Genomic DNA, 45,055 nt, shown 5'->3' with positions numbered 1-45,055 from the left:
TCATGTTCAATATCATCTCTTCGCTGCTGATCGTGTCGATAATCTCATGCATCATTAGCTCTTGCGCGTGCAAGATCCATTCAATGATAGAGTCATAGACAAAGAGAAAAAATGCACTGACTACAATTGACACTATTTTCTCATTCCAGACGGTTGCGCTGTCTTCAGCGTCACCCATCCGTAAACTCACAATTTTAGCAGCATTAAAGGCAATAAATATCGCCAAGACAATTTTCGATAGTGCAAAAATTCCGTCCTTGTAAGCTTCATATGACGAGTTTCCGACAATATCTGTTGGAGATATGACCGTCTTCTTCATTAAATCTTTGATAAAATCCATAGCCGAGACACCCGAGTCCAAGGCTATTTTATAAACGTGACACGATACATCAAATCGTCCACAGCTTACTGTACGTTCATCTGGATCGTATTTTTTAATGAAGTCTTTGTAACTCTCTGGAGCATTCTCAAAAAATGCCTCGTACTGATCGTAATAATCTCCTTCATCGGCAAAACTGACCGTTGGGAATATCGTTATTGCTAAAGTTATGAGTAGAACGAAACTTATTAACCATTTCGTTTTTTTCATCGTCCTCCTGACCTCCCAATAAAGAAAATTAGGAACAGGACAACAAAAACAGCAACACTCCACTTTAATGTGATCCGATACCTTAGTTCTCTAATTTCGTCCTCAGTCATTTCGGTTTTATACTCTAAATAAAATTCACGCTTCGCCTTTTCTACTGGCTGCTCATAAATTTTGGTTAATAGCTTGAAAAGTTTATCCAGGGCAGCGAGAGTATTACGGGATAGCTTCAGTAATTTCGCCCTTTGGCTTGGAGATAGTTTCATTCCCCATCCCTCGCCTTCGTAGCATTTTCTAGGGCTTCTTTCGCTTGTCGTCTCAGCTCATCGTCACTACTGTCACCCGTAAGAGTAATTTCTACATCATTTACCTTCCATTCACCATTCTCTTTAACCCAAGTGGAGTACATGGAGAACGTTTGAATGTAATCATCGGTTGGGCTATTTGACCCGCCTAATTCATATTGAAGACGAACCGTTGCATAGGATTCTGCTTGATCTTCTCGCTCTTTAACCTTCTTCGTGTACAACTGCTTTATTTCAACATTTTTCAGTCCATTATCTTCAGACATGTGTACGTCTTCATGATCTTTTTCCCGATTATCTTCTCTAGCAAAACGATCGGCAGCAGCCTTCGATAAAAACTCTTGATGCTTACCCTGGGCGTACGCACGTACAAAGTCTTCAGACCGCTGATTTAGGGCTGCAACATCCTGGTATCCTGCAATGGTCTGCCGCGCCTTGTGCAGCGCTGTGTACTGGTTAAATCCCCATCCGAGAGACAATGCAAGACCAACACCTAAAAGGAGCATTATCCAACCCTTTTTCATTTCTATTCATCCCCTCTACCCATAGAGTCGTCAGCTCCTTCGTCCGGATAAGACTCTTCCTCGCTCCTCCCGATGCTTTGGAGGAAAGGCCAAGGATCTTCTCTTGTACCGTATATATCTCCTGTCTGAATTTCGAAGTGTAAATGTGGCCCCGTCACACGCCCGGTTTTCCCACATGTACCAATCTGTTCGCCTTTGGTAACATTTTGGTTTACACTAACCGATACAACCGTCATATGGCCGTATAAGGTAAACCTGTTTCCGTGATTTATGATGATATGATGACCGTAATTACCGCCGCCTGATTTCACAGCAACCGCTATAGTCCCATTGTCTACTGCATAAATTGGATCACCGATACTGCACGCTAAGTCAGTACCCTTATGCATAGTCGATGGTTTACCGGTTACTGGATGCGTCCTCATTCCATAATGTGATGTAACTACTAAAGGAGGGGTAACAGGGTATGCATAGTCTCCGGAAGCAACATATTCGCAGTTTGCTGATAATCCGCCAAAGCTATTAACTATCCGTGTTACGGTTGGAATCCAGTGAGCATTTAGATTATTAGGATCATTTTTCGCACCGACTGGAGCGTACTTGTTACCTACTTGCTCAATCGTTACTAATCCCTGAGAAATATACAGCCTATACAAATTGGCGGCCATGAACTCAATGCCTTCATCCAGGGTTCTAAACTTCATAAGTCCACCTCCATCGGGTCTCATGAGTCCACCGGGATTATTTTTGTTTTTTACGGCTGGTGATTTCCCATATGTGGTTTCATGCATAGCGATGGACATCAACAAAATAGGATCAATATTGTTATTTGTAGCAGCATCAATGAAAACATCTTGCTTACCGGTAAAAACACCTAGATCAGCAAACATTTTGTCAATGTATGCCATGTTTAATTCGCCAGGCGTGCAGAGCAAAGGTCCAGATCCACCAGGCCCAGATCCACCGCTGTTATCATCCACGATAGCGGCCATGATCGCTGCTATGATTGCCACTACACCTGCTACAAGCGCTATGATCAAAATGTAGTACCTTGCTTTGTAAAGTAAAGCCTGTTTTAAAAAATCGTTCATTATATGATCACTTCACTAAAAGGCTTCCGATCAAACCATAGCTGTTTCTCTACGTCTGTTAGTACGACTTGCAGCCTAATTTTTTTAGAACCAACAAAGTACAGCCCCTTACCGGCTTCTTCTTCTTTACGACCTTCCACAACCGTTATGGCCGTCTTTTCTTCTTCAGAAAATTGCATGTTCATTTCACGTTCTAAGAAGTCAACTTCAGTATCAGCCATCGGGAGATAGAATCTTTGAGTCGCCTGGTTAATAACGGCTTCTCCGTAATTTCGCTGATCGTCTCTAGCCGATAAAAAGTCCTTGATAGATTGACTGGCCGGTGTAATACCGCAGTTAAAGGATCGCAGCATTTTCATAGCTGTGTACAAATATTCCATTGCCAGAGGAACCTTTGGATCGGCAATGATATGAGCTTCGTCAATATAAAGTTGTGATTCTGATTTATCACCGTTCACCACTTCATATTGGATATGAGATAAAAGCAGGAAGTACACAACACGTTGCAACTTTGGTTTGTGCTGAAGCTCCAAAATATCAAAGTCACACAATGGATTCGTGATATCCACGTTCGTATGACCGTTCAGGATTTTTGCAAAAAGTCCTTCTGAATACGCATAGAGAATAGTGTGGAAATCAGAAATTTTCGTGAATTCTTCTTCTCCTTTTTCTTTCTTCTCTGCAAGGAAATCATACAAATCACGCATAATCGGAAAGTCTGTTTTTTTAAGTTTCCCTACGTTTGTTCGCTCGTTGATGTTGAATTTCTCGTACAACTCTATGAGATATTTTGAAAGTATATCTTCCTGAAGATCATTCATGTCTGGATACATAAGCTTAAACATGGTTAACAGGGTACTTATTTTTGCAAGCAGTGGATTTCCTTCAGACATCCCCTGTCTTTCCATTTCTTTTTGTGCGTCGACGCTGATCGCCGGTATGTCGAAGGGGTTAATTATGCTCCCACCATTAAAAGAGAATTTAACCCACTCACCGCCGAGACTTTTATAAATCGCCCCGAACTCTCCCTTGGGATCAATTGTCCGGATGATGTTGCCAAGCATCCATTTACGCATCATGTTCGCGAAAAGGGTACTTGATTTACCGGTTCCTGACATACCTATCAAAAACTCATGTTTATTGTGCAGCTTGGAATCATCTACGATTACGACATTACCGGTTGTTATGTTGCGTCCCTTAATAATCCCATGTTGATCAAAAATTTCGTTTTCATGAAATGGAAAAAAGAAGCTTACTGCTTCGGCGTTCATTGGCCGATACGTCAAGTCATATACCTTGTTATGACCAATTGGTAGAAAGCTATCAAAAGCATCTTTGAGCTTGGTCATAGGCGTTACGGTTTTTGCAAATGGCCCGACTACGGATTTAACCAGTTGCGTCAGTGTATCAAGTTGTTTATTATCCGCTGCAACAATGTGAATGAGCATTTGGAACATGTACATCCGTTCATTTTTGTAACTGAGCTGATTGAGCGTCATACGGGCACTATCAATCTGTGCCTCAGCTTCAGCTTTACCAGCATCGTTTACATACTTAGAATCAGCCTTTTGCCGGTTCTGACGTATGCTTTCAGACAACTGCTTTCGAACCTCAGCCGAATCATATTCCGTCAAAAATTGCACAACGCTGATATTTTCAGACAAGTCATTGAGGTTCATAATGTGTTCCTGGTTCAATATAGCGCTGTATTCGACAGCAACTAGAGTACGTGTAAAGTTAGCACCTGCACGTACAAATGATTCTTCTTCTTCGATAGAATCCGGTGATAACATATTTAATATGTTTTCATTAAAACCGATATAAGAAGACTCTAATGTCTCCTTTTTCTTTTTGGAGAATATGCCCATGTTCGCTCTCCTTTTCCTTACATGATGTGATCTGTCTTCATCTGCTGCCAGCTTCCACTCATTTCTTCGTAAGTCCGTTCACCCACGGTTAACGGGGAGAACAGAGCTGTTTTAAAGCTGAAATTCACTTGTGCATTTTCATAATCGATGCAAGCAAACATTAAGTGAAAAAGTTCTTCATTATCTAAGACCTTCGTTTTCAGCTCGTAGCGTCCACCAAGCATATTTTCTATTTGAGTGCTTACGATCTTAACGTCTCGTTCCAGTTCATCAAGAACCTTTTTGCGATTCATAGAATTAAATGGACGTGCCATTATCACGTACCTATTCCGTGAAACCATGTTTTTACTCTTCTGAATATCGTCAACATATTTTAAATAGCTCTTAGCAAGAATTGCCTTTGGATAAGATTCCTCTTTGGCTGTTTGATCATCAATATAACGACCATAATTTGTAAGGTTTATTGGTTGAGCAATTTGGCTCACCTGAAGAGGTAGCATGGATCGTGGTAGATCATTCAAAAATGTTTCATAAGCCTGAAAAATTTTCGTTTTCTCTTTCTTATTTAGCAACGACAGGTTAACACTGGATACCCGAATGACCTTCACGAACCGATTATCAGTTGTTTCATAGCATTCAGAGTACACATTCTTTATGCCAAGCTGCTCCCGTATATCTTTCGATGCATTCTTTTTTTGTTTACTGCTCATGAAATCACCTTTCGTATAGACAAATAATTTTTGACGTCTATTGAACTGGATTCTCCATATAACCCGATGTGTAAAGAAGTTGATGTTCTTACGATCCGGGTGATGGAGGGTGAGGATGAGTAAGAAGGTACCCCAAGGTGATAAACAAATTAGAAGCAATTGTGCGCTAAATGAGTAGCCAGCATGAACTAGATACCACAACACCAGAAATCCTATAGCCATTAATGGCAAAGAGATAAGTATATCCCGGTACTTGATTAAGGAGAGGATGTATTTTTTCGTATCTACATTGAGAGGAAGTTCAATCTTCCCTTCCTCCCTTAAACGGTCTCTACGCTCTACTGCTGACTGATTGTCAAAAATCACATAATCAGCCCCTTAAATTAAAGATTGCTTTGGAAATAGTCCACAATCTGTTTTGCGAGTACAAATACAATCAATCCGATAATGCAAGAGATCAAACCTTTTTTGAATCTAGGTTGATTCTCTTCTCCACCAAATGCAGCCATCAAACCACAAACCAAAATTCCGATTGTAAATAGTGTGATGAAGGTTTTGGTGATATCACCAAACAATGTATTGAACAACCCCTGTAACGACTCGAACATCAAGTATTCCTCCCTTAGTGTTTGCATTTTCCCTTCTAATAGGAATTTTACAAGACTTCCCAAAAAACGAGTATTGGACGATACTCCTAACTGACATTAGCTCCTATTTACCATATAATCCCTCCCTTTTAAATCTATTTAGAATTTATCAGATTTATTTTGTTTTGTAAAGAAGGGATTGCCCTTAATAAAGGCAATCCCTATGTGGAAATATTCCTAATTATTTGTTCAGCGACTAAATTTAAGTAAAACCTGTAAGTTCGATTGGTGCTTTTTGCCTTATTTTCAAGGACTTTCTTCACGCTATTGCTAAAAATAAGGTTCAAATGAGCCTTATTGCTTATTTCGAAAGAGTCAATATTGATGTCCTCGTTCATAATATAATGGGAAAAAAGACTACTTACTGTCATGGAATTTTTTTGACAATAAGTCATGATTACATCTTTCTTTGCTTGATCAATAGTAATTTCAAGATTACCTTTCCCAACATCAATATCATCAGAATCGTCTTGATCAATGAATTTATTTTGGTTGTTTAAAAAATAATCCGATATCAGTAAACCAAAAAATACACGTCTTGAATACCCGTGCCTCTCAATTCCTTCAAGCATCGTGTGCATCTGTTCGCTTATAGTTGATGCAGTAGCTACAGACAGTGTAGTTTCGTTAGCAAGCAAATCTATAAAACGTTTATCATAAGAGTTTTTAAGAATATCTACCAATGCTAATGAAATTGCATTACGTTTACTTGTTCCCATTTTCTTTGCAGCCAAAGCTATAATTTCTTCAGCATTTTTATTCAATGCTAAATTTAGTTTGGGACTTGCCAAAATACTCCCACCTCAGTTCAATCAGAAAATGTCATTTTCTTTGTATTCATCTTTTGCTATAATGCTAGTTAAGTTAAAATAGATTTACTAGTTATCTAAAGATAACATTTCAATAAGTAATTTAAAACAAAAAAAAATCCCCTATCTGCTCCACACTATGCTATAAACGGTCACTTGTTTGGCGACGAGAGAACCGTTTATAACATCCCAGGCGAAAGCTTGATAGAGGATTTCTTCTATTTGGCTACATTTATAAAGGTATTATACCATGAAAATAGCCCTATAGCAAAGAAATTCCTCTGTTTTGCCTAACCCTGTTTTATGGAGTTTATGGGCAAAAACGGAGGTTTTTTATTTATGTCAGAACAACAGCCGAGAAAACTTAAACGTTGTGTAATCAAAGAAGAGTTTGTAAGTCTTACAGGTGATGCAGTTTCAGCAGCAATTTTGAACCAAATGATATTCTGGCAGGAGCTTGTTAACAAATCAGATCAAGAAATACAAACAGAGATCAGCGCCTATGAAAAAATTGGAGACAAAAGAAAAATTGCTAGTTTAAAAAAACAGATGAAAAACGGCTGGTTTTGGAAAGCAGCAAAGGAAATGGCCGAAGAAGTAATGTTCTCCACGCGTCAAACTGTGGATAGAAAAATGAGAGCGCTTGTGGATAAAGGGTTTATGGAATGCCGCCCTAATCCCGATCCTCGTTATGTAACTAATTATTACCGTGTAAATCTGGCTTACATACAAACTGAACTGAACAAAATAGGTTTCTCTCTTGAAGGTTATGCACTTCCTGAACCTCAGCAAAAGGTTGAAGAAATGCACGAAGACACAACATATAGTATTGCTCAAAATGAGCAATACTATATGTATGGGGTTGCTCAAAATGAGCAAAGGGTTGCTCAAAATGAGCAAAGGGTTGCTCAAAATGAGCAAGTCAGTAATTATCTATCTTTAGGTTTTCAATCTTTAAGCTTTGAAGAAGAAGAGGTATACACCGGACGCGATCCGCTTATCCACATGTTGATATTTGTGAGCAAAACAAAAGCTCCTACTATCCGACATGAAGCCTTCTTGCAAAACCTAACAACATGCAACATAAAAAATGAAATGGGAATACAGATTGTTGAGTATATGCGAACACAGAAGCAAGACATTAATAATTACACTTGTGACGCTATTGATCGAACATTTGCGGAATTTGTTAAAAGATCAAAATCTAACGATAAGATTAAAGTGTTCCCTCGTTGGTTTGCGACAACTATTGTTAACAAGCAATTTGAAGTGGATCAAGATGATGCACGTGCCGATGAAGCTAGACGTGAAGAAGAGAGATTCCAACGGAGATTAAAGCGTTATAAAAATAGTAGTAACCAAATGGCTGCGGCTACTTCAGAGATGCACTAAAGAGATTGATTACATTCAATTTGAATGCAATCTGAATTATTTCTGAGTTGCTATGACCCGCTTGTGAATGAATACATTCAATTTGAATTGAGTATGAATCACTTTTGAATGCGAATGGAATTAATACTGTTTTTTCACAGCATTTTATAACAGCCTGAAATAGCCCAGGATACCTTTTATGTATCCAACCAGTCCATACCCTATCAATCAGCATTTAAAGCGTTCCTGAAGCCTGTGGAAGCTCTCTGAGGATGCAACAGGTGACCGGCACGTAGAAAACTGTTTCACTGATCCCGGCAGCACACACTCAAAGAGGGTGGCATCCTTTTGTCTATCTTCGGACGTATCGAGCAACCAGGCACGTACCAGGAGCGCCTACGAGCTGAAGTCGAGACGACCGACACGTGGCTGCTCTCTCCGATCTGAACGAGATTTGCCAGCTCCATAGCGCCACTAGTGCAGCTCACACGTCCTGGCGGCCATGAATGTCCTTTTGTCTGTCTTCGGACGTAACGGGCAACCAGGCACGTACCAGGAGCGCCTACGAGCTGAAGTCCAGGCGACCGGCACGCGGCTGCTCTTTCCGATCTGGACGAAATTTGGGCAGCATCATAGCGCCCACCGGCGCAGCTCACACACACAGGACTGCCGTAGCCGTCCTTTTGTTCATCTCCGGGTGAATCGAGGAGCCAGGCACACCAGAAGCGCCCACGAGCTGAAGCCCAAGCGCCAGGCTACTCCCTCCGATTCGACGACAAAAGCGACAAAAAAAGAGGATGGTTTGGTTTCCCAATCCATCCTCTTTTTTTATAGATTTGTTTTGTCTATCATTCCGTAAATATCATCATTGGAATTTTTATGCGTTTCAGTTTTACTGATTTCATTTTCTGTCGAATGTTCTGCAACATCTTCAGGTTCATTATTGGCCGAAGCAGTTTCACTGGTTGGAATTGATGTAGGATGAACGGTTTTCAGTCCAGATAAAATTGAACGCAATTCGTCAGCTATTGGTTTCTGGAAAAGAGCCTTTTGAATATCGTGTGCCGTAACATCACGATAACCGAACTGTTCAATCATATGTCTCACTAAACTCGTGATTGAGTTTTGAACATTTGATTGAGCATTTACCCAACTATTCAATTGTTCGGTGTCGGGCAATTTACCAATACGCCATGAAACGAGTTCTCTTCTATTTTTATCATTCATTCGTTATGCAACTCCTGGAAAAAACACTTTGGTATGCAAAATTTCAAGACCATCCAAGTTCATATCAATTGCAAACTCTTCCGGAATCCAGAGAATCATGCATTTTACATCCTGAGAAAATTCAATCAGGCTTGGGTAGAGATCTTCCTCGAAAGTAATACTTCCCCCTCCAAAAACCATCATAAAATCAATATCTCCACCTATGGTGCTGTATCGTTCTTGCACATCTTCTAATATCCTATTTGATTCCCCATATTGAGCTTCTGACATGAATTTTTGAGCCAGGTCATGATAATTATTTTGGCTATCTTGCATGATTTCATCAAAGCGTTGGCGATTGATTTTCAAATGACCATTAAGCTCTGATTCAAGTAATTTTGCTGCTTCTTCAGCTGCATGTCCTACGCCACGTTTTTCACCGTGACAGTTCTGTAAAACAGGGTTTACACCGCGGCTATGAATATACTCAGTCGTTCCAGAACCAATATCAATTCCCAATCCTTTTAGAGACAGAAAATCTCTTTGAGTCATGCTATTACGTTTTGGATCGTCTTTATACAATTCACGGAATTTTCTTAGAATCGTATCCTCCGCTTCGATCAAAGCGTATAAAGCTGGAATACCTTCCTGTGTTACTTTGGCGTTTGTATATTTGATTGTAACCGTAACAGACTGAGACCCAACATACACAATGACGATATGGACGATTGGAGATCCTTCTTTTCCAGTGAAGCGTTCTTCAAACTCTTTTGCTATCTCTGAAGTATATTCAGAAGCAGGTATTGCACCTGTTAATGTACCCTGTACATCAATTTTTTCAGGTAACTTCTTATTTTTTTTGTAATATTCTTTTATTGCTTGTGCAGCAGTCAGAGACAAATTCATGATAATTGGAATGTCGTGTTTTGATTTTTTTCCGAGCTTAATATTCATGTTTTCGGATTTTAAAGCATCAAGATTCGCGTGTTGTCCGACTGAGAAAAATCCTGATCTTTTTAATGAAGGACTTGCTATATTTACACTAAGTTCATCTAATAAATTTGCCACATTTTTTTCGATATCTGTTTCTGATGCTGGTTCAGGACTGTGAAGCCTTTTGATGACAGAAGGTTGTTCAATTCGCACTCCATTGATTCGCATTTTTGTTTTAGAGTTACCGAAATCCGTTATCGATCTTACTTTCATTTAAATCACTCCTTAAATGTAAGTTTGCATTCAAATTCAATTCACAAGGCATTCAAATACCATTCATAAAACTATTATAACTGATATTGAATGTAATATCAATTCAATTTGAATATTCAATGAATTAATTTTGCATTCATATTTTAGATTTTATTGACGAAAAAAACGGAATGTTGTCAAAATGAATCCCAAATGAATTCAATTTGAAAACATTTGGGATTATTTAAGGGGAAAAGATTGTTTTTTGTTTTATCGTGACAGCTCCAAGTCATTTCTTGTCTTTTCTTGCTTCTGGCTTTTATCATTTTCCTTTCCTTTTTGTAAATTATTTTGATTATTTTGATTCAATCCTTGCTTCAACGTTTTTTCCATTTCGTCATAACGGTCAATCTCTTGACGATACTTTTCAGGATTTTTTTGTATGTTGTTTATAGCAGAACGTAATGTTTTTGTTTGGGTATTATCAATTTTTTTGTCAATCATCTTTTCAAGTTTTTCAAGCTTTTCGTAATGAAGTTTATAAAGACGTGGATTATTTTCAAGTTTGGATTTAAGCAACTCAATTTTGTTCTTTGTATCAGCCAATTTTAATACATATCTACGCGGCTCACGCTTTAAATTGTCAATAGCCAAGGTGATTTCTTTTCTTTGTGCTTTTACAATGCTGCTGTTCAGTTTAACTTCAACTTTACTCAACTTTTCAAGTTCATTTTTGTTTTTTTCTGGATCTTTATTTAACCTCTCTTTGAGAGAATCTAAATTATGCCGAGCAGCTAACAAACTTTTTAATGATAGTGTTTCTTCCTTTGTTGTTGAATGTTCCGCTTTACTCACTGTGTTCTTTTTATCGTTTAGATCCAGACGGATCGGGACGACTTTATTATCGGCAGAAGGTTGAACATTTTGATTTTCGTTTTTTTGCTTTCTCGTTGTTCTGCTTTTTTGTTTAATCGCAAGTTCTTCAAGTATCTCAATAACTTGGTTATTTAAATGATCTCTTGCGTCCATTATCTATACCTCCCTAGTATAAAAAATATTAAAAATTCATTCAGTATTCCTCCGATACTTTTCTGGTGTGTTTTTCGAAATGAAGTCAGAAAATATTTTAAATAACTCTTCTCTTTTCTCGATAGATAAGTGTTCAATCCCGAAATATTTTTCGGCCAATGCCCCTGTTTGTATCAACCTATTAGCTCGCTGCTTTCTTTCTTTTTCTGAAGTCAATCTAACTATTCGGTTCTTTCTTTCTTCAAGTTGTTCAATTTTTTTATCAATATCAGAAATTGGAGTTTTCTTTATTTCGTTTTCATGTTCCATATCAATTGGCAGAATTCGAAGCGGACGCACTGTAGTTATTATGGCTGTTGCTTGGATTCTGATCTACGCGAATTCCGGAATCATTATTATTGAATGAAGCTTTAGCTTCTTGCTTAAACTTATCAATAATAACCTTTGCTTGTTCGATATCTTCTACTTCCCACGAATCCATCAAATATTCCCCAATGTCTTTTTGTGCTTGCTCAATTATTTTCTTCTGCTTCTCGCGTAACTCTTTAATCTGTTCCTCTAATTTCTGTACTTGACCGAGTTTACTTTTTTTCGCCATTTTGTTTTCCTCCTTTAGATAATTACGGTGTTAGATGCATCAATTTTACCGTAATTTAGGAGAAAAGTCTACTAAAATGTGGGAAAGTATGGTATACTAGATCACATGAACGAAGTGATAGTGCCCATTTATACCCCTGCTTCGCAAGGAATGGGTCTCGCCTTCGCTCTATTTCATTCACTTTCCGTGAATGACCTTTCCGCTGGAAAGGAGTTTGCTTTCAGCAAATAACCCGCAGGGGCTTGGAAGGAGGTGGGCATGTATGGGGTACTTTTACTTCAGCTCACAGATATTAAACCGTATGAATCATTCCGCTGTTGCGGCCGCAGCTTATCGCAGCGGAGAACCATTATATTCTGAACGTGATGGTTTGACTAAAAATTATGGTGAAAGAACTGTTGCACCTGATTGTTTCATCCTGGCTCCTAAAAATGCGCCAGAATGGGTTAATAATCGTGAGCGTTTATGGAATGAAGTTGAAAAAATTGAAAAACAGAAGAATGCACAAATAGCGAGAGAAATTCGTCTTGCTCTCCCTAATGATCTAAACAACGATGATCAAAAGGAATTACTCCTTCAATTTTGTAAAGAGAACTTTTCAGATGAAGGTATGGTTGCAGATGTGGCAATTCACAGAGACAAAGAAAACAATCCACATGCTCATGTCATGCTCACCATGCGTCCTTTTAATGAAGATGGTTCCTGGGGAAACAAACGTCAGAAAGTTGATAAAGAAGTTAACGGGGTGATGAAGAAAGTAAGTATACATTTGACTAACTGGAATGAGAAAGAAACGCTCGTTCAATGGAGGAAGAATTATGCGGATCTAATTAATGAAAAGTTAAAAGATCGCGGTATCGAAGATCGAGTTAGTCACGAAAGTTACAAAAATCAAGGACTGGATCGTGTACCTGGGATTAGACTGAAACGTACAGCTTTCCAGTATGAAACTAGAGTGAAAGAGCAAGCGATCAGAAACAATGTTCCTTATGAACCAGTTACTTACTATGGAAAAATAAACGAAGAAATTAAACAGATTAATTCCGAATTAGATAAGCTAAAAGAATTGAAAAAACAACAAGTTGTTTCTCTTCCTGAATATAAAAATGAAAAATCCTTTTCTGAACAACTTGATGTTATTCGATCCAGTCGAAAGCTGAATGATGGAGAGAAAACAGCTCTATCTATGGTGGCGCAAAGATCTAAAAGTTATGTGGATTATATCATTGCAAAACAAGTTAAAGATGAAATCGAAAATGGAAACTGGAATAAGAAGATTGAAAGCGAAAAAGTTAAAATTACTTCTGAAAAGAACTTGCTTAATAAAGCATTCAAAGCATATCAAGATGATCCGAAGCAAGTATTGAAATATGGCTTCACTCCTTCTAAATTTATGGATCAAATGAAGGAGAAGGTTTCACATATCAAAACGCTAGAACAAAAAAATATGGAAGACCTATCTAAGTTGAAAATGCTTTTAGACAAAGCTGATCAAGCTTTAGATATTCAAAGTGATTTTACTCGAAAAGAATTTTCAGTTTTGTATCAATCCACCAATAATTATTCTGTCGATGAAATGTATCATGCAGTTCAGTATTTCAAAGAGACGAACAAAGTTCTACGCGAAGATGAAGTATCTTCTTATGCTGTTTCCAAATATAAAGAGCATGAAAAAAATACTCCTTCTTTAGCTGAACAAACTAGAAATATTTCGAAGAGTGTTTTCATCTTAGACAGAGCGATACAGAAACAAATGAAAGAACGGTTAAGTGCTTTAAAAGAACAAAACTTTGATCTTGTTTATGAAGCGAACAAAAAGATTGAACAGTTCACATTACAAAAAGACCGACATGAAAAAGATTTAGCTGGAAACGTTCAATTACTTCGAGTGAATTTACAAAAACATTATTCTGATTCACTCGACCACATTACAAATGCTGAAGTCTTACTACGCCTTCAGGATCGGCAAGACAACGGAATGAGTTCCGGACGAGTTGACCAGGATCTTAATGTTATTCATCAACAAATCACAAAAGAAATTAATGACAAACCTATGGATAATTCATTTACACCTGATCAACAAGTCGAACGTCAATATTCACAAAGTGTTGCATCTGGATTGTTCCAGGCATTGGAGCAAGCGCAACGTGCGAATGAAAATAAAAAACATGAAAAAGATCCTACTGAGAAGAAGCAGCGAAGAAGATACAGAGGTCAAGAGTTGGATCATTAAGGAGGTATTATGGAATTTAAAAACAAGGCGTGGAAACCTATTTTTGCTAGTTTCCTGATGAGTATTTTGTTCTCATATCTGCTCATGGTTGGTTTTTATGTAATTGGCCCAGGTGGCGATTTAACGCAATTATTGCTAGAGCCTGTAAAGGTTGTTTCTTTTGCTTACGCCCAGGAAAATTTGAAAGTCATATTTTCTTTGATGCCGTTTGTTATCTTAGGGGGCATGTTGTATTCCATGAGGTCATCTATTTTGTTACCGAAACTTGTGGATGCCAGTGATTTCGGATTACACGGAACATCAAAATGGGGTCAGCCATCTGATGTAGTTAATGGGAAGACATTTTCTAAACGTAATGCTTACAACAAAGATCCATTGAGCGCATTCAAGATGGAACCGGGTATCATCTTGGGGAAAATTCCAAGTCGAAAAGAACTAATCATCATGCCCAAAGGAACAAATATTGATAATCGAAATGTTTTAATTATCGGATCATCTGGATCAGGTAAAGGCCAGGCTTATGTTTTTCCAAATATGATGAATCATGTTGAAGAAACTATTATCGTAACCGACCCTAAAGGGGAGATTTATGAAGCCACTCACCAACTCAAACGAGATCAAGGTTACAAAGTTTATCAAATTGACTTTGTTAATTTTTCGGAAGAGGTTGGCTATAATCCTCTGGATTATGTTGACGATGATGAAGATGCGCGAGCTGTCGCGAATACTATTGCATCCAATGCGGTAGATGATGGGAAAAGGGATTTTTGGAGCGAATCGGCCATAGCCTACTTTGCAGCTATTATTCTCTATATCAAAACGGAATACCGTCATACTGCAACAATGACTCATGTAGTACAATTTACAGCCAAGGCAGGAAAGGATGAAGAATTCCTGGATAACTTGCTGGAAGAAATGTCTGTAGACCATCCAGCATATGACATGTTTACTCTGGCTAATATGAGCGCCGGGAACACAAGAACGGGAATTATGTCCACATTGGCTCAACAAATTGGGATCTTCGCGATGCGGAAGATTGCGAAATTTACGGCAAAGAGTTCTTTTAACTTCCGGGATCTTCAGGAAGAAAAAACGGTACTTTACATTAAAGTACGGATGAAGAGTAATCCATTTAAGCAGCTCACGGCCACTTTCTTTGAACAACTAATTGACACCTTCTATGATATCGCGGACGAAAATCATTCACGGCTGCCAATTGACTCTATTTACTTACTGGATGAATTTGCGAATATCGGGAAAATCAATGGATATCCGAACATCCTGGCAACTTGTCGAGGACTCGGCATGTCGATGCACACGGTTATTCAAGATATCGGGCAATTGGAAGACAAACGTATGTACGGCCCGGATATGGCAAGATCCATCATCAACAATCATGATACAACACTGTTTTTGCGAACCAAGGATACCAAGACCGCCAAATACTTCAGTGATGTTGCCGGGGAAACCACGATTAAGCATAAACAGAAAAGTACCTCTATTGGAGAGAAAAAAGCTTCTAAGAGCATTTCCGAACAGTTTGTAAAGCGACCTTTGATTACACAAGGTGAGCTGCTTAATGTAAACCCTGCTGTGTGCTATCTTTTCGTGAACGGCTATTTTCCTTTAAAACTAGAAAAGTCTTATCAGTATAAAGTGTATGGCGAATTCCTATTTGGAAAAGACCGTAAACCTAACTACGAACGTTCTTCCAGAAATAACTTTTTGAAGTTCTTCGGTATTAGCTCAGTAAACCATGTTGAGAAGCTTCCAGAAGCTCATACAGCCATCGATCCAGAAGAACGGGAATTAGAAGATGCGGATTATGATGAAGCCTTAGAAGCCGAAATGCTGGCCTTAGAAGAGGAAATGGAAAAGATTCCTGAAGAAGAAGACGTACCGTTTGCGGAAGAAGATGAATTTGAGGACGGAGAAGGTATCTCAACAGAAGAACTAAGCATGTTGTTAGGTAATCTTGACCCAATCGATCAAACACCATTAGAACCACTTGAAGAAGCTCCTATTACCACTGAAGCAACAGATGATGGAATTACCGATGAAGATGTACAGGCGGCCTTTAGAGAGCTAGAGGAAGCGTTAAACGGCATTGGTGACGACGATCCTGACGCTGAAGCTTTAATGGAAGTGATTAAGGAGCTTACAGATGAAGCGGCTGCTGATCAGGAAGAAACGGATGAGGATGAAGAGAAAAAGGAACTGGACGATTCAGACGACTTACCAATGTGATAAATGGAGGAATGCACAATGATAACCGTATTAGCTGAAAAACCTGACCAGGCCAGAAAATTGGCTGCGCCTTTCCCACATACCAAGGGGAAAGGCTTTCTTCTCATTAACCCATGCAAGGAGTTTCCGGGCGGCGCTAAGGTCACATGGGCTATTGGGCATCTCGTAGAACTTAAAAATCCAGATGAATACAACGAAGCCTGGAAGAGATGGAGCTTGGACAGTCTCCCTATTATTCCGGAGAGTTTTGAATATAAGGTTTCAAAGGATAAGGCAGTACAGTTCAAAATTGTAAAGGATTTATTGAAAGAAGCCGATCAAATTATTATAGCGACTGACCCGGCGCGAGAGGGTGAAAATATTGCCCGGCTGCTTATTATGATGGCCGGTTGTTCCAACAAGCCAATAAAACGGCTATGGACTTCCTCTCTAACCGAAAATGCGATACGGAAAGGTTTTACTGAAGTACGGGACGGATCAACGACCATTAACCTCTTTTATGAAGCCCAAGCTAGGCAAATCTCTGACTGGCTAATCGGGCTGAATGCTAGTCGATTGTACACGCTGCATCTGCAGCGTAAGGGATTCAAGGAAGTGTTTAGTGTTGGCCGAGTACAAACGCCGGTGCTTACGCTCATTTACAACCGGCAGTGTGAAATTAAAAATTTTAAATCCGAACCATTTTATGAGCTTGTGGCTGAGTTCACCGTTTCTACAGGGAAATACACGGGTAAGCTACGCGATCGTTATCCGTCTAAAGAAAAACTGTATGAAGCGGTAAAACCCTATATTGAGCCTGGAAAGGCCTCGTACCATGGGGTTGTCAAACGAGTAGAAGTAAATGAAAAGCGGACGCAGCCGCCCACCTTGTATAATCTGTCCGGTTTACAGGCAGCCATGAATAAAAAGAAGAAATATAGCCCAACGGACGTATTAACTACTGTGCAATCACTGTATGAAAAAGGTTTTGTCTCCTATCCGCGATCCGATTCACAGCATATTACAACGGAAGAGTTTGCATATCTGAAGCAGAACCTAAGCAATTATCAGCAGCTCATAGCTGTTTCGTTCCAGGCGCATAGTTTGGAGCCATCCAAGAGATTTGTTAATCCAGATAAAGTGAGCGATCACTATGCGATTATCCCGACCGAAAAAATACCTTCATCGACGGCAGACTTTTCGGAAATGGAAAAGGCTACCTATGATGAAGTTATCAAAAGTGCTCTAGGCATGTTTTTGCCTGACTATACTTACGAAGAAACAGTCATTACAACGGCCATTGGTGAAGTGGATTTTATTACAAAGGGAAAGACTGAAAAGTCTATCGGCTGGAAGCTGCTGTATCGCAACGATCCGGAAGGAACAGATGATGAAGAGGACGAGAACAAAGCCCTACCACGTGTTAAACAGACAGATCCAACGACTGGGATTGTTATCGTCAAGGATGGTATGACGCAGCCGCCTAAGCCGTATACACAGGGGCAGCTTATCACTCTCATGACGAATGCCGGTCGTCACGTTGAGGATAAGGAAATGCGGGATGCCTTGAATGAAAGTGAAGGTTTAGGCACTGAAGCGACAAGATCGAGTATTATCGAAACACTCATGCAGCGAGAATTTATCCTAGTGAAGAAGAACCAGGTCTATGTAACACCGAAGGGCGAGGTTTTATGTGAAGCTGTAAAAGGTACTGTTCTATCCAAACCTGAAATGACAGCCCAATGGGAAATATTCCTGAAGGAGATCGGCCGAGGTAACAAGAAAAGCAGCGTCTTTATAGAGAACACGAAAAAATTATGCAATAAATTACTGGAACAAGCTTCTACTGACATGGGTAATTTGAATGTCCAGGCGCAGATTGCGGCCACCGAAGAAGCCGAGCAAATTTGCAAATGTCCTTGTGGGAACGGCTATATAACGGACAAAGGGAAGTTTTACGGTTGTACGGCCTATAAAGAGGGTTGCAAGATAACATTTTTCAAAGAGCTACTAGGTAAAAAGTTAACCCCTACTCAAATCAAGGCGCTATGTGAGAAAGGGAAAACTGGCACGATCAAAGGATTTACGAGTAAAAGTAAAAAGAAATTTGAAGCAGCTCTTTCCTTGAAAGATGGAAAGATCGAATTTATTTTCTCATAACATTTTCTCATGACAGAGAGGGGAAACACCATGTACCAATTTTATGAGATCGTGGGGAGCGAGAAACCTATTTATGTGACAAAACCTGAAGGATATCTGTCATATGAGGAAGTTCCGAACGGGGATCTTGTTAACTATGAAGAAATCGCCTATCTGGAGATTATAGAAAACGGGGTTAAATTGTACGAACCTCTATATGTGAGGGAGGGTGAATAAGGATGCCGTTTCCTAAATCTGGCGACTATGAAGCGAAGATGGCTCAGGTGCAGAAACAAGTTGACCAGGCCATAGAAAGAATATTTAATAAGTCTGAATTTCAACGCTACTTAGAAGTAGCTTCTAAGTTCCCAAAATACAGTTTGAATAATGTGGTTATGATTTACGCCCAAAAACCTGAAGCTACAATGGTGCAGGGATACAATGCTTGGAAGGACATGGGACGACAGGTGCAGAAAGGTGAAACGGCCATTAAAATTTTTGCTCCTACATTTAAGAAAGTCGATATGACTAAGGTAGATCCGGTTACACAACGTCCTCAGCTTGATGCAAAGGGAAAAGAAATTACCGAGAAGAAGGAAATGCTTACAGGCTTCAAGGCTGTGAACGTATTTGATGTGAGCCAGACGCAAGGTAAAGAAATAGTCAACGTAAGGCAGTTTGTCCGTGATGATATAAGAGACAGTGCAGGAGCTGCACAAATGTATCGTCAGTTTTCCGATCACCTTGCAAAGAAAATGGATGTAAGAGAGAATGCCGAGGATTTTAAAGACAAGCCTAATGTGCGTGGGTATTATGATCGTGAGGATCATGCCATCCGGATCAATCCTGCTATTGAAAATTCGACAATGAAGTTCAAAACATTAGTCCATGAGTATGCACATTCGCAGCTCCACCGCATGGACAGTCCTTTGAAGGACTTGCCACGAGAGCATAAGGAAGCCCAGGCTGAAGCCACGGCCTTTATGGTCACCAAGTATTACGGGATGGATACGGAAGCCTACAGCGCCGGTTATATTGCAACCTGGTCAAAAGATATTCAATTGGCCAAACAAGCCCTGGGTGAGATCCAAAAAACCGCTAATCATATTATTCGTGAGATAGATCATCAATTGAATAGGGAACGCATACAGGAAGCAACAAAAACGCAGCCATTGAATAAAGACGGCGAACGTTCTATATTGGCCGCAGCTAAAGAAGTGGCTGCAGCTTCCGGTAATCGAGACGAACAACCCAAGGTACAAGAGAAGTCTAATGTTGTCGATCTACCAAAATCAAAATCAACGCCTGAATTAGAGCGTTAGTAGGCTGATTTCGGCACGGCGAAGCTTACCCGAAAAGGGGCTACGCCGTGTCACTTTTTGCAGTAGTAGACTACTTTCTAGAAATTAGTTCGGTGAAAATAAAGTTTAGACGGTTCCAGTAAAATAAGCAGCGGCAGCCTAAGACGTGATAAATAAAGTCTTAGACTGCCGCTGTTGTCATAAAACTAACGTTTCCCGTTGCGTAATGCCTTCCCTTTCCTACTTGATTTCTAATCTTATACTTGATTCAGAAAAAGAGTATGAATGGTAACGCAATTTTCGAAGCAGTAAAGAACAATGATGACAAGTAGTGAGTGGCACATAGTCTACACCTTTAATCTATAAACAATTGGTTGCCAACAGGGCCGCAGCGATCAGGGAGCTAGAATATGAACTCACCGTGTTTTTAAGTGAGCACAAAATATAACATTTTTGTCAAAGAAAGTAGGCACTTGCCCAATATCGAAATGTTGCAGTCCATTATATAGGCATCTGCATAGAATATAAGTAAACACTACAACTGCGAGGAGAATTAATATGTTCCATAAATTATCTCGTCACGATCACCATTGGCATAATCCCATGCCTAACAGCTGGGATAACGACGACGATTATGGGGTTACCCCCCCATTGTGCAATGGAAATCAGAACGTTAGTCACCCCTCTCCTTTAGAGTTAAAGGATTATGGGCAACGACCTCTTGTAATAAATATTGACCAGGCAGCAAAACATAATCAAACGTATCGAACTGCTCTATGGACGGGAAAGCATTTTCAAGTGACTCTGATGAGTATTTATGTTGGCGAAGATATTGGTTTGGAGATACATCCGACAACCGATCAATTCATACGTATTGAAGAAGGTCAGGGACTTGTTCAAATGGGAGATCGGAAAGACAGATTAGATTTTCAAGTGACGGCCTATAATGACTATGCCATTATGATACCCGCTGGAAAATGGCACAATGTTACCAACACCGGTCATACACCTCTTAAATTATACGTAATATATGCCCCTCCTCATCATCCATATGGAACAGTTCATGAAACGAAATCCATTGCGATATCTGCCGAAAGATAATCGGTTTAATCCCGTTTAGTGAACTTACAATCGTATATCCAAAAGCCTGATTTCTCTTTAATAGTCACAGGAGAAATCAGGCTTTTGTAATGAATCTATATAAGACATTTTTTTGTTTAAAACTGATTTTTTTAAAACATTCGTTCTGTCCACACCATAACTCCAATTTTAAATGATGCATGTTCCTGAAGGCGAAGTGAAAGCCTATCTTGAACAAACCCAACTAGAACTACCGACTTATATCAATACAAGAAATCAGACGCTGTTCGATATCGGAAGCAATCTTCATTAGTTCCTCGTTTTCAACCAGTCCTATTAACGCTGAAGGCTTAGGCATTCCAATCTTGGTACTTCCGCCTTCTTCATACACTGCGAGCTTGCAGGGAAGGAAATAACCGACTAGCGGATTTTTAGATAACACCTTCTGTGCTTCACTCGGGTTACAGACTTCCAAAATGTGATATTTCATATCCAGCTCCACATCCTTCTCGTGAAGCTTTTCTTTCATATCGAGTTGCCACAATACGCCAAACTGTTCTTTTTTAAGGTTGTCTGTAAGATCCACAATCGCTTGCTCAACTGTCTTATTCGTATTAACCGTATAATGGAACACGCTATTTCATCTCCTGTCTTCTTATGTGTCCAAGGGTTCTTTCGTTATCCTTACCCTATAGCTATCCGATTAAACAGCCGTCTTTTTATTTTTGAATTAGCTTATCGCCCCACACGCTTACACCACCATGGAGGTGAGCAATACTAGAGTATCCGCTTCTACTTAATACTTTAGCTGCATTTTTGCTGCGCATACCGCTCTGGCAATACAAAAGAACCATGTTATCTTTAGGAATCTCGGCCAGACGGCGCTCCAGTTGAGACAGAGGAATATTAACCGCCCCCTTAATAAATCCTCTTTTGTACTCTCCAGGTTCACGGACATCAACGACGATACGTTTGTTGTTATTCTTTATTTCATTCCTAAAATCATCAGGTTTCAGGTTCTTCACACCTTTTACCGGTTTCATCCGGGTGTAGAGAAACCATACAATCACAATAATAACCGTAACATTAATAACAATATTTATGCTCAATGGACTCTCCCTTTCTTTTTTTTGACAAACAACATCCTTTCACCATATAGAGCTGACGGAATCCTCGTCGTGCAAGAATTCTGGCTGCTTTTTTTCTCTTAAGCCAGGTACTTGAGAAAATAATGACCTCATCATGCCGCGACAATTCCTTCTGCCATGGCAAACGACCAATAGATATATTAATCGAGCCTGGAATGTGGCTCTCCCAATACTCACTGGAGTCCCTGACATCGAGTATTTTCACATTGGACCAACGTTCATGGGATGGATCCCACTCTTCCATGTCCACATAAGTAAGTGAAGATACCGGCCACAGCTGAATCAGTAACCATACGACTAGCATTCCAGCTGCTATATAAACCAGAGTCATTCATGACACCCTCTTTATATTATTCATATAGACATCATCGCACTAATTTATTGAAATCCGACCATTCGCTCAGACCGCCTGTCATGTTTACAACCTTATATCCTTTCTCATGAAGAAGCTCACATGCAAGACCGCTCCGGTTTCCACTTCGGCACATGATAATGACCTCCTGAGATTCATCAAGTTCAAAGTATCGTTGCATTAATTGTCCTAACGGAATATGAACAGCTCCCTCTACATGTCCTTCTACCCACTCTGCAGATTCACGAACATCAAGCATCATAAGATCCTTGCCTTGTTTCAGCTGTTCAGCTACTTCTTGCGGGGTAATTTCTTTTGGAATTTTAAATGCCATAAGTAATCCTCTCCTATTTGTGTACATAAAATTTGGCTATTCACTTTTGTACACAGTGAATACCCTAGATATATTACATATACCCCTATAGGTATTATAAAGCCAAAAATGATTTTTCTCAAGCTCTCCTCAAAAATAATCTTTTAGCTCATTACAAAACAGATCATAAATAAAAAAATCTATAGATCATAGTAAAGCGATCTATAGATAGATATAAGGATTCGAATACCAGTTCTCTTATAGTCTGGGCTGATGCTTCCGAAGCGAAGCATTCTAACTATCTTCTATATTAATTACGAACCAATTTGTCTGTCCAGGCATTGAGCCCACCTGTCATATTGATAACCTTGAACCCTTTTTCATAAAGCAGCTCACATGCCTTTCCGCTGCGATTTCCACTGCGGCATATAACAATAATTTCTTGTGCCGGGTCTAACTCTTCATGTCTAGAGTCCAGTTCGCCAAGGGGAATGTGATTAGCACCTGCTACGTGTCCTTCCATCCATTCTCCCGGTTCCCGGACATCCAGCATGATCAAAGTTTCACCTTTGTTAAGACGTTCTGCTACCTCTTGAGGTGCTATTTCCTTAAATGACATGTGTAAGTTCCCTCCATAGATGATTTATTCCATCGTGTTTTAATTACCGGCTTTTCACAAGAAGCTCTACCGCTTCCTTCACCAATTTACCTGTATCCTTATTGCCAGCCTCCTGTTCGGCCATAATGCACTGTTGAAGATTTTCTGCAACGATTTGCGCAAGAGCTCTGTCAGAGGCATTACGTACGGCAGACAGCTGGGCAACAACCTCTTTACAAGGTTTACCTTCTTCCATCAATCGGAGTACACCACGAACCTGGCCTTCAATTCTCCGCAAACGTGTTTTCAAGCTATCTGTATAGTTGTATTCCATATAAGATCTACTCTCCTTCATAACATACCTGTATAGGTATATTATAGAGCAAAATATGTTAGCTTACACCTTTAAATAAATAAGTTTACCTTGCCGTTTGTTGCATCACCTAGGTAAGCGGCAACTCCAGCATATTCCAATCCATCGATCAATTCTTCTTGTTTTAGACCCAGAAGATCCATGGTCATGGTACAAGCAACCATCTTCACACCCTGCTCCTGTGCTAGCTCCATCAATTGAGTCAGAGATAAAGCATTATGCTTTTTCATCACATGTTTAATCATCTGCGGACCAAGCCCGCCAAAATTCATTTTGGACAGCCCGAGTTTTGTTGCCCCCCGTGGCATCATCCAGCCAAAAGCTTTTTCCAAAACACTTTTATTCGTCTTGATGCTCTCATCTTTCCGCAGCGCATTCAATCCCCAGAAGGTAAAAAATATGGTTACTTCGTGATCATAGGCAGCTGCGCCATTAGCAATAATAAATGCTGCAATTGCTTTATCTAATTCACCACTAAACAGTACGATTGTTGATTTATCAGTCATTAATTAATAATACCCACTTTCTATTTTATGAATTACATATACCCCTATAGGTTTAATAAAACAGGGGAATATACTAAAATACAAATCATTTTTATATGCTTTAAAGGATAGTTGACCAAACTTTAACGGCTGTCAGTGCAATAAGCACGACTAGTCCATAACGAAGGATTTTAACATTTATCTTGGAACCTACTTTAGACCCCAATGGAGCTCCGATCAGACTTCCAACCACCGTGAATAAAGTAGGCCATAAAGGAATATGTCCGCCCGTAAGCTTTCCAATAACCCCGCCGACAGCCGAAACAAAGACGATCGCAAGTGAAGAAGCGATGGTCGTCCGGGTTGGAATCTTGAGGAGGGTGAGCATGATGGGAATCAGGATAAAAGCGCCCCCTGCGCCCACAATTCCGGATACAATTCCGACTATAAAGGCAGAGACTATCGCAATGAATTTATTAAATTGAAGGTTCTCTTTGATTTCATCCGAGCCCTTACGAGGGATCAGCATCAGAATAACTGCTAACACGGCAAGTATGCCATAGATCAGGTTAATGATTTCTCCTTGAAGCATTCCCGATATATATCCTCCGATCAGGCTTCCCACCAAAATGCTAATGCCCATATAAAGAACTAATCCCTTATGAACGGCTGATGGCCCCAATTTGCCTTTACTTCTTTTCTGAAATGCCAAAACGCCTGCAAGAGAGGCAAAAAAAACTTGGAACATACTGATCGAAGAAACCTCATGTGCTGAAAAGTGCGCTGCACCGAATACTGATGGTACATACAACAGCAAAGGATAGTTAATGATAGCTCCGCCTATTCCAAGCAATCCTGAAAAGAAGGATCCGATTACGCCAAGAGCGAACATAATGACCATTAACAAGATATCCATAAACATCCTCCTTTCTTTAGTCTAAAATAATTCTATACGGAACCCAACTAAAAGGAGTACAATATTCAAAACTAAATAATCTTATAATAAAAGAGGATCAAAGCTATATGTTAGCCTTATTCAAAAAATGGTTTGAAGCAAGATGTCCTGTTTTTAACAATAAACTCCATGCCGTAAATCGCTGAATGTTCTGCTAAATCCTGCCCGCAGGGTCACTATAGAGAAGAAAATTACTGCTCTCTCGGCGTAACTATAACTTATGAAGGCTTGAAATAAGCGAACACACTACTGCGTGTTCGCTTTGTTTTTATTTAAATCTTTTTAACGTAAAACTTATAAATACCGTTGTCTTCCTCATAGGAAATCAATTCGTGTTTGGTTTGTTTTACCCAAGCTTGAAAGTCATTAACGGAGCCTTTGTCCGTTGACAGTACTTCCATGATTTGTCCGGATTCAAGACCATCCAGCGCTTTCTTTGCTTTTACGATCGGCATAGGACATGCCAGTCCTTTAGTATCTACTACCAGATCTGTTTTCATAATGAGTTTTCCTCCTCTTAATTGTCATGCACGGCACAGCGGTTAGGACCGATTTCCATCTCGCGCTGCTCATCTTCGTCGGGTGTAATTTTTCCCATGTTCGTCTGCCGGATTTCTTGATACGCATTAGGCTGAGGTGGAAGATTCTCAGTCACTGTACGCCGGAATTCATCCTCTTCACGAATGTTGAGACCAGGGTTTTTTTGATATAAGTCAGACAATTTCGCCATCACTCGACCGTCTTCACCGAGCTCCGTCACCTTTCCGAAGTGAGCAGGCAATACGATCAGATCTTGAGACAATTCTGTATACCGCTTATAAAGCGTGTCACGAAGATCACCTACCCAATCTTCCGCAAGGCCAGCCAAATCAGGACGACCGATCGATTCAATGAACAGGATATCACCGGTCAACAGGTACTGGTCATCTACAATAAATGACGTGCTTCCGATGGTGTGTCCAGGAGAGTAAATCGGCTGAATCCGGATTGTTGTGGAACCTACCGTGATAACACGACCTTCTTCAAGTTCCTCATAATTGAAAGTAACTTCAGTCGCATCTTTTGGGGGCAGCCAATAAGTGGCTCCAGTTTGCTCAGCTAATTTCCGTCCGCCTGAAATATGATCGGCATGCAGGTGTGTGTCCAGGGTGTGTTTAATCTGTGCACCTTGCTCTCTCGCAAACTGTTCAAACACTTCTGTCATGCGAAGCGTGTCAATCACTGCTGCTTCCCCGCCTGAAACAACCATATAAGACAAGCAGCCCTTCCCAATCCGCACGAACTGATACAAAGATCCCCCGTCCTTCAATTCTCCAATCTTCACTGGCTCCAGATGCTCACTCCATGATTTCATACCGCCTTCAAGGTAATGCACGTTGCTTCTGCCGGCCTCAATGATTTGCTCTGCTACAAATTTGGAAGACCCCTCTTTCGCACAGACAACAAGCAACTTTTTCCCATTAGGAATCTTATCGAGTGCATCATCTACACCATCTAAGAGATCAAAATAAGGAATGTTAATGATTTCTACGCTGTCGCCTTCAACCTTCCAATCGATAAAGTCCGTTTCATTACGAACATCAAGGATAAAGATTTCTTCTTTAGCCAAGACGATACGCGTAAGTTCCTTGGCAGTCATCGCTTTTAATTCCATTTTCGTTTCTCCCTTCCTTTAGAACGTCAATGTAACGTTGGCATCCTTCGCAAAATCCAGAAAAGTGACAGCTCCACCTACTTCAATGCCTTCAATAAAGTCCTCTTTTGTTAGATTCATAACATCCATTGTCATCTGACAAGCAATAATCTTGACACCCATCTCCTGAGCCATTTCTACAAGCTGTGGAATCGATGGAACATTTGCATTTTTGAACCCTTCTGCAAAATGTTCAGCCCCTGCAGGCAGTGGCAATTGGTGATGAGCTTTCTTGTGAATCAGATTCAAGCCTTCAAAAGTAAAGAAAATGGCAACCTCTGCTTCAGTCGCTGCCGAAGCAGTTGCGATATTAAACACTTTATATGCATCGAACATTCCACCATTACTTGCAATAATAGCTACTTTAGTACTCATTGTTATACCTCCGTTTGTATTGGTTTTTATTTTTCTGTTGGCCCCGTCCAACCAGTCATGCCTGGTTCAACATTTTTGACTTGCTTGAATCCTTTTTCAGTAAGCAGTTGACAAGCAAAGTCACTGCGGCTGCCTGTTCGGCATACGACATAAATATCTTCTTCCTGGTTAAGCTCCTGGATCCGACCTTCGAGTTCCCCTAGCGGAATAGAAATAGCGCCGGCAATTCGGTTAAACGCATATTCGGCAGGTTCACGAACATCCAGCACAGTAATTTTTTCCTTAACAGCAAGTTTTTTCACCAATTCATCATTGGAAATGACATGCGGATGCTTATTCACTTCCTTTGTTTCAGTAACATTAGCTTTACGGACGTAATGCTTGAGAACATCGCCATCCTCTACTGTACCGAGATAATGATGCCCGGTATTTTTAGCCCATCCTTGAATGTCCGCCAGAGACCCCTTATCTGTAGCCTGTACTTCAATAACTTGACCATCATCTAATTGATCCATCGCTTTTTTTGTTTTTACGATTGGCATTGGACAGGCAAGCCCTTTGCAATCGATTTTCTGATCTACTTTAATTTCGGCCACTACAGAAACCTCCTCAAATTTTGTTATGAACAAGACAAGCCATTGGTAAAGAGGTTTTTTAATAAGTCTTCCCTTTTGGCCTGTGTTTTACAAATTGCATTTCAATTGGGATTATCATTGATTACGTATACCCCTATGGGTATATTACTAAGAGTATTCGTTCTTGTCAACCTCTATACTAGAATAAGTTAGTTGGTAATCTACGTATCAGGAACATAGATATTGACCTAATGCCTCTTAAACTTCGTTTGTTAAGAAACGTTAAAGTTGTGATGATAATCAAACATTCTAAAGATTTGTTTCTTTTTTGCTTTTAACATAATGATTTAATTCTAGCCATTCCTATCTGCGTCAATAATTCCGCACCAACGAAGTTTACGCTAATGACCAGACACTCTAGACTACGAAACTCCAAGACAGGATTGAATGCAAGCAATGTTAAAAGAACCTCTCTCAAGTAAACCTTTGATGATATGGTAGTCTGATTGGATGAGCGATTAATTTAATGGTGTCAGCTATTTCACTAGGAATTACACTAACCTGCCCGTTAGCTTAATGGGGCTTTACCAGTCGGTTGAACACGAACATTAATTTTGTTGGCCAATTTACCGACACGAAGTAATTCCGAATATTAAAAAGGGCGGCCTGAAGTGTGGTTTGAACAGGAAGAAAGGTACCAAGTATACTTAAATGGCCTTTCAGATCGATTTATGCCTATCATAGAAGCCTATTGGCAGGGTGACCGATCTGATTTAGGAGTGTATTGGGCTGTAATGGAGAAACAAGGTATAGAAAGCCACTACGCAGATCTGATGCTCTTTAACCAGTTTCTTTGGCGTAAAGCTAGGGAGTTAGAAGAAAATGAGTCGTCTAATCTTAAAAGAATTGATCAGGTTTACGAGATGATCAAGGGGATTAGTAAGATATTTGAGGTTAGGGCTGGACACAACTCAGTAGAAACAGAGTCCATATACTTCAAAACAGATGATGCTATTTTTTGGAACGGGTGCTAAGGAGAAATTATGAACAAGAAGTCTAAGTAAGAAGCAGCTCATGCATGGGCTGCTTCTTTTTGTTTACTGATCAAATGGTTTTAAAGACGATGGAATACACACTAGAACTGCCAGGTGAAAAAGGAACTATCAGCACGTAACCGAATGTAAGGTATGTGATTTATTATTGGCCAAACCCGATACAGGATAAAAAGAATGATCCTTCAACAGGCCAAGTAAGGAAAATCAATAATCGTCTTAATGGATTTAGATCTCTTTGCAATAGTTAAGAATGAGTACCTTGGTTAAAATATTCCCTTCAATTCCTTAATCAATGCTTTCAAATTCTTCTCTGAAAGTCTATAGTTAGCCCAAAGCATCTGAGCACATTGTGCAGTTGCTTTTTTTGTATTATTGAGTTATCGTTACCCGTTAGCTTAGTGAGGTCGCAGGATAATCCGCACCTCAGAGCTATCTAATGGGTAGCACTATGCAGGCCACGGAGCGCTTCTAATGTCCGCTGAACATACGTAGATAATTCCAATTCATTTATCGACTCACTGTCTGCATTTGGATTTTGATCATGATGATATTTTTTACTGTAATCATTAATATCTTCAAGATCGTCTAGTTGATGCTTTATTGACGACAGATGTGCTTCTGTAGACGTTCTAACCTTTTGAATAAACCCACCAAGCCAATCATTGCTATCAAAATCCCTCGGGAATCGAACACGCAGGTTTCCCTCAAGAATCGGACGAATGCACATGGCCACAGATCGATAATTTGTCTGTGCGACTTTACCTTCAATAAAATCGGCAAGTGTATGGTATAACTGATAGTAATCAGATCGTGTTTCCTTTTCGATGTCCCAAGTATCTAAGATGCTGTCATTCAAACCTTCTCTTTTGATACATAGTTGGGACATTAAGGTCTTTTTGTCCGCAAACTTTCCCCAGAGGGCGCGCGCAAAGAACGTGTCATGTGTTAATACAATGACTTGCTTGGCAAGAGCCGAATACCTCATGATCTGATCTGCGGTATAGCTCTTGCGGTGGTTATCCAAGCTAGAAATCGGATCATCAAATACAAGTACCTTCTTGCCAATATCGGGATCAGATTCAAGCTTAGCCAAGAAAAAAGCAATCGCCAGACTGCTTTTATCCCCTTCGCTTAAAGTGTTCTTAAAAGAAGGATTGGTTAGGGGTGATCTTTCGTTTCCCAGATCGACCACATTATTGTTAATGGTTAAAACGAAATTACTGCTGGGCTTGCCTCCAATAAAGCTGGACTTATAATCTGTAATCTTGAAGGATGCTCCGCAGTTCATTAGATGCCTATTTATCTTTTGCTCATACTTTGAAAAAATTTCTTTTGTATAATCGTTCAGCTTTTTTTTAACGTCGTCTTTTTCTTTCTCTAAGGCTTTAATGGAAATCAATAATTGTGTATATTGCTCAGCTTGCACTGCTTTTTCGTCACTGTAACGCAGTTTGACATTCATAAGATAACTAAGCTTCGTCTTTGCATCTTGGATTCTGTGTTTTTCACTCATAGCCTTTCGGGCTTCAATAATACTATTCACCCGTCCGATTTCGTGGTTATAGAACCCCAGTTTATTCAGCAGCGTAAGATACCGCTCGATTATCAATTCTTTCTCAGCGGATATGTTGATCTGTTCCAATGGGGGTCCTACCAACAAAACGCGGAAAACATACGCCAAGAGAAATTCCGAGGTAAAAAGGCCGATGATTCCTACGCTAAGGAATCATCGGCCTTTAATATTATTGAAGAAGAGGGTGTAGGGAATGTAAACTTGTTACTTTTCTTGCATCAAAGTTGTATTCACCAAGAAAATTAATGTGTTCCCATCCTAATGGAGAAATATGTTTAAGTAAGTCTTCTCTCAAATTCCCTTTTTCCTTCAATAGTTTTGTTGCTTCTGTAAGATAAACGGTATTCCATACACTAATGGCATTAATTAGAATGTTTAAAGCACTTGCACGTTGTAGCTGGTCTTGTATTCCTCGTTCCCGCAACTCACCTCGTTTTCCAAAGAATAAGGCTCTCGCTAACCCATTCATCGCTTCTCCTTTATTTAGTCCTCGTTGAATTCGACGGCGTAGTGTTTCGTTAGATATGTAATCCAAAATAAAAATGGTCTTTTCGATTCTCCCCATTTCTCGCAAAGTAGTTGCAAGTTTATTTTGTCTCGCATACGACCCTAATTTCCCCATCATAAGTGAACCGGACACTTTTCCTTCTCGAATAGAATGAGCTACACGTAATACGTCATCGAAATTCTCTTGAATAATTTTTGTATTAATACGACCACGGAGTATATTTTCTAATTTTGGGAATTCATTTGGCGTTTGGATCGTGAATAGCTTAGAGTCAGCTAAATCACGTAGCCTTGGTGCAAAACGAAATCCTAGTAAATGACTCAATCCAAATACTGAGTCGGCGTAGCCAGCTGTGTCTGTAAAATGCTCTTCAATGTTTAAATCTGTCTCATGATGAAGTAATCCATCAATAACGTGTACAGCATCACGAGCATTGGTATTAATGACTTTCGTATAAAAACTTGAAAATTGATCACTAGTAAATCGATAAATGGTTGCTCCTTTTCCAGACCCATAGTGTGGATTGGAATCGGCATGTAACGATGAAACACCAACCTGTACGCGCATTCCATCAGAGGAAGAGGTACTTCCATCTCCCCAATAGGAAGCTAGTTTAAGCTTATGTTGAAAATTCACTAATGTCGCTTGTGCACGACTTATAGCATCATCGAATAAACGCCATTGCGCTGCATTAGCCATTTGATGATAGGTAACTCCTGGTGTCGCTTCTGCCATTTTAGTAAGTCCTATGTTAGTTCCCATCGCCATGAGAGCAGCCATGAGAACTACTTTTTCCTCTCCCTTTGGTGGGCGATTGGTTGAGGCATGTATCAACATTTCGTCAAATCCTGTCCAGTGTGCTACCTCCATTAAAAGATCAGTGAGCTTTATTCTTGGCAACATATTATATAAAGACAGGCTAAAAGCTCTCGCTTCTTCGGGTGTATTCTTCTCCAAACGGTCCAATCGGATCTTAGCCTTTTCGATATTTACTCCTTCTAGAGAATCAAGATTATTTGAAACCCATGTAAGGCGTTGAGCTAGTGACTTTCTTCTTTCCTCAAGATATTCATCTGCCGATGAACGAACGGCTAGTTTAGTTTCCGTAAGACGAGTTGTTTTCCAATCTTCTTTAGGAACAAGATACTCTTCAAAATCTTTATGAAGTCTACTACCGACTACGGATATGTCGCCTGAACGAATATGATTTTTCAACTCTGTTAGTGCAGCCATCTCATAATAGTGTCGGTTAATTATTCCATCATCACCATAAACATGCTTCTTCCAACGTTTAGGAATAAAATCTACCGGGGCATCATTTGGAATTTTTCTTTTACCAGATTCATTTATTTCATTTAGCGTTTTTAGAGCTTGCAATAATGGCTCTGTACCTTGTGTAGAACGAAATTCAAGAGATTTAAGAAAAGTAGGAGTATATTTTCTTAGATAAGAATACCGATTTTCTAACAAATCTAGATAATCGTAATCCATCGGACGGGCTAATTTTTGGGCTTCTTCGACGGAAGAAACAATTTTATCCCACGGCATAATCATTTCAATAGCATTAAATGGATCAAGCCCTTCATTTCGTGCTTGGATAAGTGCTGCACCAATATCTGCAAAATGCACGACTTTTTCATTCACTGCTTTTCCATTTTCTTTTTGCATTTCCTCTTGTGTTTTACGTCCTTTTGATTGCAAGATCATCATTTGTCGATCATGAATTTCAATTGCTTGATCAATTAGATCTTGGCTTAGTGTTACTAGATAGGAAACAAGAATTGCATATTTCTTTTTTTCTTTAAACCTTCGAAATGAGTGTGGTTCATACCTTGCTCCAATACGAGATAATTGAAGTAACCGATTGGGATGGATTTGCTCTGAATTTATCTCTAATTTTAAATCTCGTATATATTCTAAGCGCTTTATTACTTTTAAAAAGGCTTCAGGTGAAGATTGGCCGGGAAGTTCTCTAAGCCATGCTAAGGGGGTTTTTCTATTGTCTACAAAGGGATCTATAAGTTTATCTAACTTTTGTTTTTGCCATTTTGAAAGAGTACAAGTTAATGATTTAAAAATTCTTTCCTCTGCTCGTTGACGAGTTTCCCAAACAAGCCTTTCTATAGTAGTCATGCCAGGGAGAATAATTTTCTGATTTCGTAGTTCTTCTTGCGCTGTACGAAGAAGATACATTGAATTTCCATTTTGAAGGGCATGATTCAACAGAAACTGAGCTACCTTACGATAGTTCCCTAGGGAAAAATTTTCATAACCATAAACTTGACGGATTTCTTCCATATGCTCATGTTTAGTTGGCTCTCGTTGGGCATATAAAGAAAATGAATTAGGATTAACATTTATTTGTCTAGCTATGTATTCGATTATGTAATCTGGAATAGGTCCAACATCTGAAAGGGACCATCCGGGATAGCGTAGAACACATAATTGAACAGCAAAGCCTAATCGATTATGATCTCTTCTGTGTCGTTTTATAATTTCAAGGTCATATTGTGAAAAAGTATAATAAGTTTCTAGTTCACTTTCGCTCATATCAGCTGGAATTCGTACAAATTCCGTTCTTTGATCTTCTGTTAGTAATTCTTTCCCTCTCATGCTACAACTCCTTGCTAGATATCTTTTTCTTTTCTAGATAACGATATAAGGTTGTCGCTCCAATCCCTGTTGCCGTCTTAATTTGAGATAAAGAGTAATCTTTGCTTTCGTACATTTTTATAGCAAGTTCTATTTTCTTTAAATCAACCTTCGGTCTGCCTCCGTTTCTTCCTCTAGCTCTAGCAGCCGTCAATCCATCTTTCGTTCGTTCACTAATAATATCTCGTTCTAATTCTGCTATGCTGGCCAACATTCTAAAAAAGAATCGTCCCATAGCAGTTGTTGTGTCAATCTTGTCTTGTATGGAGACAAAATGAATACCCTTTGCTTCAAAATGTTCCATAAGCTCAATTAAATGTTTGGTACTACGACTGATACGGTCTAATTTATAGACAACTACCGTGTCACCTTTACGCAAAACTTTAAGAAGCTCGTCAAGCTGCGGACGGTTTTTTCTCTTGCCTGATTCCTTTTCTTCAAAAGTCTGGTCCACTCCGTAGTGAGTCAATGCATCGAGTTGTAACGATAATGACTGATCTTGTGTACTGACACGTGCATATCCAAATTTCAACAAGAATCCCCCCTTTTTTAATATCCTAACTATACCAAAAAGGGATTTGTAATAGATATATTGGTATTTAGATTTTGGTTATATTTTTGGTTATGTATTTTAAGTAGTTTTTGAGGTTTTAGAGAAGTTCTCTGTTTTTAACCAAAAACGGTCGTTTTCGGTATTGGAATCATTTAATTGAAGGGAGTAAAATATATTGACCATGTACTATGGTACATGGTTTATATTATATGTGAGGTGAAGTAAATTGCATTTTCGAGTCGGAGAAATCGCAGAGAAGTGTAACGTTAACAAAGAGACCATTAGATATTATGAGCGTTTAGGCTTAATTCCAGAGCCTGATCGTACCGAAAAAGGATACCGAATGTATTCACAACAAACGGTCGATCGGTTGAATTTCATAAAACGGATGCAGGAATTAGGATTTAGCTTAAATGAAATTGACAAATTGCTAGGGGTCGTCGATCGCGATGAAGCAAAGTGCCGTGATATGTATGATTTCACCGTTCTTAAGATAGAAGACATCCAGCATAAAATTCAAGATCTCAAAAGAATTGAACAAATGCTGATGGATCTTAAAGAAAGATGTCCTGAAAACAAAGATATTTACGAATGCCCCATTATTGAAACATTGATGAAGAAATAAGAGGTGAAACAGGATGAAAAACACAATAAAAAGTTCAGGCTGGTTTCTTGTCGCACTAATCACATGCCCGTGTCATCTGTTTTTACTGCTTCCGTTGGTTGCAGGAACGGCACTGGGTTCATACTTCACGGACTTTAAAGATGTTATTTTCATCGTGATGGGTCTGTTATTTGTCTTTGCTCTTTTCAAGGGCTGGAGAAAACTTGACCCAGAAACAAAGAATGAAACAAAAAAGGAAACAAAAACGCATGATTGTTGCAGTATGGAGAGGTTTAAATCATGAAGGAAAAAGTGTCGCAAGTAGCTACTGTATTTTCAGCTTTTGTTATGGCTGCATGCTGCCTAGGTCCACTGATTTTCATTCCTCTTGGACTAACTGGATTTGCAGGAGCATTAGCCTTCTATTCACTAAAGTATCGGTTATTGTTCAGCATCGTTACCATCATCCTTCTTGCATACTCCTTTTACATGGTTTACGGGAGAAAAGGCAAAAGGAAGAGTTCTATCATCGGCTTATGGATCACGACGTTTTTCGTTTTCTGCATGTTTCTTTTTTTATTTCTAGTTGAAGGTGGACTATAAAAGATGAGGTGCTTTATATGAGCGTACAAATAATTAGGATTATGATGCTATTATCCCTTCTGTTAGTGGTTAGTGCGTGTAGCAACGAAAAAGAAGCACAAAATACTATAGATGCTAAGCAGGAAGTAAAAACTACCATTGAAACAACTAAAACAGGGACATTCACGGTTTTGGGGATGGATTGTTGTCCACCGTCTGTTGTAGAAAGCGTCCTGGAACAGGTAGATGGCGTTAGCAAAACAGCCATTAAAGTCAGTGGAAGCAAGGGCGAAGTAACGGTTTCCTTTGATGATAAGAAAACGGATTTACAGGCAATTAAGACGGCAGTTTCGAATTTCGGGCTTGGAGTCGAGTAAAAGGAGAGATTTAACATGAAAAAATATCGAGTAAACGTTCAAGGAATGACTTGTACGGGTTGTGAAGAGCATGTAGCTGTTGCTCTTGAAAACATGGGTGCAAAAGGGATTGAAGTGGATTTTCGTCGCGGAGAAGCTGTATTTGAGCTAACGAATGACGTGGAGGTGGAAACAGCGAAAAAGGCGATTGCTGAAGCCAAATACCAGCCAGGAGAGGTAGAAGAATTACAACCGCAAGAAATGGTGCAGTTAGGCGATGAAGGCGATTATGATTACATTATCATCGGTTCTGGCGGTGCTGCTTTTTCGTCTGCCATTGAAGCTGTGAAATACGGAGCGAAAGTGGCGATCATCGAACGTGGAACGGTTGGTGGAACATGTGTGAATATTGGCTGCGTTCCTTCGAAGACATTGCTGCGGGCTGGCGAAATCAATCATCTGGCAAAAAATAATCCATTCATCGGATTGCACACGTCAGCTGGCGACGTTGATTTGGCACCATTGATCAAGCAGAAAAATGAACTGGTGACGGATCTTCGAAACTCAAAATATGTGGATTTGATTGATGACTACGGCTTTGAATTAATCAAAGGCGAAGCGAAATTCGTAGATGAAAAAACCGTTGAAGTCAATGGCATGCAGTTGTCAGCCAAACGATTCTTAATCGCGACAGGTGCTTCACCAGCAGTGCCAAACATTCCTGGACTGGATGAAGTCGATTATTTAACAAGCACAACTCTGCTTGAATTAAAGAAGGTGCCTAAGCGTCTTACGGTCATCGGTTCTGGCTATATCGGGATGGAATTGGGACAACTCTTCCATAATCTAGGCTCAGAAGTCACATTGATGCAAAGAAGCCCGCGTTTGTTAAAGGAATACGATCCTGAGGTTTCAGAAGCAATCACGCAAGCCTTGACAGAACAAGGGGTCAACTTAGTGACGGGAGCATCTTTTGAACGAATCGAACAAGATGGAGACATTAAAAAGGTCCATGTAGAGGTAAATGGCAAGAAGCGAATCATTGAGGCAGATCAATTACTGGTTGCCACAGGAAGAACACCAAACACGGCAACCTTGAATTTACAGGATGCAGGCGTTGAAGTAGGCCCCCGTGGTGAAATCGTAATCGATGAGTATTCAAAAACAACGAATTCACGCATCTATGCAGCAGGAGATGTCACGCTTGGTCCTCAATTTGTATATGTAGCAGCTTATCAAGGTGGAGTTGCGGCAGGAAATGCTATCGGTGGACTGAACAAAAAGCTGAATTTAGAAGTGGTTCCGGGGGTTACATTTACAGCTCCAGCAATTGCAACGGTTGGTTTAACGGAGCAACAGGCAAAAGAGAAAGGATATGAAGTGAAAACATCCGTCTTGCCGTTAGATGCCGTTCCAAGAGCACTGGTTAATCGGGAAACAACAGGCGTGTTTAAACTGGTGGCGGACGAGAAGACACTGAAAGTGTTAGGGGCTCATGTGGTAGCAGAAAATGCAGGAGACGTAATTTATGCAGCGACACTGGCTGTCAAATTCGGTTTAACCGTGGAGGATCTCCGAGAAACCATGGCTCCATATTTAACAATGGCAGAAGGATTGAAGCTAGCTGCTCTTACGTTTGATAAAGATGTATCAAAATTATCTTGTTGTGCAGGTTAATCACCTTTTTAGGAAGCCTTAATGTACGTCTTCAGTTAAAGAAAGCTTTTATAAAAGACGATTCTTCTCTTAACATAGAGATAATTGTCTTTTTTATTCCAAAAAATGTCTTAGCGTGGGTTTTATGTCAAAATGTTGGTGGTACCCCTGTACTTATCAATTTCATTGGGAAAAGATCTTTTTCTTCTTGACCTTCCCCTTAGGTGAAGGTTGTATACTCTAGTTATAGTTAGTTCAGCTGATGGTACCACCAGTTAACGAGGAGGGAGGAAAGTGGAGCAATTTACGATTGGTCAACTAGCCCAACAAACAGGAGTCAGTCGAAAAGCCATTCGATTGTATGAAGAAAAGGGACTTATCCTACCTTCCATTAAGCGGAGTGAAGGCAATTACCGCGTTTATAACCAAGAGCATGTATTTTGTATCAATGGTATCAAACAACTCCGATCTTTAGGCGTATCGCTGGAGGAAATGACGGATCTGGTAGTGATTTTCGAAAAAAAACCTGTGGAGGTAGAACCTCGTCTTCAGCATTTGTTAAAGGAGAAACTGACTATGATAGATGAGCATATTAAAGATCTACAAAAGTTACGACAACACGTTGGAGCGTTTCTGGATTCCCCGAAAGACGTATTCAATCAAGTATATCTTCCTAAGAATTTTACAATCGAATGTAGATATAATCATGTAAGTAACATCGAAAAACAATAAAACTGACAAAAAAATCCAAGGAGGAAAAAGTCATGAAAACTGAAATTCAGGAACTTGTAACCCTATTTGACCAGAACAAGGGAGAGGGAGGAGGCTCCATGAAGTGGCTCTTTCGCCCGTTGTTACAAATGCTAACAAAAGGTGAACCAGTTACCGTTGAGGACATTGCAACAACAACCGGGAAGCCCCTCGATGAGGTTAAGGACATTCTCTCGACCTTATCCAGTGTGGAACTCGATGAACAGGGTCGTGTTGTCGGTTTTGGTCTCACCTTAATCCCTACGCCCCATCGCTTTGAAGTTGATGAGAAACAATTGTATGCGTGGTGTGCTCTTGACACCCTTATGTTTCCGGAACTTATAGGGCATATGGTTCATATTGAATCGCCTTGTTACAGTACTGGAAAGCCTATAAGATTGACAGTGGAACCGGATCGTGTTTTAAGCCTGGAACCAACGACGGCTGTTGTCTCAATAGTAACACCGGATGATACGTCCTCTGTTCGGTCGTCATTCTGCAACGAAGTCCATTTTTTTAGCACGGAAAGTGCAGCCCAAAATTGGCTTAACCAACATCCAAATGGGAAGGTGTACCCCGTTAAGGAAGCCTTTGAATTAGGTCGCCTTCTGGGAAAACGTTACGAGGAATCTGGCCCTACCAATGAGTCTTGCTGTGACATCTAATCCTAAATAATACCCAATCGTCTTGTTTAATTTTTGAAGTACGAAACCCAAACCAATGAATGAGACCGTGAGACTGCGAAATTTGCGGTGTTTAACAGTAGAAGATCTTCGCGAAACCCTTGCTCCCTATTTGACAATGGCAGAAGAACTAAAGCTGGCTGCCCTTACGTTTGATAAAGATGTATCCAAATTATCTTGTTGTACAGGATAACCATCTTTTATAATATCAAGCCGATATTCCTTAAAGTAAGGAAATCGGCTTTTTTTCATCCGGAAATTGGCTTAGCGTATGTTTTCCGCGTTTTGTTGGTAGGACCCCCAATGGCATTAATTTCTTTTCGGCAATAAGCGATCCCATGCCTTTAGTGAATTCGTCCCACGTTACTCGAATCCATTCCCAGTCGAGCTGACACTCTAGTTCAATTGCGTCGTATGTATTCCAATACGCGATTAATTCGAGGTTTGTTTGTACCGTCTTTTGAAGCGTTAGTAACGCATCAACAGCAAATTTTGTCGCAAATGCCGACTCTAAATGATTAATCGTATGTATTGCTTTTTTATATTGGTCACTAAAGTATGTTTTAAAAGCAGTTACTACGGCGACTCCCTTAATCTCTTGTCCACAAAAAGGACATTTTTCTTCCTCTATTATTTTTGAAACGCCATATTCCAGCCACTTCTCGCCCTGTGGATCAAGGTGTTGCTGAATATGTTGCTTGGTCAAATCTTCCGCATTATCGAGAAGATTTTCTAAAGTAATCCCTGCGAGGTTAGCCCGAAATTTGTCTTTATCGAATAATGGCAATGAAATCTTAGCACACAAAGGCTTGGAGTTGATTTCACTCTGTTTCTCTAGAGCCTTTAGTAACTGAGATTGCTTATGTATCTCCTCATCAATATTGCTTATTTGCGTTAATCCAACGAAATCGGTGACAGACAAGAGACCTTCTACCCCACTCAATAGGACTTTCTCCAGATTCTTTTTATCCGACTTTTGCTGTCTAATCTGCTCGTCCACTGCAACTAGACGGTCAGCCAGTTGCCCGCCATGCTTTCCGATCGTAAATAAATACAATTGCCTCTTCTGATCGTGCTCGATGATGTGTCTTGAGTATACATTTTGACTTATAAAGGTCGAATCAAAAATTTCGATATCAAAATTAGGGCGGCTTTGCCACTGATTGCCCTTAAAGGACACGAGTTTATTTTCTTCTGAGAGCAATTCTACAACTTGTTCGCCGCTGCCGCCCAACGTTTTTCTGCCGATAATGAAAGATCCATCTTGTTCATGAAGGGACCTGAAAATATTGGATAAGGTCGTTTTTCCGCGACCATTTTCGGAATATATCACAGTGAACTTGTTCAATAAAAATTTAGGAGTGCACGCTCTGAATTTCCCAGTATTTTTAATTGAGACGATTTTCCTTATCATCAAATCATCCTTTTATCTTAGTAGTTGAGGAAATATTCGACAAACACTTACATAATCCTCTCAATAAACAAAAACAGCCAGCCAGAGTGGCTGTCAAAATGATGATTTGTGGACCACAATTCAAACTAAGGGTACCCACACCCAAGTTGCGGTGCCTTCTCATTGAACTATCCTGCCCGTTAGCTTAATGAGGTCATCAGTCTAATATAATTTTTCCGTTCGATACTGTCCTAAAAGGTATATCTTTAAGGATAACTTAAAACAGCACGTTCCACCTTCCGTAAAGGTATTGTTTTTCGTTTTAAAACGTTTATTATATACTAAATACCTTTTTAAACACTTGGAGGACAAGTAATGAGAACATTCACGAGAGAATACGGATACGCCAGAGTATCAACAAAGGATCAAAACGAAGACCGGCAGTTAACTGTACTACGTGACCAGGGAATTCAAGATGAATACATTTTTGTAGACAAGGCTAGCGGTAAAAACTTTGATCGACCGGAATATCAGTTATTGAAGCGAGTCATGCGTGAGGGAGATACGCTCTTTGTAAAATCAATTAATCGTTTTGGCCGCAACAAACAAGAGATATTGAGAGAGTGGCAATGGCTGATCGATGCAAAAATTCATGTTGTGGTGATCGACATTCCAATTCTCGATACTCGGAAGTACCAGGAGTTGGAGGGGATCGGGCAGCTTATTATGGATCTTGTGCTTCAGATACTTAGTTGGCTTGCTGAAGAGGAACGTAATGGCATTAAGCAAGCACAGGCTGAAGGTATTGCTGAAGCCAAGAAAAAAGGGAAGCACCTGGGGCGGCCACAAATAAATTTGAATACTCTTACACCGGCGCAAAGGAACACCCTGGATACTGACTATCCTCTATGGAAGAATAATGAGCTTTCGGCTGTAGAATTTATGAAAAGATTGGATCTGAAGAAGAACACCTTTTACAAGGTTATGAAGGAGTTTGAAACTCATTAGAAAGACTATGCAAGATAATGTTCGTCTTTTAAAGCAATTTGGATCCGAGGAAAGCTCCTGCAGCGGATCTTTTTTAGAGCAATATCCGAACAATAAAATTATGGCCAACTAAAAAAAAGAGCCTGAAACCGAATATGAGGGCATAAAGTCTTTTTTCAAGTAGACACGTGGGATGGATGCATATGAGAAAGGGTTACAAAATACGATCAGACCTTACTATTATGAATTTTGCACTATATGAATATTTCACAATAGAGTGTTAGGACGGATCGCCTACATATATCGTACACTCCATGTCTATGCTCTCCCTATGTACAAACAAATAGTCTTGCAACCCCTACATACCAGGAGCGCTTCTTGAGCTGAAGCCCGAGCGACCCGGCACGTGGCTGCTCCCTCCGATCCGGACGAGATCCGCGCAGCTCCATAGCGCCACCAGTGCAGCTCACACGTCCAGGCGGCCATGGATGTCCTTTTGTCTGTCTCCGGACGCATCGAGCAGCCAGGCACGTACCAGGAGCGCCCACGAGCTGAAGTCCAGGCGACCGGCACGCGGCTGCTCTCTCCGATCCGGAAGAGATCCGCACAGCTCCATAGCGGCCACCGGCGCAGCTGACACACCCAGGACGGCCACGGCCGTCCTTTTGTTCGTCTCCGGACGTATCGAGCAGCTAGGCACACCAGGAGCGCGGCCGCTCTCTCCGATCCGGAAGAGTATAGCATTAAAAAAGCAACCCTAGTGGGCTGCTTTCATTCAATCATCGCTATGAGATTTTTTATACTCACTTAATTCTTCGATTAATTTTTCCAGCCCTTCAGGGCTTAACGTTACTGTTCCATTTCCAAATGCAAAGGTGTGATTTGCTTTTGTTGATTCTCCTGTAACCAAACAGGGTTCCAGGTTGTCGTATTTTTCAATGATGATCCTCTCACCATCACTGAATACTTCAAGCATCTGTTTCTCCCCTAAATGCAGCTCTTTGCGAAGCTGCTTTGGAAGAACAAATCTTCCTATCTCGTCAAGACTCCGGATATACTTCTTCTTTTGCAAACCATCCTCCCCCTGCCCAAGTTAGATTCTGTTTACGTTAGCTTTAATTTGTTCAATCTTTTGTTTCAGCTCCTTCACTTGCTTATCATCTTTTTTGTTTTGAGCAACATTTATTTTATTGGTGAGTTCCTTAATTCGTTGATTACTGGATTTGAACTGAGTCACTTTCTCTTTCATTTGGGGATCATCCCCGGCTAATTGAGTAGCTTCTTGAATCAGTCCTGACCAGAGATAAGAAACCAAAAGCTGATTTTTCCTTCTATCGGCCAACTCACTATCTGTCATATCAATATCCTTCGCTAGACCGATTACAGTATCATATTTAGCTGTCATATAAGCAACTTCATAATTTACCGGTGCAGCGTCAGGGAATTGTATCTGTAGTTCCTTTAGTTTGGCCGTTTCTTTGTTCTCGATCATTTTCATGACCACTGTATCGGCTTGGTTTGGATCAAGCCGATACAGCTTGTCATAAAGTCCTTCTTTCTCGTATAACAGTATCATTTGTTTCTTTTCGGCTTCAGCCAGATTTTCATATCCGACTGTATCCAATATTTTTAAAGCTTCTTCATTTTCGCCGTTCATGATTTTGCGGTAAACATCAGCAACCTGATCTGAGTTCAGCGTTGGCTTCTCTTGCATCTGCTGCACCTCGGCGTTTTCTGAAGATGCTGCATTCGCGTCCGGATTAGGCGGTGTGAGTGTGTTCGCTAAAAGAATTACGGCCGCTACACCTACTGATCCCAAGTAAAAATACTTGGAACTGAAGAAGCCTTGTTTTTCTTCCTGATCGCCTTTCTTCTTGACAGGTCGCGCCAGATCATTTTTGGATCGCAAACCGCGGTTTGGCTTCTCCACAAATTCAGATGAAGTTGCGGCTGTTAACTTTCCGTTGGCCTTGGCCTTACGAATTTCCTTTCGTCTTTCAAAAAATTTCATTTGCTTTAGGTTTTCCTCATACTCGCGGCGAATCTCTTCCTGGCGTTCTACGTTTACAATGGTTTCTTCCAAAACCCTTTCAACTTCCTGGACTGAAGAAGCTCGAAGCACCTGTTCCGCAAACCTGATTACTTTATCCCTTTGGTCTATAAAATCAATTAGCCGCGGCTTGCCCAAAACCCTATAAAGTGTAGTTAAGGATAGCAAAATTACTTCTTTCAGTCCATCCAACGTAGGAGGGGTGCTGTAAAGCCTATGACCATCAAATTCAAAGACCAGAGCCTTAATTTTGCTATCTGTCAGATCTACAAAAAGATTATTTTTATCCCACAAAATCGCTGTATTAGGATTATTTTTAGCTAATTCAATGAAAGACCGGAAATAGTAAATTTGATCCTCGAAATACAATTGTCGCAAGTAGAAAAAAGATTTCATGTCTTCTAAAAAGTAAGTGAACACCAGGCGGTTAGTCACAAGTGTTATATCATGAGCAAAAAGATAATTTTTGAAGGCTGCCAACGATATTCCCTTTTGCTTATAGACAGTTTCTAATTCATCCAGGCTATCAAAATCGGTATATGAAAGCGGTATGCTGTAGTGAACTTCATTACCAACTACTTCAATTTCACCATATTTATTAACTGTAGATTGCATACTATCATTCACTCCTTTCACTGTATTTTAAGATCGTTTTTCAACTTGTCTTTGTTGAATGGGTTAACTGACTCCTGATCCTTCTCTTCCAGATCCGTACCACTTACAAAAAATCCGTCCCTAATTAGCTGCACCTGGTTCTCATTGGTTTTCACAAAATGCAATGTGTATTTCTTAGGCTCTTTACTTGCATACTTGCCAGGTATTTTATATGTCATGGGTATTGTCAGTTCACTGACATTGATATTTTCATAGTAGACTTCAGTTGCTTCATCTGTTAGCAAACTAAACCGCGATGCGCTTAACTCAAGAATGTCATCCTCGTTCCGTTCTGTGCCGCTTATGCGTGTTACACGGGACTGGGAATGTATTGCTATAGCGTTTTTTATTTTATCGCTCATTTCGTCATGGAGGCCGTCAAGTTCGGCTGTTGTATGAGCTGTGCGCCCATGAAACTCGGTTATTACAGCAACATATTGTTGTGCCATTTTTTTTGCCTGGTCAATGTCCTCATTCCTGAACACAGCTTCCCTTTCTGGCTCCTGTACCGGTTCCTGTTCCTTTACCTGTTCTCCACCACCTATAGGATTAGTTACAGGCTGTTCTTCCTTGCTACAGCCCGACAAAACGATCATGAACGCGGCTGCCAAGAGAATAAGTTTTTTCATTCATATCACTCCTTTTATTTACGTTTCAGAACCATCATTTTAACCGCCGACTTAGCACCTGAAGCCACAGATCGAGCCGATCCAGTACTGAATCCCCATTGTCCTAATATGCCTGGAAGAGTCAACGAGAGAATAAAAAATGCTGCACCCATAAATAGGTGATACGTATCCCCGAAGTAAGAAGGCGGTATAAGGAATTGATTTAAACCGACTGCAATTGCAATAAGCTGTAAGGCTAGTGTGACGAATGCAATAATGAAGTTTTTGAGCCAGAAATCGAAGAAGTTGTACGTGTCATTTATTTTTGTTGCAATCGCAATTGGCCCAGCAATATACAAAATGGCTACAAAGGCGGTGCGATAAAAGAGTTGTAACATTAAAACAATAAGCAGGATACCGATTACTAAAATGACGATAATTGAAAACAATCCTGGCCCCATCAAAATGTTGGTAATCATGTTCAATATCATCTCTTCGCTGCTGATCGTGTCGATAATCTCATGCATCATTAGCTCTTGCGCGTGCAAGATCCATTCAATGATAGAGTCATAGACAAAGAGAAAAAATGCACTGACTACAATTGACACTATTTTCT

Annotated in this window: 48 protein-coding genes and 1 pseudogene; 16 read left to right on the top strand and 33 right to left on the bottom strand. The window is 40.0% G+C overall.

All coding sequences use genetic code 11. The features are described 5' to 3' along the window. The 7 genes and pseudogenes from HP552_RS31675 to HP552_RS31645 form a co-directional block, all read right to left on the bottom strand. A pseudogene (locus HP552_RS31675) lies at nt 1-589 on the bottom strand (conjugal transfer protein TrbL family protein); the annotation flags it as partial. Between the two features lie 259 nt (nt 590-848). Next, nucleotides 849-1,415: a hypothetical protein gene (locus tag HP552_RS31670; protein ID WP_175399323.1), complete on the bottom strand. Its 567-nt coding sequence runs from the start codon at nt 1,413-1,415 to the stop codon at nt 849-851. A gap of 2 nt (nt 1,416-1,417) precedes the next feature. Next, nucleotides 1,418-2,506 (bottom strand): M23 family metallopeptidase, encoded by a 1,089-nt coding sequence (locus HP552_RS31665; protein WP_175399322.1) that lies wholly within the window; start codon nt 2,504-2,506, stop codon nt 1,418-1,420. Beyond that, the gene (locus tag HP552_RS31660) at nt 2,506-4,374 is read right to left on the bottom strand and encodes a VirB4 family type IV secretion system protein (protein ID WP_175399321.1); all 1,869 of its coding nucleotides are present in this window, start codon (nt 4,372-4,374) and stop codon (nt 2,506-2,508) included. Before HP552_RS31660 ends, HP552_RS31665 begins: the two co-directional genes overlap by 1 nt. Before the next feature lie 17 nt (nt 4,375-4,391). Continuing rightward, on the bottom strand, nt 4,392-5,450 hold the full coding sequence (locus tag HP552_RS31655) for a TraC-like domain-containing protein (protein WP_091161923.1): 1,059 nt from the start codon (nt 5,448-5,450) through the stop codon (nt 4,392-4,394). Between the two features lie 17 nt (nt 5,451-5,467). Further along, complete coding sequence (locus tag HP552_RS31650) at nt 5,468-5,692, bottom strand: TrbC/VirB2 family protein (RefSeq protein ID WP_063568337.1); 225 nt, start codon at nt 5,690-5,692, stop codon at nt 5,468-5,470. A gap of 200 nt (nt 5,693-5,892) precedes the next feature. Next, nucleotides 5,893-6,522, bottom strand: coding sequence for a hypothetical protein (locus tag HP552_RS31645; RefSeq protein ID WP_091161921.1), 630 nt, complete (start codon nt 6,520-6,522; stop codon nt 5,893-5,895). A 357-nt stretch (nt 6,523-6,879) separates the two neighbouring features. On the opposite strand from HP552_RS31645, the gene HP552_RS31640 reads away from it, so the two are divergent. Continuing rightward, entirely contained in the window at nt 6,880-7,932 is a 1,053-nt protein-coding gene (locus HP552_RS31640) for a hypothetical protein (protein WP_175399320.1), read from the top strand. Nucleotides 7,933-8,739: 807 nt separating this feature from the next. Here the strand turns inward: HP552_RS31640 and HP552_RS31635 are convergent. From HP552_RS31635 to HP552_RS31615, 5 genes are all read right to left on the bottom strand, one after another. Beyond that, the gene (locus tag HP552_RS31635) at nt 8,740-9,138 is read right to left on the bottom strand and encodes a hypothetical protein (protein WP_175399319.1); all 399 of its coding nucleotides are present in this window, start codon (nt 9,136-9,138) and stop codon (nt 8,740-8,742) included. 3 nt (nt 9,139-9,141) lie between these two features. Beyond that, nucleotides 9,142-10,323 carry a ParM/StbA family protein gene (locus tag HP552_RS31630; RefSeq protein ID WP_091161917.1) on the bottom strand — a complete coding sequence of 394 codons (1,182 nt, stop codon included), beginning with the start codon at nt 10,321-10,323 and terminating at the stop codon, nt 9,142-9,144. 249 nt (nt 10,324-10,572) lie between these two features. Beyond that, complete coding sequence (locus tag HP552_RS31625; RefSeq protein ID WP_175399318.1) at nt 10,573-11,331, bottom strand: hypothetical protein; 759 nt, start codon at nt 11,329-11,331, stop codon at nt 10,573-10,575. A gap of 36 nt (nt 11,332-11,367) precedes the next feature. Next, entirely contained in the window at nt 11,368-11,640 is a 273-nt protein-coding gene (locus tag HP552_RS31620; protein WP_091161913.1) for a hypothetical protein, read from the bottom strand. 1 nt (nt 11,641) lies between these two features. Continuing rightward, nucleotides 11,642-11,929, bottom strand: coding sequence for a hypothetical protein (locus HP552_RS31615; RefSeq protein WP_175399317.1), 288 nt, complete (start codon nt 11,927-11,929; stop codon nt 11,642-11,644). Nucleotides 11,930-12,191: 262 nt separating this feature from the next. Between HP552_RS31615 and mobQ the strand changes: the two genes are divergently transcribed. The 6 genes from mobQ to HP552_RS31585 all read left to right on the top strand — a co-directional run bounded on the left by mobQ (nt 12,192) and on the right by HP552_RS31585 (nt 20,929). After that, the gene (gene mobQ / locus HP552_RS31610; RefSeq protein WP_175399316.1) at nt 12,192-14,162 is read left to right on the top strand and encodes a MobQ family relaxase; all 1,971 of its coding nucleotides are present in this window, start codon (nt 12,192-12,194) and stop codon (nt 14,160-14,162) included. A 9-nt stretch (nt 14,163-14,171) separates the two neighbouring features. Then, entirely contained in the window at nt 14,172-16,409 is a 2,238-nt protein-coding gene (locus tag HP552_RS31605; protein WP_175399315.1) for a VirD4-like conjugal transfer protein, CD1115 family, read from the top strand. Between the two features lie 18 nt (nt 16,410-16,427). Beyond that, entirely contained in the window at nt 16,428-18,548 is a 2,121-nt protein-coding gene (locus HP552_RS31600) for a type IA DNA topoisomerase (protein ID WP_175399314.1), read from the top strand. Between the two features lie 30 nt (nt 18,549-18,578). Next, a complete protein-coding gene (locus HP552_RS31595; protein WP_175399313.1) occupies nt 18,579-18,764 on the top strand; it encodes a hypothetical protein in 186 nt (61 codons plus the stop codon). 2 nt (nt 18,765-18,766) lie between these two features. Further along, nucleotides 18,767-19,849 carry an ArdC family protein gene (locus tag HP552_RS31590; RefSeq protein WP_175399312.1) on the top strand — a complete coding sequence of 361 codons (1,083 nt, stop codon included), beginning with the start codon at nt 18,767-18,769 and terminating at the stop codon, nt 19,847-19,849. A gap of 537 nt (nt 19,850-20,386) precedes the next feature. Further along, on the top strand, nt 20,387-20,929 hold the full coding sequence (locus HP552_RS31585) for a cupin domain-containing protein (RefSeq protein ID WP_175399311.1): 543 nt from the start codon (nt 20,387-20,389) through the stop codon (nt 20,927-20,929). Between the two features lie 229 nt (nt 20,930-21,158). Here HP552_RS31585 and HP552_RS31580 read toward each other — a convergent pair whose 3' ends face one another. From HP552_RS31580 to HP552_RS31525, 12 genes are all read right to left on the bottom strand, one after another. Next, entirely contained in the window at nt 21,159-21,542 is a 384-nt protein-coding gene (locus HP552_RS31580; protein ID WP_175399310.1) for a DUF302 domain-containing protein, read from the bottom strand. An 85-nt stretch (nt 21,543-21,627) separates the two neighbouring features. Next, nucleotides 21,628-22,017, bottom strand: coding sequence for a rhodanese-like domain-containing protein (locus tag HP552_RS31575; protein WP_246311145.1), 390 nt, complete (start codon nt 22,015-22,017; stop codon nt 21,628-21,630). Beyond that, on the bottom strand, nt 21,995-22,387 hold the full coding sequence (locus HP552_RS31570; RefSeq protein WP_175399309.1) for a rhodanese-like domain-containing protein: 393 nt from the start codon (nt 22,385-22,387) through the stop codon (nt 21,995-21,997). The genes HP552_RS31575 and HP552_RS31570 overlap by 23 nt, the downstream gene beginning before the upstream one ends. A gap of 34 nt (nt 22,388-22,421) precedes the next feature. After that, nucleotides 22,422-22,742: a rhodanese-like domain-containing protein gene (locus tag HP552_RS31565; protein ID WP_175399308.1), complete on the bottom strand. Its 321-nt coding sequence runs from the start codon at nt 22,740-22,742 to the stop codon at nt 22,422-22,424. 289 nt (nt 22,743-23,031) lie between these two features. Further along, nucleotides 23,032-23,340: a rhodanese-like domain-containing protein gene (locus HP552_RS31560; protein WP_175399307.1), complete on the bottom strand. Its 309-nt coding sequence runs from the start codon at nt 23,338-23,340 to the stop codon at nt 23,032-23,034. Between the two features lie 43 nt (nt 23,341-23,383). Next, nucleotides 23,384-23,653, bottom strand: coding sequence for a metal-sensitive transcriptional regulator (locus HP552_RS31555; protein ID WP_110822066.1), 270 nt, complete (start codon nt 23,651-23,653; stop codon nt 23,384-23,386). A gap of 71 nt (nt 23,654-23,724) precedes the next feature. Further along, nucleotides 23,725-24,198 (bottom strand): DsrE/DsrF/DrsH-like family protein, encoded by a 474-nt coding sequence (locus HP552_RS31550; protein WP_175399306.1) that lies wholly within the window; start codon nt 24,196-24,198, stop codon nt 23,725-23,727. A 100-nt stretch (nt 24,199-24,298) separates the two neighbouring features. Continuing rightward, on the bottom strand, nt 24,299-25,093 hold the full coding sequence (locus HP552_RS31545; RefSeq protein WP_175399305.1) for a sulfite exporter TauE/SafE family protein: 795 nt from the start codon (nt 25,091-25,093) through the stop codon (nt 24,299-24,301). 311 nt (nt 25,094-25,404) lie between these two features. Then, nucleotides 25,405-25,632 (bottom strand): sulfurtransferase TusA family protein, encoded by a 228-nt coding sequence (locus HP552_RS31540; RefSeq protein ID WP_175399304.1) that lies wholly within the window; start codon nt 25,630-25,632, stop codon nt 25,405-25,407. A 17-nt stretch (nt 25,633-25,649) separates the two neighbouring features. Further along, the gene (locus tag HP552_RS31535; protein ID WP_175399303.1) at nt 25,650-26,786 is read right to left on the bottom strand and encodes an MBL fold metallo-hydrolase; all 1,137 of its coding nucleotides are present in this window, start codon (nt 26,784-26,786) and stop codon (nt 25,650-25,652) included. Between the two features lie 18 nt (nt 26,787-26,804). Further along, on the bottom strand, nt 26,805-27,200 hold the full coding sequence (locus HP552_RS31530) for a DsrE/DsrF/DrsH-like family protein (protein WP_175399302.1): 396 nt from the start codon (nt 27,198-27,200) through the stop codon (nt 26,805-26,807). Nucleotides 27,201-27,226: 26 nt separating this feature from the next. Then, on the bottom strand, nt 27,227-27,796 hold the full coding sequence (locus HP552_RS31525) for a sulfurtransferase TusA family protein (RefSeq protein ID WP_376769004.1): 570 nt from the start codon (nt 27,794-27,796) through the stop codon (nt 27,227-27,229). 650 nt (nt 27,797-28,446) lie between these two features. Between HP552_RS31525 and HP552_RS31520 the strand changes: the two genes are divergently transcribed. Beyond that, nucleotides 28,447-28,809 carry a hypothetical protein gene (locus HP552_RS31520; protein ID WP_175399301.1) on the top strand — a complete coding sequence of 121 codons (363 nt, stop codon included), beginning with the start codon at nt 28,447-28,449 and terminating at the stop codon, nt 28,807-28,809. Nucleotides 28,810-29,263: 454 nt separating this feature from the next. Here the strand turns inward: HP552_RS31520 and HP552_RS31515 are convergent, their stop codons facing one another. The 3 genes from HP552_RS31515 to HP552_RS31505 all read right to left on the bottom strand — a co-directional run bounded on the left by HP552_RS31515 (nt 29,264) and on the right by HP552_RS31505 (nt 34,095). After that, entirely contained in the window at nt 29,264-30,472 is a 1,209-nt protein-coding gene (locus tag HP552_RS31515; protein ID WP_175399300.1) for an AAA family ATPase, read from the bottom strand. Between the two features lie 100 nt (nt 30,473-30,572). Further along, a complete protein-coding gene (locus HP552_RS31510) occupies nt 30,573-33,524 on the bottom strand; it encodes a Tn3 family transposase (protein WP_047914434.1) in 2,952 nt (983 codons plus the stop codon). A 1-nt stretch (nt 33,525) separates the two neighbouring features. Then, nucleotides 33,526-34,095 carry a recombinase family protein gene (locus tag HP552_RS31505; RefSeq protein ID WP_047914435.1) on the bottom strand — a complete coding sequence of 190 codons (570 nt, stop codon included), beginning with the start codon at nt 34,093-34,095 and terminating at the stop codon, nt 33,526-33,528. Between the two features lie 247 nt (nt 34,096-34,342). Here HP552_RS31505 and merR1 point away from each other — a divergent pair, with 247 nt between their 5' ends. The 7 genes from merR1 to merB all read left to right on the top strand — a co-directional run bounded on the left by merR1 (nt 34,343) and on the right by merB (nt 38,729). Then, nucleotides 34,343-34,741 carry a mercury resistance transcriptional regulator MerR1 gene (merR1, locus tag HP552_RS31500; protein WP_047914436.1) on the top strand — a complete coding sequence of 133 codons (399 nt, stop codon included), beginning with the start codon at nt 34,343-34,345 and terminating at the stop codon, nt 34,739-34,741. Nucleotides 34,742-34,754: 13 nt separating this feature from the next. Next, nucleotides 34,755-35,024 (top strand): hypothetical protein, encoded by a 270-nt coding sequence (locus HP552_RS31495; RefSeq protein WP_047914437.1) that lies wholly within the window; start codon nt 34,755-34,757, stop codon nt 35,022-35,024. Next, nucleotides 35,021-35,323 (top strand): mercuric transport protein MerT, encoded by a 303-nt coding sequence (gene merT / locus HP552_RS31490; RefSeq protein WP_047914438.1) that lies wholly within the window; start codon nt 35,021-35,023, stop codon nt 35,321-35,323. The genes HP552_RS31495 and merT overlap by 4 nt, the downstream gene beginning before the upstream one ends. Nucleotides 35,324-35,340: 17 nt before the next feature. Beyond that, nucleotides 35,341-35,679, top strand: coding sequence for a mercury resistance system substrate-binding protein MerP (merP, locus tag HP552_RS31485; RefSeq protein ID WP_031642481.1), 339 nt, complete (start codon nt 35,341-35,343; stop codon nt 35,677-35,679). Between the two features lie 15 nt (nt 35,680-35,694). Next, nucleotides 35,695-37,335, top strand: a complete 1,641-nt coding sequence (gene merA / locus HP552_RS31480) for a mercury(II) reductase (protein ID WP_031642482.1) — start codon at nt 35,695-35,697, stop codon at nt 37,333-37,335. A 273-nt stretch (nt 37,336-37,608) separates the two neighbouring features. Continuing rightward, complete coding sequence (locus HP552_RS31475; RefSeq protein ID WP_103110951.1) at nt 37,609-38,046, top strand: MerR family transcriptional regulator; 438 nt, start codon at nt 37,609-37,611, stop codon at nt 38,044-38,046. Between the two features lie 32 nt (nt 38,047-38,078). Continuing rightward, nucleotides 38,079-38,729: an organomercurial lyase MerB gene (gene merB, locus HP552_RS31470; RefSeq protein WP_047914400.1), complete on the top strand. Its 651-nt coding sequence runs from the start codon at nt 38,079-38,081 to the stop codon at nt 38,727-38,729. 241 nt (nt 38,730-38,970) lie between these two features. On the opposite strand, the gene HP552_RS31465 is transcribed toward merB, so the two are convergent. Further along, nucleotides 38,971-40,161, bottom strand: coding sequence for an AAA family ATPase (locus tag HP552_RS31465; RefSeq protein WP_175399299.1), 1,191 nt, complete (start codon nt 40,159-40,161; stop codon nt 38,971-38,973). Between the two features lie 354 nt (nt 40,162-40,515). On the opposite strand from HP552_RS31465, the gene HP552_RS31460 reads away from it, so the two are divergent. Then, nucleotides 40,516-41,148 carry a recombinase family protein gene (locus HP552_RS31460; RefSeq protein WP_175399298.1) on the top strand — a complete coding sequence of 211 codons (633 nt, stop codon included), beginning with the start codon at nt 40,516-40,518 and terminating at the stop codon, nt 41,146-41,148. Nucleotides 41,149-41,445: 297 nt separating this feature from the next. Here HP552_RS31460 and HP552_RS31455 read toward each other — a convergent pair whose 3' ends face one another. The 5 genes from HP552_RS31455 to HP552_RS31435 form a co-directional block, all read right to left on the bottom strand. Then, nucleotides 41,446-41,769, bottom strand: a complete 324-nt coding sequence (locus HP552_RS31455; protein ID WP_175399297.1) for a hypothetical protein — start codon at nt 41,767-41,769, stop codon at nt 41,446-41,448. Nucleotides 41,770-41,902: 133 nt separating this feature from the next. Further along, nucleotides 41,903-42,199: an AbrB/MazE/SpoVT family DNA-binding domain-containing protein gene (locus HP552_RS31450; RefSeq protein ID WP_175399296.1), complete on the bottom strand. Its 297-nt coding sequence runs from the start codon at nt 42,197-42,199 to the stop codon at nt 41,903-41,905. Between the two features lie 21 nt (nt 42,200-42,220). Continuing rightward, nucleotides 42,221-43,792, bottom strand: coding sequence for a hypothetical protein (locus tag HP552_RS31445; protein WP_175399295.1), 1,572 nt, complete (start codon nt 43,790-43,792; stop codon nt 42,221-42,223). A 17-nt stretch (nt 43,793-43,809) separates the two neighbouring features. After that, nucleotides 43,810-44,460 (bottom strand): hypothetical protein, encoded by a 651-nt coding sequence (locus HP552_RS31440; protein WP_175399294.1) that lies wholly within the window; start codon nt 44,458-44,460, stop codon nt 43,810-43,812. Between the two features lie 14 nt (nt 44,461-44,474). Beyond that, nucleotides 44,475-45,055 (bottom strand): conjugal transfer protein TrbL family protein (locus tag HP552_RS31435; RefSeq protein WP_376769003.1); only part of this gene is annotated, 581 nt, incomplete at its 5' end.

Origin of the sequence: Paenibacillus xylanilyticus, assembly GCF_013359935.1 — a bacterium.
GTDB lineage: Bacteria > Bacillota > Bacilli > Paenibacillales > Paenibacillaceae > Paenibacillus > Paenibacillus xylanilyticus.
This window is presented reverse-complemented; position numbering and strand designations above follow the sequence as displayed.

Excerpts from the sequence above, each read along its gene's own strand:
- HP552_RS31670 (WP_175399323.1), bottom strand. The coding sequence starts at position 1,415 with ATGAAAAAGGGTTGGATAATGCTCCTTTTAGGTGTTGGTCTTGCATTG.
- HP552_RS31665 (WP_175399322.1), bottom strand. The coding sequence starts at position 2,506 with ATGAACGATTTTTTAAAACAGGCTTTACTTTACAAAGCAAGGTACTAC.
- HP552_RS31660 (WP_175399321.1), bottom strand. The coding sequence starts at position 4,374 with ATGGGCATATTCTCCAAAAAGAAAAAGGAGACATTAGAGTCTTCTTAT.
- HP552_RS31650 (WP_063568337.1), bottom strand. The coding sequence starts at position 5,692 with ATGTTCGAGTCGTTACAGGGGTTGTTCAATACATTGTTTGGTGATATC.
- HP552_RS31640 (WP_175399320.1), top strand. The coding sequence starts at position 6,880 with ATGTCAGAACAACAGCCGAGAAAACTTAAACGTTGTGTAATCAAAGAA.
- HP552_RS31635 (WP_175399319.1), bottom strand. The coding sequence starts at position 9,138 with ATGAATGATAAAAATAGAAGAGAACTCGTTTCATGGCGTATTGGTAAA.
- HP552_RS31630 (WP_091161917.1), bottom strand. The coding sequence starts at position 10,323 with ATGAAAGTAAGATCGATAACGGATTTCGGTAACTCTAAAACAAAAATG.
- HP552_RS31625 (WP_175399318.1), bottom strand. The coding sequence starts at position 11,331 with ATGGACGCAAGAGATCATTTAAATAACCAAGTTATTGAGATACTTGAA.
- HP552_RS31620 (WP_091161913.1), bottom strand. The coding sequence starts at position 11,640 with ATGGAACATGAAAACGAAATAAAGAAAACTCCAATTTCTGATATTGAT.
- HP552_RS31615 (WP_175399317.1), bottom strand. The coding sequence starts at position 11,929 with ATGGCGAAAAAAAGTAAACTCGGTCAAGTACAGAAATTAGAGGAACAG.
- mobQ (WP_175399316.1), top strand. The coding sequence starts at position 12,192 with ATGGGGTACTTTTACTTCAGCTCACAGATATTAAACCGTATGAATCAT.
- HP552_RS31605 (WP_175399315.1), top strand. The coding sequence starts at position 14,172 with ATGGAATTTAAAAACAAGGCGTGGAAACCTATTTTTGCTAGTTTCCTG.
- HP552_RS31600 (WP_175399314.1), top strand. The coding sequence starts at position 16,428 with ATGATAACCGTATTAGCTGAAAAACCTGACCAGGCCAGAAAATTGGCT.
- HP552_RS31595 (WP_175399313.1), top strand. The coding sequence starts at position 18,579 with ATGTACCAATTTTATGAGATCGTGGGGAGCGAGAAACCTATTTATGTG.
- HP552_RS31590 (WP_175399312.1), top strand. The coding sequence starts at position 18,767 with ATGCCGTTTCCTAAATCTGGCGACTATGAAGCGAAGATGGCTCAGGTG.
- HP552_RS31585 (WP_175399311.1), top strand. The coding sequence starts at position 20,387 with ATGTTCCATAAATTATCTCGTCACGATCACCATTGGCATAATCCCATG.
- HP552_RS31570 (WP_175399309.1), bottom strand. The coding sequence starts at position 22,387 with ATGACTCTGGTTTATATAGCAGCTGGAATGCTAGTCGTATGGTTACTG.
- HP552_RS31565 (WP_175399308.1), bottom strand. The coding sequence starts at position 22,742 with ATGGCATTTAAAATTCCAAAAGAAATTACCCCGCAAGAAGTAGCTGAA.
- HP552_RS31560 (WP_175399307.1), bottom strand. The coding sequence starts at position 23,340 with ATGTCATTTAAGGAAATAGCACCTCAAGAGGTAGCAGAACGTCTTAAC.
- HP552_RS31555 (WP_110822066.1), bottom strand. The coding sequence starts at position 23,653 with ATGGAATACAACTATACAGATAGCTTGAAAACACGTTTGCGGAGAATT.
- HP552_RS31550 (WP_175399306.1), bottom strand. The coding sequence starts at position 24,198 with ATGACTGATAAATCAACAATCGTACTGTTTAGTGGTGAATTAGATAAA.
- HP552_RS31545 (WP_175399305.1), bottom strand. The coding sequence starts at position 25,093 with ATGGATATCTTGTTAATGGTCATTATGTTCGCTCTTGGCGTAATCGGA.
- HP552_RS31540 (WP_175399304.1), bottom strand. The coding sequence starts at position 25,632 with ATGAAAACAGATCTGGTAGTAGATACTAAAGGACTGGCATGTCCTATG.
- HP552_RS31535 (WP_175399303.1), bottom strand. The coding sequence starts at position 26,786 with ATGGAATTAAAAGCGATGACTGCCAAGGAACTTACGCGTATCGTCTTG.
- HP552_RS31530 (WP_175399302.1), bottom strand. The coding sequence starts at position 27,200 with ATGAGTACTAAAGTAGCTATTATTGCAAGTAATGGTGGAATGTTCGAT.
- HP552_RS31510 (WP_047914434.1), bottom strand. The coding sequence starts at position 33,524 with ATGAGAGGGAAAGAATTACTAACAGAAGATCAAAGAACGGAATTTGTA.
- HP552_RS31495 (WP_047914437.1), top strand. The coding sequence starts at position 34,755 with ATGAAAAACACAATAAAAAGTTCAGGCTGGTTTCTTGTCGCACTAATC.
- merT (WP_047914438.1), top strand. The coding sequence starts at position 35,021 with ATGAAGGAAAAAGTGTCGCAAGTAGCTACTGTATTTTCAGCTTTTGTT.
- merP (WP_031642481.1), top strand. The coding sequence starts at position 35,341 with ATGAGCGTACAAATAATTAGGATTATGATGCTATTATCCCTTCTGTTA.
- merA (WP_031642482.1), top strand. The coding sequence starts at position 35,695 with ATGAAAAAATATCGAGTAAACGTTCAAGGAATGACTTGTACGGGTTGT.
- merB (WP_047914400.1), top strand. The coding sequence starts at position 38,079 with ATGAAAACTGAAATTCAGGAACTTGTAACCCTATTTGACCAGAACAAG.
- HP552_RS31465 (WP_175399299.1), bottom strand. The coding sequence starts at position 40,161 with ATGATAAGGAAAATCGTCTCAATTAAAAATACTGGGAAATTCAGAGCG.
- HP552_RS31460 (WP_175399298.1), top strand. The coding sequence starts at position 40,516 with ATGAGAACATTCACGAGAGAATACGGATACGCCAGAGTATCAACAAAG.
- HP552_RS31445 (WP_175399295.1), bottom strand. The coding sequence starts at position 43,792 with ATGCAATCTACAGTTAATAAATATGGTGAAATTGAAGTAGTTGGTAAT.
- HP552_RS31440 (WP_175399294.1), bottom strand. The coding sequence starts at position 44,460 with ATGAAAAAACTTATTCTCTTGGCAGCCGCGTTCATGATCGTTTTGTCG.